At 73.5% G+C, this 55,616-nt stretch carries 53 protein-coding genes (2 of these 53 running past the window's edge); 23 read left to right on the top strand and 30 right to left on the bottom strand.

Going from position 1 to position 55,616, the window contains the following annotated elements; genetic code table 11:
* From ASE15_RS02665 to ASE15_RS02635, 7 genes are all read left to right on the top strand, one after another.
* Positions 1-161: the 3' end of a molybdopterin oxidoreductase family protein gene (locus tag ASE15_RS02665; RefSeq protein ID WP_235534140.1), read on the top strand. The gene continues 2,179 nt to the left of window position 1, outside the view; only the last 161 of its 2,340 coding nucleotides appear in the window; the start codon falls outside the window, past its left edge; it ends in the stop codon at positions 159-161.
* Positions 158-2,152, top strand: a complete 1,995-nt coding sequence (locus tag ASE15_RS02660; protein ID WP_235534086.1) for an FAD-dependent oxidoreductase — start codon at positions 158-160, stop codon at positions 2,150-2,152. The genes ASE15_RS02665 and ASE15_RS02660 overlap by 4 nt, the downstream gene beginning before the upstream one ends.
* A gap of 251 nt (positions 2,153-2,403) precedes the next feature.
* Positions 2,404-5,037 (top strand): nitrite reductase large subunit NirB, encoded by a 2,634-nt coding sequence (gene nirB / locus ASE15_RS02655; RefSeq protein WP_056761468.1) that lies wholly within the window; start codon positions 2,404-2,406, stop codon positions 5,035-5,037.
* The gene (gene nirD / locus ASE15_RS02650) at positions 5,034-5,468 is read left to right on the top strand and encodes a nitrite reductase small subunit NirD (RefSeq protein WP_082608353.1); all 435 of its coding nucleotides are present in this window, start codon (positions 5,034-5,036) and stop codon (positions 5,466-5,468) included. Before nirB ends, nirD begins: the two co-directional genes overlap by 4 nt.
* A 29-nt stretch (positions 5,469-5,497) precedes the next feature.
* A complete protein-coding gene (gene cobA / locus ASE15_RS02645) occupies positions 5,498-6,295 on the top strand; it encodes a uroporphyrinogen-III C-methyltransferase (RefSeq protein ID WP_369800536.1) in 798 nt (265 codons plus the stop codon).
* 65 nt (positions 6,296-6,360) lie between these two features.
* Positions 6,361-7,452, top strand: a complete 1,092-nt coding sequence (locus tag ASE15_RS02640; RefSeq protein ID WP_056761464.1) for a uroporphyrinogen-III synthase — start codon at positions 6,361-6,363, stop codon at positions 7,450-7,452.
* Complete coding sequence (locus ASE15_RS02635; RefSeq protein WP_082618119.1) at positions 7,449-8,390, top strand: sirohydrochlorin chelatase; 942 nt, start codon at positions 7,449-7,451, stop codon at positions 8,388-8,390. The genes ASE15_RS02640 and ASE15_RS02635 overlap by 4 nt, the downstream gene beginning before the upstream one ends.
* 56 nt (positions 8,391-8,446) lie before the next feature.
* On the opposite strand, the gene ASE15_RS02630 is transcribed toward ASE15_RS02635, so the two are convergent.
* A complete protein-coding gene (locus ASE15_RS02630; RefSeq protein WP_200960495.1) occupies positions 8,447-9,946 on the bottom strand; it encodes an MFS transporter in 1,500 nt (499 codons plus the stop codon).
* Between the two features lie 152 nt (positions 9,947-10,098).
* Here ASE15_RS02630 and soxR point away from each other — a divergent pair, with 152 nt between their 5' ends.
* Positions 10,099-10,569 carry a redox-sensitive transcriptional activator SoxR gene (gene soxR / locus ASE15_RS02625; protein ID WP_056644581.1) on the top strand — a complete coding sequence of 157 codons (471 nt, stop codon included), beginning with the start codon at positions 10,099-10,101 and terminating at the stop codon, positions 10,567-10,569.
* An 85-nt stretch (positions 10,570-10,654) separates the two neighbouring features.
* On the opposite strand, the gene ASE15_RS20655 is transcribed toward soxR, so the two are convergent.
* Genes ASE15_RS20655 through ASE15_RS02595 form a run of 6 tightly spaced genes read right to left on the bottom strand, consistent with a single transcriptional unit; the run spans position 10,655 to position 16,356 of the window.
* Positions 10,655-11,788, bottom strand: a complete 1,134-nt coding sequence (locus ASE15_RS20655; RefSeq protein ID WP_157277101.1) for a M48 family metallopeptidase — start codon at positions 11,786-11,788, stop codon at positions 10,655-10,657.
* Positions 11,785-12,837 carry a VWA domain-containing protein gene (locus tag ASE15_RS02615; protein WP_056761003.1) on the bottom strand — a complete coding sequence of 351 codons (1,053 nt, stop codon included), beginning with the start codon at positions 12,835-12,837 and terminating at the stop codon, positions 11,785-11,787. The genes ASE15_RS20655 and ASE15_RS02615 overlap by 4 nt, the downstream gene beginning before the upstream one ends.
* The gene (locus tag ASE15_RS02610) at positions 12,834-13,925 is read right to left on the bottom strand and encodes a VWA domain-containing protein (protein ID WP_157277100.1); all 1,092 of its coding nucleotides are present in this window, start codon (positions 13,923-13,925) and stop codon (positions 12,834-12,836) included. Before ASE15_RS02610 ends, ASE15_RS02615 begins: the two co-directional genes overlap by 4 nt.
* A complete protein-coding gene (locus ASE15_RS02605; protein ID WP_056644599.1) occupies positions 13,919-14,437 on the bottom strand; it encodes a hypothetical protein in 519 nt (172 codons plus the stop codon). The genes ASE15_RS02610 and ASE15_RS02605 overlap by 7 nt, the downstream gene beginning before the upstream one ends.
* Positions 14,424-15,347 (bottom strand): DUF58 domain-containing protein, encoded by a 924-nt coding sequence (locus ASE15_RS02600; protein ID WP_056760996.1) that lies wholly within the window; start codon positions 15,345-15,347, stop codon positions 14,424-14,426. Before ASE15_RS02600 ends, ASE15_RS02605 begins: the two co-directional genes overlap by 14 nt.
* Before the next feature lie 10 nt (positions 15,348-15,357).
* The gene (locus ASE15_RS02595; RefSeq protein WP_056644605.1) at positions 15,358-16,356 is read right to left on the bottom strand and encodes a MoxR family ATPase; all 999 of its coding nucleotides are present in this window, start codon (positions 16,354-16,356) and stop codon (positions 15,358-15,360) included.
* 207 nt (positions 16,357-16,563) lie between these two features.
* On the opposite strand from ASE15_RS02595, the gene ASE15_RS02590 reads away from it, so the two are divergent.
* Together ASE15_RS02590 and ASE15_RS02585 are read left to right on the top strand one after the other, a co-directional pair.
* The gene (locus ASE15_RS02590; protein WP_056760993.1) at positions 16,564-18,858 is read left to right on the top strand and encodes a cytochrome c oxidase assembly protein; all 2,295 of its coding nucleotides are present in this window, start codon (positions 16,564-16,566) and stop codon (positions 18,856-18,858) included.
* Positions 18,859-19,073: 215 nt separating this feature from the next.
* On the top strand, positions 19,074-20,078 hold the full coding sequence (locus ASE15_RS02585) for a type IV toxin-antitoxin system AbiEi family antitoxin domain-containing protein (protein ID WP_200955866.1): 1,005 nt from the start codon (positions 19,074-19,076) through the stop codon (positions 20,076-20,078).
* 34 nt (positions 20,079-20,112) lie between these two features.
* Here ASE15_RS02585 and ASE15_RS02580 read toward each other — a convergent pair whose 3' ends face one another.
* The 6 genes from ASE15_RS02580 to ASE15_RS02555 all read right to left on the bottom strand — a co-directional run bounded on the left by ASE15_RS02580 (position 20,113) and on the right by ASE15_RS02555 (position 25,747).
* Positions 20,113-20,664 (bottom strand): OmpA family protein, encoded by a 552-nt coding sequence (locus ASE15_RS02580; protein ID WP_157257327.1) that lies wholly within the window; start codon positions 20,662-20,664, stop codon positions 20,113-20,115.
* Entirely contained in the window at positions 20,661-21,254 is a 594-nt protein-coding gene (locus ASE15_RS02575) for a hypothetical protein (RefSeq protein WP_056644615.1), read from the bottom strand. Before ASE15_RS02575 ends, ASE15_RS02580 begins: the two co-directional genes overlap by 4 nt.
* Positions 21,255-21,509: 255 nt before the next feature.
* The gene (gene phnE / locus ASE15_RS02570; RefSeq protein WP_082618118.1) at positions 21,510-22,400 is read right to left on the bottom strand and encodes a phosphonate ABC transporter, permease protein PhnE; all 891 of its coding nucleotides are present in this window, start codon (positions 22,398-22,400) and stop codon (positions 21,510-21,512) included.
* Positions 22,397-23,326 carry a phosphonate ABC transporter ATP-binding protein gene (locus ASE15_RS02565; RefSeq protein ID WP_235534085.1) on the bottom strand — a complete coding sequence of 310 codons (930 nt, stop codon included), beginning with the start codon at positions 23,324-23,326 and terminating at the stop codon, positions 22,397-22,399. Before ASE15_RS02565 ends, phnE begins: the two co-directional genes overlap by 4 nt.
* Positions 23,327-23,471: 145 nt before the next feature.
* A complete protein-coding gene (locus ASE15_RS02560; RefSeq protein ID WP_056644618.1) occupies positions 23,472-24,407 on the bottom strand; it encodes a phosphate/phosphite/phosphonate ABC transporter substrate-binding protein in 936 nt (311 codons plus the stop codon).
* 41 nt (positions 24,408-24,448) lie between these two features.
* Entirely contained in the window at positions 24,449-25,747 is a 1,299-nt protein-coding gene (locus tag ASE15_RS02555) for a TIGR03364 family FAD-dependent oxidoreductase (RefSeq protein WP_235534082.1), read from the bottom strand.
* 166 nt (positions 25,748-25,913) lie between these two features.
* Here ASE15_RS02555 and ASE15_RS02550 point away from each other — a divergent pair, with 166 nt between their 5' ends.
* Both ASE15_RS02550 and ASE15_RS02545 read left to right on the top strand, forming a co-directional pair.
* Positions 25,914-26,864 carry a GntR family transcriptional regulator gene (locus ASE15_RS02550; protein WP_082618117.1) on the top strand — a complete coding sequence of 317 codons (951 nt, stop codon included), beginning with the start codon at positions 25,914-25,916 and terminating at the stop codon, positions 26,862-26,864.
* Positions 26,861-27,640, top strand: coding sequence for a phosphonatase-like hydrolase (locus ASE15_RS02545; protein WP_056644624.1), 780 nt, complete (start codon positions 26,861-26,863; stop codon positions 27,638-27,640). Before ASE15_RS02550 ends, ASE15_RS02545 begins: the two co-directional genes overlap by 4 nt.
* Positions 27,641-27,742: 102 nt before the next feature.
* Here the strand turns inward: ASE15_RS02545 and ASE15_RS02540 are convergent, their stop codons facing one another.
* Complete coding sequence (locus ASE15_RS02540) at positions 27,743-28,207, bottom strand: hypothetical protein (RefSeq protein WP_056644628.1); 465 nt, start codon at positions 28,205-28,207, stop codon at positions 27,743-27,745.
* Positions 28,208-28,366: 159 nt separating this feature from the next.
* Here ASE15_RS02540 and ASE15_RS02535 point away from each other — a divergent pair, with 159 nt between their 5' ends.
* On the top strand, positions 28,367-30,511 hold the full coding sequence (locus ASE15_RS02535; RefSeq protein ID WP_082618180.1) for a prolyl oligopeptidase family serine peptidase: 2,145 nt from the start codon (positions 28,367-28,369) through the stop codon (positions 30,509-30,511).
* 225 nt (positions 30,512-30,736) lie between these two features.
* Here ASE15_RS02535 and ASE15_RS02530 read toward each other — a convergent pair whose 3' ends face one another.
* From ASE15_RS02530 to ASE15_RS02510, 5 genes are all read right to left on the bottom strand, one after another.
* Complete coding sequence (locus tag ASE15_RS02530; RefSeq protein ID WP_056760981.1) at positions 30,737-30,925, bottom strand: hypothetical protein; 189 nt, start codon at positions 30,923-30,925, stop codon at positions 30,737-30,739.
* Between the two features lie 296 nt (positions 30,926-31,221).
* Positions 31,222-32,391 (bottom strand): glycoside hydrolase family 1 protein, encoded by a 1,170-nt coding sequence (locus ASE15_RS02525; protein WP_056760978.1) that lies wholly within the window; start codon positions 32,389-32,391, stop codon positions 31,222-31,224.
* Positions 32,392-32,401: 10 nt separating this feature from the next.
* Entirely contained in the window at positions 32,402-33,292 is an 891-nt protein-coding gene (locus tag ASE15_RS02520; RefSeq protein ID WP_369800535.1) for a carbohydrate ABC transporter permease, read from the bottom strand.
* Between the two features lies 1 nt (position 33,293).
* Positions 33,294-34,217, bottom strand: a complete 924-nt coding sequence (locus ASE15_RS02515) for a carbohydrate ABC transporter permease (protein WP_056760974.1) — start codon at positions 34,215-34,217, stop codon at positions 33,294-33,296.
* A 9-nt stretch (positions 34,218-34,226) separates the two neighbouring features.
* Positions 34,227-35,516 carry an extracellular solute-binding protein gene (locus tag ASE15_RS02510; RefSeq protein WP_056644649.1) on the bottom strand — a complete coding sequence of 430 codons (1,290 nt, stop codon included), beginning with the start codon at positions 35,514-35,516 and terminating at the stop codon, positions 34,227-34,229.
* A 141-nt stretch (positions 35,517-35,657) separates the two neighbouring features.
* Between ASE15_RS02510 and ASE15_RS02505 the strand changes: the two genes are divergently transcribed.
* Complete coding sequence (locus ASE15_RS02505; protein ID WP_082618116.1) at positions 35,658-36,374, top strand: TetR/AcrR family transcriptional regulator; 717 nt, start codon at positions 35,658-35,660, stop codon at positions 36,372-36,374.
* A complete protein-coding gene (locus ASE15_RS02500; RefSeq protein WP_056760972.1) occupies positions 36,371-39,745 on the top strand; it encodes a GH36-type glycosyl hydrolase domain-containing protein in 3,375 nt (1,124 codons plus the stop codon). Before ASE15_RS02505 ends, ASE15_RS02500 begins: the two co-directional genes overlap by 4 nt.
* A 131-nt stretch (positions 39,746-39,876) precedes the next feature.
* On the opposite strand, the gene ASE15_RS02495 is transcribed toward ASE15_RS02500, so the two are convergent.
* Positions 39,877-40,617, bottom strand: coding sequence for an alpha/beta fold hydrolase (locus tag ASE15_RS02495; protein ID WP_056760969.1), 741 nt, complete (start codon positions 40,615-40,617; stop codon positions 39,877-39,879).
* Between the two features lie 99 nt (positions 40,618-40,716).
* Between ASE15_RS02495 and ASE15_RS02490 the strand changes: the two genes are divergently transcribed.
* Positions 40,717-41,562 (top strand): YafY family protein, encoded by an 846-nt coding sequence (locus ASE15_RS02490; protein WP_056760966.1) that lies wholly within the window; start codon positions 40,717-40,719, stop codon positions 41,560-41,562.
* A gap of 180 nt (positions 41,563-41,742) precedes the next feature.
* The gene (locus ASE15_RS02485) at positions 41,743-42,201 is read left to right on the top strand and encodes a YbaK/EbsC family protein (RefSeq protein WP_056761448.1); all 459 of its coding nucleotides are present in this window, start codon (positions 41,743-41,745) and stop codon (positions 42,199-42,201) included.
* 54 nt (positions 42,202-42,255) lie between these two features.
* Here the strand turns inward: ASE15_RS02485 and ASE15_RS02480 are convergent, their stop codons facing one another.
* Entirely contained in the window at positions 42,256-42,474 is a 219-nt protein-coding gene (locus tag ASE15_RS02480) for a hypothetical protein (RefSeq protein WP_056644662.1), read from the bottom strand.
* 197 nt (positions 42,475-42,671) lie between these two features.
* Here ASE15_RS02480 and ASE15_RS02475 point away from each other — a divergent pair, with 197 nt between their 5' ends.
* Both ASE15_RS02475 and ASE15_RS02470 read left to right on the top strand, forming a co-directional pair.
* Positions 42,672-43,709 carry a hypothetical protein gene (locus tag ASE15_RS02475; protein ID WP_056760963.1) on the top strand — a complete coding sequence of 346 codons (1,038 nt, stop codon included), beginning with the start codon at positions 42,672-42,674 and terminating at the stop codon, positions 43,707-43,709.
* A gap of 44 nt (positions 43,710-43,753) precedes the next feature.
* Complete coding sequence (locus tag ASE15_RS02470) at positions 43,754-44,113, top strand: hypothetical protein (RefSeq protein ID WP_056760960.1); 360 nt, start codon at positions 43,754-43,756, stop codon at positions 44,111-44,113.
* Here ASE15_RS02470 and ASE15_RS02465 read toward each other — a convergent pair.
* Positions 44,082-44,573 (bottom strand): GNAT family N-acetyltransferase, encoded by a 492-nt coding sequence (locus ASE15_RS02465; RefSeq protein ID WP_056760955.1) that lies wholly within the window; start codon positions 44,571-44,573, stop codon positions 44,082-44,084. The two genes, ASE15_RS02470 and ASE15_RS02465, sit on opposite strands and share 32 nt — an antisense overlap.
* An 81-nt stretch (positions 44,574-44,654) precedes the next feature.
* On the opposite strand from ASE15_RS02465, the gene ASE15_RS02460 reads away from it, so the two are divergent.
* On the top strand, positions 44,655-46,865 hold the full coding sequence (locus ASE15_RS02460) for an NHL domain-containing thioredoxin family protein (RefSeq protein ID WP_082618115.1): 2,211 nt from the start codon (positions 44,655-44,657) through the stop codon (positions 46,863-46,865).
* Between the two features lie 97 nt (positions 46,866-46,962).
* Here ASE15_RS02460 and ASE15_RS02455 read toward each other — a convergent pair whose 3' ends face one another.
* The 4 genes from ASE15_RS02455 to ASE15_RS02440 all read right to left on the bottom strand — a co-directional run bounded on the left by ASE15_RS02455 (position 46,963) and on the right by ASE15_RS02440 (position 48,799).
* Positions 46,963-47,430, bottom strand: coding sequence for a PTS glucose transporter subunit IIA (locus ASE15_RS02455; protein WP_082849272.1), 468 nt, complete (start codon positions 47,428-47,430; stop codon positions 46,963-46,965).
* Entirely contained in the window at positions 47,427-47,657 is a 231-nt protein-coding gene (locus tag ASE15_RS02450; protein WP_056644675.1) for a PTS transporter subunit EIIB, read from the bottom strand. The genes ASE15_RS02455 and ASE15_RS02450 overlap by 4 nt, the downstream gene beginning before the upstream one ends.
* A 64-nt stretch (positions 47,658-47,721) precedes the next feature.
* Entirely contained in the window at positions 47,722-47,967 is a 246-nt protein-coding gene (locus ASE15_RS02445; RefSeq protein ID WP_056644676.1) for a PTS transporter subunit EIIB, read from the bottom strand.
* Positions 47,968-48,016: 49 nt separating this feature from the next.
* Complete coding sequence (locus ASE15_RS02440) at positions 48,017-48,799, bottom strand: GntR family transcriptional regulator (protein ID WP_056644677.1); 783 nt, start codon at positions 48,797-48,799, stop codon at positions 48,017-48,019.
* Positions 48,800-49,032: 233 nt separating this feature from the next.
* Here ASE15_RS02440 and ASE15_RS02435 point away from each other — a divergent pair, with 233 nt between their 5' ends.
* Positions 49,033-50,493: a PTS transporter subunit EIIC gene (locus ASE15_RS02435; protein WP_082608361.1), complete on the top strand. Its 1,461-nt coding sequence runs from the start codon at positions 49,033-49,035 to the stop codon at positions 50,491-50,493.
* On the top strand, positions 50,490-52,163 hold the full coding sequence (gene ptsP, locus ASE15_RS02430) for a phosphoenolpyruvate--protein phosphotransferase (protein WP_056644680.1): 1,674 nt from the start codon (positions 50,490-50,492) through the stop codon (positions 52,161-52,163). Before ASE15_RS02435 ends, ptsP begins: the two co-directional genes overlap by 4 nt.
* 184 nt (positions 52,164-52,347) lie before the next feature.
* On the opposite strand, the gene ASE15_RS02425 is transcribed toward ptsP, so the two are convergent.
* Together ASE15_RS02425 and ASE15_RS20650 are read right to left on the bottom strand one after the other, a co-directional pair.
* Positions 52,348-52,614 carry an HPr family phosphocarrier protein gene (locus ASE15_RS02425; RefSeq protein ID WP_056644684.1) on the bottom strand — a complete coding sequence of 89 codons (267 nt, stop codon included), beginning with the start codon at positions 52,612-52,614 and terminating at the stop codon, positions 52,348-52,350.
* A gap of 269 nt (positions 52,615-52,883) precedes the next feature.
* Positions 52,884-53,042, bottom strand: coding sequence for a hypothetical protein (locus ASE15_RS20650; protein WP_157257328.1), 159 nt, complete (start codon positions 53,040-53,042; stop codon positions 52,884-52,886).
* A gap of 111 nt (positions 53,043-53,153) precedes the next feature.
* On the opposite strand from ASE15_RS20650, the gene ASE15_RS02420 reads away from it, so the two are divergent.
* Positions 53,154-54,074 carry a sugar phosphate isomerase/epimerase gene (locus ASE15_RS02420; RefSeq protein WP_082608362.1) on the top strand — a complete coding sequence of 307 codons (921 nt, stop codon included), beginning with the start codon at positions 53,154-53,156 and terminating at the stop codon, positions 54,072-54,074.
* Positions 54,075-54,280: 206 nt separating this feature from the next.
* Here the strand turns inward: ASE15_RS02420 and ASE15_RS02415 are convergent, their stop codons facing one another.
* Both ASE15_RS02415 and ASE15_RS02410 read right to left on the bottom strand, forming a co-directional pair.
* Positions 54,281-54,886, bottom strand: coding sequence for an HdeD family acid-resistance protein (locus ASE15_RS02415; protein WP_056644691.1), 606 nt, complete (start codon positions 54,884-54,886; stop codon positions 54,281-54,283).
* Positions 54,887-55,131: 245 nt separating this feature from the next.
* Positions 55,132-55,616, bottom strand: the 3' portion of a protein-coding gene (locus ASE15_RS02410) for a TetR/AcrR family transcriptional regulator (protein WP_082618114.1). The gene runs 406 nt beyond the window's last position; 485 of the gene's 891 nt are visible here — the last part of the coding sequence; its start codon lies off the right edge, out of view; its stop codon occupies positions 55,132-55,134.

The following is a 55,616-nucleotide window of genomic DNA, read 5'->3' as shown; positions in this document are numbered from 1 at the left end:
AGGTCTGCGCTGTCGCGGTCGCGCCGGACCCGGCCGGGGACCTGCCGTCGGACCCTGCGCCGGGCAGGCCGCCCGGCGCGGCCGCAGGAGTGGCGCCCGGCGCGGCTGCGGCGCCGGCCCGCGGCCGGGGCCACGAGTTCTCCGAGGAGGTGGTCGTATGACCGACGCCGCTGCTGAGCTGTCAGAACCAGGCCGGGCCATGGCCCGGCCTGGTTCTGACGACCTGCCCGGGGGACGGGCGCACGAAGGCGAGGCCCCTGACGACGGCCCTGGCGCCGCGGCGCCGTTCCGGGTCGTCGTGGTGGGCAACGGCATGGTCGGGTCGCGGTTCGCCGCCGACCTCCTGGCCACGGCCGGCCCGGACCAGGAGCACCGCGCCCGGCCCCTGCGCGTCACGGTGCTCGGCGACGAGGAGTACGACCCGTACAACCGCGTCCTGCTGAGCGAGGTCGTCGCGGGCCGGGCCGACATCGGCGCGCTGACCCTGCCCTCGACGGGCGACGAGCGCGCCGAGGTCCACCGCGGCGCGCCCGCGATCGCGATCGACCGCTCCTCGCGCGCCGTGCTCACGAGCGACGGAGCGTTCCCGTACGACGCCGTGGTGCTCGCGACCGGCTCGTCCGCGCGGGTCCCGGACGTGCCGGGGCTCGGGTCGGGGCCCGGCGGGACGCTCCCCGCCGGGGTCCACGCGCTGCGCACGCTCGACGACGCGCGCGAGATCGTCGCCGCGACCTCCAACGCACGCCGCGCCGTCGTGATCGGTGCGGGCGTCCTGGGGCTCGAGGTCGCGTGCGGCCTGGCCCGACGTGGGCTCGCGGTGACCGTGGTCCACGGCGGGGCGAGCCCCATGGACCGCCAGCTCGGCCCCGACGCGGGCCTCGCGGCCTCGCGCACGCTCGCCGAGCTCGGGATCGAGGTCCGCACCGGGGTGCGGACGCGCGAGGTCGTGGTGCGCGGCGTGAGCGGCCGGGGTGCGGTGGTCGCGGGCGTCGTGCTCGTGCCCGACGCCGACGAGGTCCCGACCGACCTGCTCGTGCTGGCCTGCGGGACCGTGCCCGAGGCGACCCTCGCCCGGACCGCGGGCCTGACGGTGGACCGGGGCGTCGTCGTCGGGCACGGGCTGGCGAGCCCCGACGACCCCGACGTGTACGCGATCGGGGACTGCGCGCAGCCGCCCGAGGGCGGGACGGGGCTCATCGCGCAGGGGTGGGAGCAGTCGCGGCGGCTCGCGGCGCTGCTCGCCCTGCGCGTGCTGTCAGAACCTCGCCGGGCTCTACCCCGGCCAGGTTCTGACACCTCGGGGGCCGCAGCACGAACCCACGTCCGCTTCACCGACGACGAGCGGCCCAGCATGGCACTGCGGATCGCGCTAGGCGTCGAGCAGGGTGGGAGGAGCCCCGGGGACGAGCAGCTCGAGATGCGGCCAACGGGGGTCAGCAGCCTCCTAGCACCCCCGTTGGCCGCATCTCGTGGCGAGGGGGTGATGACCGGGGCCTCATCCACTCTCCCGGCCGACTCGCCGGCCGCCCTGTCGGTCGACCCACCGGTGGGCTCGGCGGTCGCACCGGCGAGGACGCCCCCCGCCGCCCCGACCGACGTGGTGCGCCTCAAGGCCGCGGGCCTCGACGTCGTCGCGATGGGCGTCTGCGGCGCGCGGAGTGCCCACGACCCGAGCCACCGGACGCTCCGCCTGACCGACCCCGACGCGGGGCGGCACGTCGAGGTCGTCGTCGCGGGCGGGTTCCTCGTCGGGGCGACCGTGGTCGGCGCCCCGCAGATCGGTGCCGACCTCACCGCGACCTACACGCGCCGGGTCCCCGTGCCCGCGGACCCGGCCCACCTCCTGCTGCAACCCGTCGCGCAGGCCGCCGCTCCGGCGTCGGACCCCACGCACATGCCCGACCGGACCACGGTCTGCAGCTGCAACGGCGTGACCAAGGGCGACATCGTCGCGAGCTGGCGCGAGGGAGCCCGCAGCACCACGGACATCGCGCGCGCGACGCGCGCGACGACCGGGTGCGGCGGCTGCAAGGACGTCGTGTGCGGGCTCGCGGACTGGCTCCGCAAGTCCGACCCCGAGCAGCCGGGGACGGCGTCCGCCACGCCGCCTGCGGGCGGACGGGCCCCCGAGCCCGTGCCGGTCCACGGCTGACCTGGGCGGGCGACGGTTCAGCGCCGTGCCGGCGCCCCTCCGGATCGACGATCCCTCTTCTCACGCGCACCCCGCCGTGCGCGTGAGAAGAACGTTACGGAGGGGCAAAGGGGAGGGTGCGGCGTGGAAACCGCGCGTCTCTAGTGTCCGGAGCAGCAGCTGCTTCCCGGACACCCGGACCGCACCCCCCAGGAGCCCCCGTGACCACACCATCGAGCTCTTCCCGCCATCTCGTGATCGTCGGCGGCGGCATGGTCGCCCAGCGCCTCGTCGAGGCGCTGCGTGCGCGTGACACCGCCGGCGAGTGGCGGGTCACCGTCTTCGCCGAGGAACCCCGCTACCCCTACGACCGCGTCGCGCTCACCTCCTACTTCTCGGCGCGCGACCCCGAGGAGCTCAACCTCGGGGACCCCACGCTGTGGGACGACCCGCTCGTGCGCCTGGTCCGCGACTGCCGCGTCGACTCGATCGACCGCGAGGCGCGTCAGGTCACCGACCGCCTGGGCCGGGTCCACGACTACGACGAGCTCGTGCTCGCGACGGGCTCGGACGCGGCGCGGCCGCCGATCCCGGGCAACGAGCTGCCGGGCGTGTTCGTGTACCGCACGATCGACGACGTCGCGGCCTTGCGCGGGTGGGTCGAGGCCAAGCGCGAGGAGCGGGCCGGGTCGTCGTACGACCGCCCGGTGCGCGGCGCCGTCATCGGCGGCGGGCTCCTGGGGCTCGAGGCCGCGGGAGCGCTCAAGGCGCTCGGCGCCCAGGCGACCGTCATCCAGTTCGGGACGCACCTCATGGACGCCCAGATCGACCTGGGCGGCGGGCAGGCGCTCGGTCGCCTCATCAACGACATGGGCATCGCGGTGCGCGTGAGCACCGCGACCAAGGAGATGCGGCCCGCGCGCACCACGGGTCACGTGGGCCGCCTCGATTTCGTGGACGGCGGGCGGCTCGACGTCGACGTGGTCGTCATGGCGACGGGCGTCCGGCCGCGCGACAACCTGGCCCGGGACGCGGGCCTGCCGGTCGGTGAGCGCGGTGGCGCGGTCGTCGACCTGTCGTGCCGGACGCCGGACCCGCACGTGTGGGCGGTCGGCGAGGTCGCGTGCATCGAGGGCAGGTGCCTGGGGCTCGTGGCCCCGGGGTACGCGATGGCCGAGGTCGTCGTGGACCGGCTGCTGGGCGGCGAGGCGACGTTCCCCGGTGCGGACACCGCGACCAAGCTCAAGCTGCGCGGCGTGGACGTCGCGAGCTTCGGCGACGCGTTCGCGCGCACCGAGGGCGCCATGGAGCTCGTCTACGCGGACCCGGTCGCGGGCGTCTACAAGAAGCTCGTCCTGTCCGACGACGCACGGACCCTCCTGGGCGGCGTGTTCGTGGGCGACGCGACGCCGTACGCGTCGCTGCGTCCCATGGTCGGGCGCGAGCTGCCGGGCGACCCCGGGGCGTTCCTGCTGCCCGAGGGCTCGTCGGGGGGCGGCGCGGCGGGGCTCGAGCTGCCCGACGACGCGACCGTCTGCTCGTGCAACAACGTCACGGCGGGCACGATCCGCTCGGCCGTGACCGAGCACGCGTGCACCGACGTCGCCGCGGTCAAGTCGTGCACCAAGGCCGGCACGAGCTGCGGCTCGTGCCTCCCGCTCGTCAAGAAGATCACGACGACCGAGCTCGAGAAGGCCGGCATCGAGGTCTCGAACGCGCTGTGCGAGCACTTCGAGCTCTCGCGGGCGCAGCTCTTCGACGCGGTCCGCGTCGCGGACCTGCACACGTTCAGCGAGATCATCGCGCGGTTCGGTCGCGTTCCTGCCGGCGTGCCGGAGACGCCCGACGGCGTCGCCCGGGCCGGGCTCCCGGCCGCGGGCCCCGGCCGTGGTTGCGACATCTGCAAGCCGGTCATCGCGTCGATCCTGGCGTCGCTGGGCAACGGTCACATCCTGTCGGGAGAGCAGGCCGCGCTCCAGGACACCAACGACCACGTCATGGCGAACATGCAGAAGGACGGCACCTACTCGGTGGTCCCGCGCATCCCGGGCGGGGAGATCACGCCCGAGGGGCTGCTCGTGATCGGGCAGGTCGCGAAGGACTTCGGGCTCTACACCAAGATCACGGGCGGCCAGCGGATCGACATGTTCGGTGCGCGGATCGAGCAGCTCCCGCTGATCTGGCGCCGGCTCGTCGAGCACGGCTTCGAGTCGGGCCAGGCGTACGGCAAGTCGCTGCGGACCGTGAAGTCGTGCGTCGGGTCGACGTGGTGCCGGTTCGGCGTGCAGGACTCGGTGGGCATGGCGGTCGAGCTCGAGCTGCGGTACCGCGGGCTGCGCTCGCCGCACAAGATCAAGCTCGGGGTCTCGGGGTGCGCGCGCGAGTGCGCCGAGGCCCGCGGCAAGGACGTCGGCGTGATCGCGACCGACAAGGGCTGGAACGTGTACGTGGGTGGCAACGGCGGCTTCACGCCCAAGCACGCGAGGCTCCTCGCGGAGGATCTCGACGACGCGACGATGATCCGCACGATCGACCGCTTCCTCATGTACTACATCCGCACCGCGGACCGCCTGCAGCGCACGTCGGTGTGGGTCGACGAGGTCGAGGGTGGCCTCGACGGGATCCGTGCCGTGATCCTCGAGGACTCCCTGGGGATCGCCGCGGACCTCGACGCCGCGATGGCGGGTCACGTCGACGCGTACGAGGACGAGTGGCGCGCCGTCCTGGAGGACCCCGAGAAGCTCCGGCGGTTCGGTTCCTTCGTCAACGCGCCCGCGACGGCCGACCCCGACCTCGCGTACGTCGCCGAGCGCGGTCAGCCGCGACCGGCCACGACCGCCGAGCGCGAGGGCGCTGCGACGGGTGGGGTTCTGATCGCCGGGACGACTCTGGAGGTACGCAGATGAGCACGAGCACGTGGGGTTCCGAGGCCGTGGTGGCGGAGCCGGGGGCACGAGGCGCGGGCGGGACGGGCTGGGAGGCCGTCTGCCGGGCCTCGGACCTCGCGGTCGAGCGCGGCGCCGCGGCGCTCGTCGGCGGGCAGCAGGTCGCGCTCTTCCGGCTGACCGACGGTCGGGTGCTCGCGGTCCAGCAGCTCGACCCGTTCAGCGGGGCCAACGTCATGTCGCGCGGGATCGTGGGCACGCGCGGGGGCGTCCCGACCGTCGCGTCGCCGATGTACAAGCAGGTCTTCGCGCTCGAGACCGGGGTGTGCCTCGACCCCGTGGGGTTCCTCCCGGTGCTCGCGGCGGGACCGGACCTGGTGACGTGGCCCGTCGAGGTGCGTGCCGGCGTCGTGCACGTGGGCGTGCCCGCTGCGGACGGGACCGCGTGCTGACCGCCCGGTCACCGGCTCCCTGCCCCGCGGTGCCGGACAAGGTGTCAGAAGCCCACCGGGCCATACCCCGGCCACGTTCTGACAACGGATCGGTGACCCTCGTGGGCGGGGGGCCCGGAGCGACCGACCTGCTCACCCTCCGTGGCTACCGTGCGCTCATGACCGCCGACGTCGTCGTGGTCGACCGCCTGGGCCCCCTCCAGGTCCTCGACGACCTCCCCGCGAGCGTCGAGGTCATCGACGTCGGCAAGACCCCGGGCCACCACCCCGTGCCGCAGCACGAGATCAACGCGATCCTCGTCGAGCAGGCGCAGCGCGGCCGCACGGTCGTGCGGCTCAAGGGCGGCGACCCGTTCGTGTACGGCCGCGGCGGGGAGGAGGTCCTGGCCTGCCGCGCCGCGGGGGTCCCGGTCGAGGTCGTGCCGGGCGTGAGCAGCGCCCTGTCCGTCCCGGCGCTCGCGGGCATCCCCCTCACGCACCGCGGGACGGTCGGTGCGTTCCTCGTGGTCAACGGCCACGGCGGTCTGGACGTGGGCGCGCTGGCCGCGGTCCGCGATCGCACGGCTACCCTGGTGATCCTCATGGGAGTGTCGATGCTGAGCGAGATCACGGACCAGGCGGTCACCGCCGGGGCCGACGTCGGCACGCCCGTCGCCGTCGTCGAGTCGGGTTCCACGGAGCACCAGCGGGTCACGCGCGCCACGCTCGGGACGCTCGTCGAGCGCGCGGCCCAGGTCGGGGTGCGCGCCCCGGCGGTCGTGGTCGTGGGGGACGTGGCCGCCGCGGACCTGCTGGTCCCCGCCCTCGTCCCGGAGATGTCCCTGTGACGGGAGCGGTCCAGGGGTCGGCGGTCCCCGCCACCGCAGCGCAGCGCCCCGCGCTCGGCCAGGTCATGGCCGGCTGCACGGTCCTCGTCACGGCCGACCGGCGCTCGGCCGAGCTCGCCGCGGCCCTGGTCCGCCGGGGGGCCGAGGTGCGCCACGCGCCCGCCCTGAGCATGGTGCCCAACGAGGACGACGAGGCGCTCCTCGCGGGCACGCGCGACCTGATCGCCCGCCCGCCGGACGTCGTGGTCGTCACCACGGGCATCGGGTTCCGCGGCTGGATCGAGGCGGCCGACGCCCACGGGCTGGCCGACGAGCTCCTGGCCGTCATGGGCGGGGCACGCCTGGTCGCCCGCGGGCCCAAGGCGCGCGGCGCGATCCAGGCCGCCGGCCTCCAGGCGGACTGGGTCGCGGAGTCGGAGACGTCGGGAGAGATCGCCGACGTCCTGCTCGGCGAGGGCGTCGACGGGCTGCGCATCGCCGTCCAGCACCACGGTGCGGGGGCCGACGGCCTGGACACGGTCTTCGCGCAGGCGGGCGCGGACGTCGCGAGCCTCATCGTCTACCGCTGGGGCCCGCCGCCCGACGAGGCGGCGCTCCGGGCCTCGGTCCACGCCGCGGCGGGCGGCGAGATCGACGCCGTCGTCTTCACCTCGGCCCCGGGCGCCGAGGCGTGGCTCGCGGCCGCGGAGTCGGAGGGCGTCGGCGACGCGGTCGTTGCACGGTTCGCGAGCGGCAGCATGATCGCCGCGGCCGTCGGACCCATCACGGCCCGCCCCCTTGCGCACCGCGGGATCGCGACCCTCCAGCCGGACCGCGGGCGCCTCGGCGCGCTGGTCCGGACGCTCGTCGGTCACTACGAGCACGCCGAGACCCTCGCGCTCGTGACCGTCGCGGGCATCCTGCAGATCCGCTCGCGCGTCGCGGTGCTCGACGGTCGCGTGCTCCCGCTCTCGCCCAGCGGGCTCGAGGTCCTGCGCCTGCTCGCGTCGCGGGCCGGGGAGATCGTGACCCGCGACCAGGTCCTCGCGGCGCTGCCCGGCGACTCGCGCGACCCGCACGCCGCGGAGGTCGCCGTGGCCCGGCTGCGCGAGGCCGTGGGCGAGCGCGCCCTCGTCAAGACCGTCGTCAAACGTGGCTATCGACTGGAGCTGGCATGAGCACGGAGATCCTGGGGTTCCCTTCCGGCGAGACCGAGGGGAGCCCGTCGTCGGGCGCAGCGGGCGCAGCGGGCGCAGCGGGCGCAGCGGGCGCTGCAGACGCAGCAGCCGCACCCGTGCTCGTCGGCTGCTCGCACGGGACCAACGACGTCGCCGGCCAGGCCGCGATCCGTGCGCTGCTCGACGACGTCCGTGCGACGCGCCCCGACCTGGACGTCCGGGAGGCGTTCGTCGACGTCCAGCAGCCCGAGGTGGCCGACGTCGTCACGCACGCGGTCGCACCGCGCGCCCCGGGCGAGGGGCCGGGCGGTCAGGCCGTGGTCGTCCCTCTGCTGCTCTCCACGGGCTTCCACGTGAACGTCGACATCACCGAGGCCGTCTCGCCCGAGCACGAGGGACGAGGTCCCGAGCACGGTGCGGCGACCGCCGCCCGCGCGCTCGGCCCCGACCCGCGCCTCGCGCAGATCCTCGCGGACCGCCTCGCCGCGGCCGGGACGCGTCCGCACGACGCGGTCGTGCTCGCGGCCGCCGGGTCGAGCAGGTCGGGGGCCGCGCGCGACGTCGAGGCCGTCGCCGAGCACCTGCGGGCGCACCACGACGGACCGGTCACGGTCGGGTTCGGCGCCATGGCGACCCCGTCGGTGCGTGACGCGGTCGCGGCGGCGCGCGAGGCGCTCGGCGTGGCCGCGGTCCCGGGCGAGGCGACCACCGCCTCGGGCGCAGGCGCCGACGCGGCCGGCGCGGCGCCGTCGGGCGGTGAGGACGAGCCTCCCCGCGTGGTCATCGCCGCCTACCTGCTGGCCCCCGGTTTCTTCCACGACCGCCTGCTCGAGGCCGGCGCGGACGTCGTCACGGCCCCGCTCGCCCCCGACGCTCGTCTGACCGCGATCGTGCTCGACCGCTACGCCGAGGGCGTCGCGGCGCTGCCGGCTCGCTAGGCGGACCGCACCGCCCGGACCGCACCGCCCGGGCCGCAGCCCGGGGGAGCCGCGGCTCAGGCCGGGACCCGGGTCCTCGGCGCGACGAACGCCGCGAGCAGCGCGATCACGACCGTCACGCCGAAGCAGATGACGTAGGCCAGGAGGCCGAACGCGTCGTGCAGGGCCCAGAGCATCGACCCGGTCACCGCGAGAGCGATCGCCGCGGACAGCGCGTCCGAGACCTGGAGCGCCGAGCTGTTGGCGCCCTGCTGGTCCTCGGGCGACAGGGCGAGCGTGAGCACCGAGAGCGTCGGGTGGACCATGCCCATCCCCAGGCCCGCGACGGTCCACGAGAGCATGCCGAGGATCGGGGGCACGGAGGGCCACGCGAGGAGCGCGGTGCCCGCGATCCCGCCCGCGATGAGGAACGACCCGACGAGGACGAAGCGCGAGTGCGGCCATCCCCAGTGAGCCTTCCCGCGCAGCCACGCGCCGACCGACCAGCCGATCGCGCCGAACGTCAGGACCCCGCCCGCCTGCGCGGGGGAGAGGCCGCGCTCGTGCGAGAGGAGCAGCGGCAGCAGGACCTCGGTGCCCGTGAAGGCTGCCGCGACGAGGCCGCGGATCGCGATCACCGAGGGCAGCCCGCGCGCCGCGCGCACCGTGCCGCGCGGGAGCAGGTGCGGCACGCTCACCACGACCAGACCGAGCGCGACCACGAGCGCGGCGTACAGCAGCACGCCCTCCTGCTGGCCCGCGAAGTGCAGCAGGCCGATGCCCACGGCCGCGGCCACGGCCCACCACAGGGCCGCGTTCCCGCCGCGGTCGGCGGCGTCCGCCGCGTCCGTCGCGCGGCGGTCCTGCACGACGGCGCGCAGGCCGGGGCGCATCATGAGCACGGCCGGGACCGCGAGGAACGGCACGGCGAGGAAGACCCAGCGCCACCCGACGTGCTCGACGACGAGCCCTGCGACCGCGGGGCCGACGATCGAGGGCACGACCCACGCGGCGGCGAAGGCTGCGAACACCGACGGGCGCCGGTCCTCGGGGAACACCCGGGCGACGAGCACGTACAGCGCGACGATGTACATCCCGGTGCCGAGCCCCTGCACCACCCGCCCCGCGACGAAGACCTCCATGGTCGGGGCGAGCCCTGCGACGACCAGGCCGGCGAGGAAGAGGCCGACGCCGGCCCACAGCGACGGGCTCGGGCCGAACCGGTCGCACCAGCGGCCCGCGGCGACCATCCCGACGACGCTCGCGGCGATCGACCCCGCGAACGCGACCGCGTAGAGCGTCAGGCCGTCGAGGGCCTGCGCGACGGTCGGCATCGCGGTCGCGACGGCCAGGGCCTCGAACGCGCCGAGCAGCACGAGAGCGACCATGCCGATCATGACCGTGCGCTGGGTCGCGGGGGACAGGCCGCCGCCGGTCGAGCCACCGCCGGTCGGGCCGTGGGCGTCGGGACCTGTTTCGTCCGGAGGTGCGGCCGCCGCGGGGGAACCGAAGGCGGGGGAGTCAGCGATCGCCTCGGCGACGTCGGCCTCGGGCGCCAGGGGGCGTAGTGGTTCCATGATTCCTCGCAGGGGTGGGCGCCGGCCGGATGGGGCGTCGCGCGACAGGTGCGCTCGGTCGAGCGCTTCGACTAGTCTCGAACCTCAACCATTGTCGAGGTCAAGCGCATCCGACCCGTCGATGGACGGAGTGACGAATGCCTGGAGCAATCATGCCTGACGAGGGGCCCCACCCCGACGACGAGCTCACGGTCGGCGAGCTCGCCCGCCGCAGCGGCGTCACGGTGTCGGCGCTGCACTTCTACGAGCGCGAGGGACTGCTCACCGCGCGCCGCACCCCGGGCAACCAGCGCCGCTACCCGCGCGAGACGCTGCGCCGCGTCTCGTTCATCAAGGTCTCCCAGCGCGTGGGGATCCCGCTCGCGCTGGTCCGCGAGGCGCTGGGGACGCTCCCGCAGAACAGGACGCCCACCGCCAAGGACTGGCGCCGACTCTCGCGCATGTGGCACGCGGACCTCGACGCCCGGATCGAACAGCTCGTGCGCCTGCGCGACCACCTCACCGACTGCATCGGGTGCGGGTGCCTGTCGCTGCGCAAGTGCGTCCTGGCCAACCCGCACGACGTGCTGGCCGAGGAGGGCCCCGGTCCCCGCACCCTGCTGGTCGACGGGCTCGACGACTGAGGGGTGGGAGCGCACGCCGCGTGCGTCCGCCCCCGAGGTGCGACCTCGAGGTCAGGCCTCGGGCGCGACCGGCGGTGACCGCAGCTCACCAGTTCTTGGCCGAGCCACCGCCGCCCTGCTCCTCGCCCGTGCCCCCCGCGGGCTCGTCGCCCCCGTAGTAGTTCCGGTACTCCTGCTGGCTCTGGTCCTCGTCGTCCCGGGCCTCGGAGTTCTGCTCCTGGAGCTTCTCCTGACGCTCGGCCTCGGCCCGCTCCTCCTCGGTCTGGTCGGGCTCGGGCTGCTCCTGCTCCTGCTCCTCGCCCTCCTGCGGGTCCTGGGGCTCCTGCGGCTGCGCGTCCTTGGCCTGCTGCTGCTTGTCCTGCAGGCGCTGGACCGACTGCTCGTTCTGCTCCTTCTCCTGCTCCGACTGGTCCTCGCACCCGGGCCAGCCGCGCACCTGCTCGGCGGTCGCGAACGAGCGCTCGGCGAACGAGTACCAGGTCGTGGCGTCGTCCTGGACCTGCTCGGGCGTGAGCTCGTTGCCGTCGCCGTAGGGGTCGATCACGCTGGCCTCGTAGTCCTCGCCCGCGGCGCGAGCAGCGAGGGCCTCCTCGAGGGCCTTCTTCTGCGCCATGTAGTCGTCCGCGGTGATCTTCTCGTAGTCACCGGAGGTCTCGTAGGCGATCGACAGGTTGATCTGGATCCGGCAGCGGACCATGGGTTCCTCGCCCTCGGCGAGGTCGTAGGCACGGTGGAGGTCGCTGATCGCGGTGTAGTCGTCGCCGGTCCGGTGTCGCGCTGTCCCGGTGTTGAACCAGGCCTTCCACGGGTCGACGACGTTCATGGTCTTCTGGAGGTCGAACAGGTCGGCTGCGCCCGAGTGGTCGCCCGCGTCGTAGCGGTCGGAGCCCATCGAGGCGATCACGGGCAGGAACGCGAGCTTGGTGCCGAGCACGAGCGCGGCGATCAGCAGCGGGATCGGCAGGAGGAGCAGGAGTGCCCGACGGCGCAGCCGCCTCGAGCGCAGCGCCGCCGCCTGGGGGGAGCGCGAGCCGGGCAGCTGCGCGCGGGGCGGCTGCGGGTAGGGCGCGCCGGGGCGGACCGTCGACGGGCCTCCCCACGGCGGAGCCGGCTGCGAGGGCACGACAGGCCCTCCGGGCTGCGCGGGCTGCTGGGATCCACCCGTCCCGTTCGAGCTGCCCCACGGGGGCTGCTGCGGGGGCGCCCCGTCGCCGCTCATGCGCGCACCCCCACCCGGCGGGCCGCGGACCGGCCCGCGCACCATGCCTCGATCCCGAGGAGGCCGGCCGCGAGGAGCGCGAACGGCCACACGATCGGGCGGTAGGCGGTGACGAGGCGCCTGCCGTCCGCAGCGACCTGCTGCGGGTCGACGCCTGCGACGAGCTCGGCCGTCGGGCTCGTGGTCTCACGGTGCACGTACGGGACCCCCAGCTGCTCGGCGATCGCCTGCAGGTTCTCCTCGTCGATGATCGACAGGGCGTCCGGCACGCCCGACTCGTCGATCGTCGCCTTCGACGGGTCCTCGATGTACTCGGCCGTGGCCGGGTCCTCGCCTGGCATGTACTCCTTCATGCGCCCGCCCTCCGCGGTGCCGTAGCCCAGCACCGCGCCGCCGTCGACGAGCGGTGCGAGCTCCTCGTACGAGCGGGGCTCGCCGTCCGCGGTCTGCTCGCCGTCCGACAGGAAGAACACGAGCCGCATGTTCGACGGGCGCTCGGCCGCGGCCCCCTGCAGGGCCTCGCGCAGCTCGTCGAGCGGCCGGTCGGTGAGCGACCCCTTCGAGTAGAGCGTGATCTCGCGCTTGAACGTGTCGGCCCAGGACGTGATGGCGCGTGCGTCGGTCGTGAGCGGGAGCTGGCGGCTGGCCTGGGAGTCGAACGAGATGATCGAGTAGCGGGCGCCCGGGATGTCGCCCGTGAGGCTCGCGATGTCGTGGCGCACGCCCACGAGGCGCTCGTTCGTGCCGTCGAAGTCCTCGGCGGCCATGGAGCCCGTGCGGTCGACCACGAAGAACATGTCGACGTTCGCGACCGACGTGTCGCGGTCCGTCACGGGGACCGAGGGCCCGAGCCCGATCACGGCGAGCACCGCGACGAGCGCGGTGCGCCGGGCCCAGGCGCCCCGCGGGCCGGCGGGCGTGCCCTGCCGGCCGGCAGCGCCTCGCGACGCGCCTCGCAGCGCGACCACGAGCTGCCACACGGCGAGCCCGAGCAGCGGCACGAACACCACGGCCCACGCCCACAGGGGGATCAACGGGTGGAGGGTCATTCGCGCAACCTCCAGGCCACGACGAGCAGGAGCGCGGCGCCGGCGGTCCCCACGAGGAACCAGAGCGTCGGCAGGTCCGTCACGATCACCTCGGGGCTCGCGTCGAGCTCGACGGCCTGCTGCGCCACGACGTCCTCGACCATGCCCTCGACGGCCTGCGGGTCGCCCGCGAGGAAGTAGAGCCCGCCGCCGGCCTCGACCACGTCGCGGTACTCGACCTCCTCGGGCGTGCCCGCGTACAGGTCCGAGCCTCCGTAGATCCCGTGCAGCGTGATGTCGCGCGAGGCCACCAGGGTCGCGGCCTGCTCGAGCGTGTAGATGGGCTCGCCCGCGACGTAGTTGTCGGTCGCGAGGATGATCGAGCGCGAGCGCTCCGTGGCCTCCTCGTCGAACTGCAGCGCGCAGTTGGCCAGGCCGTCCCCGATGAGGCTCGCGGCGGACTCGTTCGCGAGCGTGCCCGCGGTGTACGTGAGGTACTCCAGGATGTCCTTCTCGTCGCCCTCGCGCGCGAAGTCGAGCGTGCTCGGGTCCTTGTCGAACGCCGCGACCCCCGCCGCGAGCTGCTCCTTGACCAGGGTGTAGTCGTCCGTGAGCGGGAACACGGTGCGCGACGTCGAGTTGAAGATCGACAGTGCGATCCGCTCGCCCTCGAAGTTGTCCACCAGCTCCGAGTACACCTTGAGGATCTCGCCGTCGTACGCGGTCATGGAGCCCGACACGTCGAGGCACAGCACGATGTCCCGCGTCCCCAGGCGGTCCACGACCACGTCGGTCTCGACCGGCCGGGCCGCGACCGCACCGACCCCGACGAGCGCCACGAGCAGCCCGAAGAGCCCCACGACCTGCAGCGTCCGGTAGCGGCGCACCCACGCCGCGAAGGCGGGGACCTGCGCGAGGTAGGACGAGTTCGCGACCCACGTGACGCCGTCGGCGTCCTGCGTGGCCTCGGCACGTGCCCGACGGCGGCGCGCGAGCCACCAGGCCGTCGCCCCTGCACCCAGGGCCAGGACCACGACCCCGGCGAGCAGCCAGGGCCACAGGATCGAGGCGCCCTGCGGCCCGGGCACGAGGGCGGCAGGCGTCACCACGTCCTCACCACCGTGCGGGCGCGGTCGATCGAGTCCCTGCCCGTGGGCGTGACGCCGTGCTCGTCGAGGCCGGCCAGCGGGTCGACGTCGTACTCCGCGAACGACGGACGGTAGTAGCGCGCGATGAGGCGCGTCAGGTGCTGGGTGCCCGTCATGCGCTCGATCTCGGACAGCGTCAGCACCGAGGCGTCCACGCCCAGGCGACCCGACGCGAAGCCGCGGACCTCCTTGGACAGCGCCAGGTGGAGCCCGCGCTCGTCGAGCTCGCCGGCGAGGTAGCGCTGCTCGACCGCGTCGAGGTGCGCCTCGAACTCGGTGCGCAGGCCCGCGTACGGGTCGTACGGTCCCGTCGGCAGGCGCGGGGCAGGGGGCTGGGCCTTCTCCTCGGCCGACGCACGCGTCGAGAGGAAGGCGAACACGATCCAGCCCACCACGAGCAGCAGCAGGAGGACACCGAGCGCCCCCCACCAGCCGCTGTAGAGGACCGGGGCGTAGAGCTCATCGTCGGGCACGCTTCGCCCTCCCCAGCAGCTCGACGAAACGGGGCACGACGTCGTCGGTCCCGGTCACGCTCACGGCCTCCACCTGGAGGGTGCGCAGCAGGGCCACGACCGACTCGCGCCGAGCACGCACGGCCTGCGCCGCCCCCTCCGCGACGTCCACGCGGCCCCGCAGGAACGGCGGCAGGTCGAGCGTGCCGTCGACGTCCGCGACCTGCCCGAGGCCGCGGTGCTCGGTGGCCGGGCCGCCCACGGCGAGGGGGACCCCGACGGGCGACAGGTCCGCGACCGCGACGACCATGACCTCGTGGCGCACGCGCAGGCGCCGCAGCAGGCGCTCGTGCTCGGGACCGGGGCGGGCCTCGTCGGTCACGACGACCATGATCGAGCGCCGCTGGAACGCGTTGAGCGCCCGGTCGAGCGCGCGGTTCAGGTCGCTCGCGGGCGCGTCGACGCTCAGCTGCTTCTCGACCGTGCGGAGCATGAGCTCGAGGTCCTGCGTGCTGGCGCGGGGCGGGAGCTGGACGATGCGCCCGGCGTCCGCCGCGACGAGCGCTACCCGGTCGCCGCGGTCGCGCGCGAGGTAGGCCACGAGCGCGCAGCAGAAGGCCACCGCGTCGGCCTTGGGCTCGCCGCTCGCCGCGGTCGCGCCCATGTTGCGGCCCGTGTCCACGACGAGGACCAGGTTGACGTTGGACTCGCGCACGAACCGGCGCACCACGGGGATGCCCGCGCGGGCGCTCGACTTCCAGTCGATGTCGCCCACGTCCTCGCCGGGCGCATAGAGGTGGAGGTCGTCGAAGTCCTGCCCGTGCCCCTTGAGGACGGAGCGGTGCCGACCCTCGAGCAGCCCCGAGGCCCGCCGGGCCAGCGGGAGCTCGAGCCTGGCCCGCACCTGGGCCAGTCGCGACACGTCTGCCATGGACCGCGCCCTACGGGGTGGGGACCGCGTCGAACACGGCGTCGATGAGCTGCTCGGGCTGGACGTTGGTCGCGAGCGCGTCGAACGTGCGGACCAGGCGGTGGCGCAGCACGGAGTAGCGCACGGCCTTGATGTCGTCCGGGATGACGAACGCGCGACCCGCCTGGATCGCGAGGGCCTGACCCACGCGCATGAGTGCGATGCCGCCACGGGGGCTCGCGCCCACGCGCACGTGCTGGTCGAGGCCCGGGACGGGGCGCGGACCCGACAGCCGCGTCGTGTTGATGAGGTCGACGATGTAGCGCTTGATCGACTCGTCGACGTACACGTCGTCGACCAGGCGCTGGAGGAACACCACGTCGTCGATGCTGATGGGCTCGGCCGTGATGGGCGCCGTCATGCGGCCCGTCGAGATGCGGTCGAGGATCTCCAGCTCCTGCTGCGGGGCCGGGTACGTCAGCACCTCCTTCATGAGGAAGCGGTCCATCTGGGCCTCGGGCAGCACGTAGGTGCCCTCCTCCTCGATGGGGTTCTGCGTCGCGAGGACCATGAACGGCGAGGGCAGCGGGAAGTTCTCGCCGCCGATCGACGTCTGCTTCTCCTGCATGGCCTCGAGCATCGCCGACTGCGTCTTGGCGCTCGACCTGTTGATCTCGTCGAGCAGGACCAGGTTCGCGTGCACAGGCCCGAGCTGGGTGGTGAACGACCCGGTCGCGTAGTTGTAGATCTGGGTGCCCACGATGTCGTTGGGCATGAGGTCCGGCGTGCACTGGATGCGCCGGAACGAGCCGTTGATCGCCGACGCGAGGGTCTGCGCGGCCGTGGTCTTGGCGAGGCCGGGGACGGACTCCAGCAGGATGTGGCCGCCCGCGAGGAGCGAGCTGATCAGGGCCGTGCGCAGGGCTTCCTGCCCGACGACGCGCTGGTCGAAGACCTGCTCGACGCGCTTGAGCAGGTGACCCGCACGGTCCAGGTCGGTCGTGGAGATGCTGCCGTGACCTGTGGCCATGGTGAGGTCCTTCGCGTGTGCTCGGGTCGTGCTGGGGACGTGGTCACGGGCCCGGCCCGGGAGGGGGACGCCGTGCGAACCCGGCCCAGTATGCCAGCGGACCCTGACGGGCGACGGGGTTCTTCACAGGAAGTGCATGGTGCGAGGTCCCCACCGGGGCGCCGGCGGGAATACCACGATCCGCCGCACGCCGCCTACCCTGGACCGGTGACCGCTACCGCCCCCCGCAGCACCCCAGGAACCGCGCCCGACCGGGCCGCGCGCACCCCCGGCCGGGACGTCGTCGACTCCCCGCGCAACCCCTGGTGGCTGGTGGCGGCGGGGCCGGCTGCGGTCGTCGTCGCGATCCTCGCGGTCCTGGCCGCCGGAGCGTTCTCCGGAGCCTTCGAGGCGCTCACGGGGTTCGCCGACCCCGGGGCGATCTCGCGCTGGGGCCTGCCCGTCTCCACGGTCCTCACCGAGCTCGCGATCTCGCTCACGATCGGCTCGCTCGTGCTCGCGGCCTGCGTGCTGCCCGCGGGCGTGCCCCTGCGCCGGGCGCTCGGCGTGGCCGGGGCGGCGTCGGCCACATGGGCCGTGCTGACCGTCGTGCAGACCGTGCTGCGCTACTCGGTCCTGTCGAGCATGCCCGTCTCGAGCATCGGGTTCGGCGACCAGATCGCCGCGTTCGTGACCCAGATCTCGCTCGGGCGCAGCCTGCTCGGCGTCGTCATCATCGCGGCGCTCACCTCGGCGTGCGCGCTCGCCGTCCGCACCCCGACGGGTGCCCTCTGGACCGCTCTCCTCGCGATCTCGGCCCTCGCGTTCCAGGCCAACACGGGCCACACGGCCGGCGCAGCGAGCCACGAGCTCGCGATCTCCTCGATGTTCCTGCACCTCGGCGGCGCGGCCCTGTGGATCGGCGGGCTCGGGGTCCTGGCGATCGTGCGGCTGCGCGGAGGGCTCGACCGGACGTCCTTCGCGTCCTCGGTCTCGCGCTACTCCTCGATCGCGGGCTGGTCGTTCGTCGCGGTCGCGGTCTCGGGCGTCGCGAACGCGTGGATCCGGGTCGGCGGCCTCGACGGGCTCAGCACCGACTACGGCGTCCTGGTCCTCGCCAAGGTCGGGCTCATGGTCGTGCTCGGGGCGCTCGGGTTCGCGCACCGCGAGCTCGTCGTGCGACGGCTCCAGGGGGTCGGCCCGGCCGCCGCCCGCGGCGGGACCCGTGCCGGCGCGTCCGACGAGGCTCGCCCTGCGAGGAGGACCAAGGGCACGGCCGACGGTGTCGCGGCCGCCGACGAGGACTCCCCGGCCGCCGCCTCTGCCCGGGCGACCACCGCCTCGGGCGGGACGACGACGGCGGGCGGCTCCGCCGTCGGGCAGAAGAAGGGGACGGCCTCTGCGCGGACGGCCGTGGCCCCTGCGGCCGAGAAGGCCGCGACCTGGCTGTTCTGGCGGCTCGTCGCGGTCGAGCTGCTCGTCATGGGCGCCGTGTCCGGCGTGGCCGTCGCGCTCGGCTCGACCGCCCCGCCCATCCCGGACGAGCCCATCGCGCTCCCGACCCCCGCCGAGCTCGTCACGGGCCACCCGCTGCCCCCCGAGCCGGACTTGGGCCGATGGTTCACCGAGTGGCGCTGGGACCTGCTGCCCGCGTTCGCGTGCGTCGCTGCGCTCGTGGTCTACCTGCGCTGGGTCCGTCGCCTCGCCCGGCGCGGCGACAAGTGGCCCGTGGGCCGCACGATCTCGTGGTGCATCGGGATCGTCATCCTGTTCTGGGTCACCAACGGTGGCCCCGCGATGTACGGGCACGTGCTGTTCAGCGCGCACATGGTCCAGCACATGGTGCTCGCGATGGTCGTGCCGATCTTCCTGGTGCTCGCCGCGCCCGTGACGCTGCTCGTGCGCGCCGTGCCCGTGCGCAAGGACGGCTCCCGTGGGCCCCGCGAGTGGGTGCTCGCGCTCGTGACCTCGAAGTGGGGGCAGTTCTTCGCGAACCCCGTCGTCGCGGCCGTGAACTTCGCGGGCTCGATGATCGTCTTCTACTACACGCCGGCGTTCGAGCTCGCGCTCACGACGTACGTCGGGCACCTCGCGATGCTGCTGCACTTCACGCTCGCCGGGTACCTGTTCGCGAACGCGCTCATCGGGATCGACCCCGGGCCGCACCGGCCCGGCTGGCCCCAGCGGCTGCTCCTGCTGTTCGCGACCATGGCGTTCCACGCGTTCTTCGGGGTCGCGCTCACGACCGGGACGGCGCTCCTGGTGCCCGAGTGGTTCGGGCTGCTCGGCCACGACTGGGGGATCACGGCGATCGCCGACCAGCAGCGCGGCGGTGGCGTGGCGTGGGGGATCGGCGAGCTGCCGACCCTCTCGCTCGCGATCATCGTGGCGATCATGTGGTCGAGGTCCGACGACCGCGAGGCCAGGCGGCGCGACCGGCGCGTCGACCAGGTCGGCGACGTCGAGATGGATGAGTACAACGAGATGCTCGCGAAGATGGCGGAGCGGGACGCGAAGGACTGACGGCTTCCTGGGGTGCCTCCGGGGCCCCTGTGGTGCCGAGCACGAGGTTGCGGTCGAAATCCGGCGGTCTGCGACCGTAACCTCATGCTGGACCGCACGGAACCTCGTGCTCGGCCGCTGTCCACAGCCGTCCACAGCCGGACCGCCAGGCGGGCTGTCCACAGCCGGCCGTGATCCGGCGGCATGCCGCGCGCGTCCTCTGCTGGGATGCGGCGATGCGCACCCCGTCGCCGCTCCCGGAAGCACTCCTGCACGTCGCTCGGCGCCAGGAGGGACTGGTGTCGGCAGCGCAGTGCGACGAGCACGGGGTCCGGTCGCCTCGACGGTCGCGGCTCGTCGAGCAACGGTCCTGGGTTCGGGTGACGCGTGGGGTCTACGACACCGACCCGGTCCCTCCAGCCGGCCGGGCGGGACCGGGTGTGCCGGAGCACCTGCGGAGGCGTGCCGCGTGGGCCGGTCTGCTGACCTTCGGGCCGGACGCCATCGCCGTCGGGCCGTGCGCGCTGGCCCTGCTCGGGGTCCAGGGCCTCCCGTGGCGGATCACGCCTCAGGCGGCGCTGCCCGGAGCACGCGAGACCAGGTCGCGAGACGGTGTCCTGCTGCGGCAGTTCGACGACGGGATGACGGTGCAGCGCATCGACGGCAGGTACGTGGCGACGCCGGACTGGGCGCTTGCTCAGGCGGTCCCCGAGCTCGACCGGCGCCACGCGGTGGCGCTGATGGACAGCGCGCAGCAACGAGGGCTGCTCGACGGTCGGGGGCTCGCGCGTGCGCACGACCAGGCCCGCGGTCGACGGGGCGTGGCGCGGACGCACTCGTGGTGGGAGCTCAGCGACCGTCGCGCCGAGTCACCGCTCGAGACGTTCGCGCGCCTCGACTGCCAGGACGCAGGGGTCGTGCCCGACGACCTGCAGGTCGTGATCGCCGACGACGCGGGAGAGTTCCTGGCCCGGGGCGACCTGGGCTGGCGTCTGCCCGGCGGTCGCTGGTTGATCGCCGAGATCGACGGCGCGGAGGTTCACGCGGCGCCGGAGGCGTTGTTCCACGACCGGCGGCGTCAGAACCGCCTCGTCGCCTCGCGTGGGGTCGACGTGCTCCGGTTCACGGCGCGGGACCTGAGGAGCGCTGGTCACGTGGGGGCTGAAGTTCGAGCGTTCCTCGCGCGAGCACGGGGTTCCGTGCGGTCGAGCACGAGGTTCCGGTCGCTATCCGCCGGATAACGACCGCAACCTCGTGCTCGGCACCCGAACCACGTCAGCCCTTGAACCGCAGCTCCACGCGACGGTTCTCGGCGCGCGCCGGCCCCGGGTCGTCGCCCTCCTCGGGCGTCTTGAGCTGCGTCTCGCCGAAGCCCTGGACGTCGAGCACCAGGTCGGGCCTCGACGCGCTGACCGCGGCACCGACGGCCTGTGCCCGCCGCAGCGAGAGGTCGAGGTTGTGCGCGTCGTCGCCCACCGAGTCGGTGTGGCCGTGGACCGAGAGGGTCGCGCCGTCGGGCACGTTCGCGACGAGCCCGGCGACGGCCGCTGCGGCCGCAGGGGACACCTCGGCGCCGTCGACCTCGAAGAGGATGTCCGAGGTCAGCGTGATGACGGTCTCCTCGCCCTGGGTCTCGACCGTGTCGATCGTCTGGACGCTGCCCTCGGTCGTGAAGTGGGAGACGGACTCGGCGATCTGCTCGGCGGTGGGCTCGGGCATGGTCGTGATGTCGAACTCGGCCGGCGCGTCGATGGTCGCGGACGCGGGGAGCGCTCCGAGCAGCAGCGCTGCGACCGTGAGGCCGAGCACGGCGCGTGCGGGCCTCATCGTGTCACCGGGACGTTCTCGAACGTGGGCCACGAGTCGACGATGCGCACGTCGAGCGTCGCGACGTCGTCCTCGAGGCCGGCGAAGACCGCGGTCCAGCGGATCGACTCGCCCCCGACCGCCGTCGTCGTGAAGATGCTCGAGCCCATCGCGTCGTAGTTCTCGTCGACGAGCTGGACGTACTTCTTGAGGTTCTCGCGGTCGACGAGCGCGGCATCGACCGAGGTGGCCCCGGTGAGCTCGTAGACGCTGCGCTCGCCGCCGTCGTCGGCCGAGGCGGTCGGTGTGAAGATCACGCGCAGCTCGGTGAGGTCGCCCCGCACGGTGAGCGACTCGATGCCGACGCGGATGGTGTCGCCGGGGCGACCGGGGACGTCGAGCGTCTCGTCGAGGACCACGGCGTCCGGGTCGACCGGCGAGACGCTGGGCGCCGCGACGGGCTCGGCATTCGTGCCCGGCTCGTCACCGGCCTGGCTCGCCGTGCCCGACGGCGCAGGCTCGCCTCCCGGGAGGAGCGAGCAGCCGGTCAGGGAGACCAGGGTGACGGCGAGCACGGTCGCCGTGATCGTGCGGTGCACGGATGTGCGCATGGAGGAGCTCCGATCGAGGGTGGGGATCGCTCACACCTTCTCAGAGAATCGGTCGCGAGGAGGTATCTCTCCCATGGGGAGAGCTGCCCGTGAAAGGAGGAGCGGCTGGCGTCGGTCGTGAGCACGAGGTTCCGTGCGGTCGAGCACGAGGTTGCGGTCGTTATCCATCGGACAACGACCGCAACCTCGTGCTCGGCACCGACCGGCACCGAGTACCACCGGCGGGCACCAGGGGCGGAGCGGCACCGAGGAGGATCACACCGCGATCCGCGCCCTGGCCCACGACGAGAACCGGTCCACGACCCACACGAGCACGAGCACCATGAGGATGTACGTGAGCATCTCGTCGAACCGGAACAGCTTGATCGACTTGTTGATGAGGAACCCGATCCCGCCCGCGCCCACGAGCCCGAGCACGAGCGAGGACCGCACGTTGACGTCGAACCGGTAGAGCAGCAGGCCCAGGAACTGGGGTACGACCGCGGGCAGCACGGCGTGCGTGACGACCTGGGTCCGGCCCGCGCCGTTGGTGCGCAGCGCGTCGGCTGGCCCGGGGTCGATCTCCTCCATGGCCTCGGCCCAGAGCTTGCCCATGACGCCCGTGTTGTGGACGACGAGCGCGAGCACCCCCGCGAACGGTCCGAGCCCCACGGCGGTCACGAAGATCAGGGCGAACACGACGTCGGGCACCGCGCGGAAGAACGACAGGATCGCGCGCGCCCCTTGGTACCAGAACGACCCGGGGGTGCTGCCCCGCGCGGCGAGCACTGCGAGCAGCAGCGAGAGCGGGATGGACAGCGTGGTCCCGAGAAGCCCGATCCACAGGGTCACGAGCGTGGCCTGGAGGCCGGGGGCCACGACGGTCGACCAGTCGAGGTCGGGCGGGAACGCCTCGCCGACGAACCGGGCCATGCCCTCCCAGCCACCCACGAGCGCGCTGATCGAGAAGCCCGTGCCCTGCCAGGCGAGGACGTGCAGCCCCAGCAGCACGGCACCGGCGGTGACCCAGGTCGTGACCTGCCGGCCCGAGCGGTGGGCCGTGGGCACGACGACGTGCGAGAGCCGTTCGCGCGACGGGCCGTCGGTGCGGTCGCGGGCCGCGCCGCGCGGGGGCCGGGGCGAGCGGGCGGGGGCCGTGGCGGTCATGCGGGGATCCTCGTTCCGGTGATCGGGCGGTCACTGGTCGGGGCGGCAGCGGTCGCAGCGGCCGCCGCGTACAGGTGCTCGACGGCGTCGCGCGCCACGGCGTCCGGCGCACCGTTGAGCTGCTCGCGTCCGGCGACCATCCCGACGAGGCGGTCGGCGTGCTCGCGCGCGAGCTCGGGGTCGTGGAGCACGGCGACGACGGCCAGGCCCTCGTCGTGCGCGAGCGTCGCGAGGAGCTCCATGACCTGGGTCGAGGCCGCGGGGTCGAGCGCCGACGTCGGCTCGTCGGCGAGCAGCACGCTCGCCCGCTGGCACAGGGCCCGGGCGACGGCCACGCGCTGCTGCTGACCGCCCGAGAGCTGGCCGACCCGGTCGAGCGCGCGGTCGGCCAGGCCGACCCGGTCGAGGCACAGCATGGCCTCGGCCCGCAGGTCGTGGGGGAACAGGGACGCGACGAGCGACTGCCGCAGGGGCAGCCGCCCGAGCGCGCCGGCGCACACGTTGTCGAGCACCGTGCGCCGCCGCACGAGGTTGACCTGCTGGAAGATCATCGCGACCCGTCGTCGGGCCTCGTGCTGGTCCGCGGCCGACGACCTGTGGTGAGGGTGCACCTGCTCGCCGTCGACCCACACCTCGCCCGACGTCACGGGCGCGAGCCCGATCACCGACTTGAGCGTGGTCGACTTGCCGCACCCGTTCGCGCCGAGGATCGCCACGAGCTCGCCCGCCGCGACGTCGAGGTCCATGCCGTCGACCGCGCTGCGCAGCACGTTCTCACCCGCTTCGGAGCGGGTGCTGAACTGGACCCGCAGGTCCCGGACGTGCAGCCCGGGCGAGCGGACGCCGTCGGGCAGGTGCAGGACGCCCCCGACCGGACCGGGCGCGCGCGGCGAGCCCAGCCCGACCGCGCCGTGGTGTGAAGCCATCTGGAACAACTCCTTGCTGGTGCGGGACGCGAGCCCGCGGGGGAGAGAGGGCGGTCGACCGGGATCGCGGTCGACCGGACGGGACGTACAGGGCGGCCGCCGGGCCTGGGCGACCCGGCGACCACCCCGCGCACGTCCGTGAGGGTCAGACGTCGTCGGACGTGAGCCCGAGCGTCGTGGCGAGGTCGAACAACGGCTTGTACGTGTCGACGTCGACCTCGACGAGCGGGCCCGCCGGGTCGACGTCGAGGAACGCGCCGATGGCCTCGACGTCGGCCGTGTCGAGCGTGAGAAGGGCGTCGCGCACGGCGTCCTTGAACTCCTGGCTCTGCGAGCCGGCGACCGTGATGGGGTCGTTCGGGATGGGGTCGGACTCCCAGACCTGGCGGAACTTCGACGCGTCGAACGTGCCCTCGCGCTCGGCGGTCGCGAGCGTCTGAGAGTTGATCTGCGCGGCGTCGACCTGGCCGTTGGTCAGGGCGAGCAGCGCCTCGGGGTGGCCGCCCGCGTAGGTGATCTCGACGTCGGACTCGGTGAGACCGGCGTCGAGGATCGCGAAGCGGGGCAGTGCGTCGCCCGAGGTCGAGCCCGTCGACCCGAGCGCGAGCGAGTGGCCCGGCAGGTCGTCGATGCTCTGGACGGGCGAGTCGACCGGCACCCAGATGCCTGCGGTGTAGCTCGAGAGCGACCCGTCGGCGAGGCCGAACGACGCGAGGGGCTCGGCGTCGGCGCGCTCGCTCGCGAACACGAAGCCGAGCGGGCCGAACTGGGCGAGCTCGAGCTTGCCGTTCTCCATGGCGAGGACCTCGGCCGAGTAGTCCTCGACGATCGTGAGCTCGACGGGGCAGTCGAGCTTCTCGGACAGCGCGTCGGCGAGGTGCTGGTAGGCGGGCTCGAGCTTGGCGGGGTCCTCGTAGGGCTCGATGCCGAAGCGGATCGCGCCGTTCGGGCACGTCGCCGAGGCGGCGCCGTCGGCGCCGGTCCCTGCGTCGGCGGTGCCGGTCGAGCACGCGCCGAGCGTGCCGAGGAGCAGTGCGGCGGCGAGGACGGAGGTGGCCTGGCCGGTGCGGCTGCGGTGCATGTCTTCTCCTGGTGTGGGGGTTCGCGAGAGAGGCTGGTCTGTCAGAGGAAGCTGTCGAGCACGCGCGGGGCGAGCCCGAGCGCGGTGGTCATGCCGATGCCGGACGTGACCGACACGGCGCGCACGCCGGGCATGGGCGTGACGTTGAGGAACGGCGCGGGCGCGGAGGCGTAGACGCCCTGCCAGCGCTCGCGGACCGTGAGGGGGCCGGTGCCGAAGAGCCGCGCGGCCTCGGTGAGCAGGAGCTCGTCGAGGGCCTCGGGGTGGAACGGTCCGGGCGTGGTCGCGTAGGCGTGCGTGTCGCCGAGCGTGAGCGTCCCGTCGGGGCGCTGGGTGACCATGAGGTTGACCGCGGCGTCGATCAGGGCGGGGTGCTGGGCCGTGAGGCGCTCGCGGACGGCGGTGAGCGCGGGGGAGAGGCGGAAGCCGTTGTAGCGGAGCATCGAGGTGCCCGTGAAGATCGCGGGGTCGATCTCGCGGGGTCCGCCGGCTGCGCCTGCGGGGGCGTCGACGCGCAGCATCTGGAGCGTGCAGCGCTGGACGCCCGCGGTGCGGGCGGTCTCGGGGAAGAACCGGTCCACGTCGTGCCCGACGGCGAGGATCACCTTGGTCGCCACGACGTCGCCCCGGGAGGTACGCACGAGGGTCACGCCGCTGCCGGCCTCGAAGCCCTGGACCGTGGTGGACCAGGCGACGTGGGCGCCGCGCTGCTCGGCGTACCAGCGGGCGATCGCGGGGACGGCCTCCCGGGGGTCGACCCGGATGTCCTGGGGCAGGAACGCTCCACCGAGGACCTCGTCGGGGTTGGCGGGGACGCGGGCGAGGACGGCGTCCCGGTCGAGCAGACGGGCGTGACCGTCGCGGACCTGGGCGAAGTCCTCGAGGACCTGCTGCTCGTCCTCGGCGCGGGCCACGACGACCGTGCCCGACTCGCGGAGCCAGAAGTCGGCCTCCTTGGCGAGCTGGATCCAGCGTTCGCGGGCCGTGAAGGCGTAGGTGAGCGCCTCGCCGTCCTGCGCGGTGAAGCACCCGTGCCCGAAGTTGCGGACCGAGGCGCCGACCGCACGGTCGTCACGCTCGACCACGAGGACGGACAGGCCGCGGCCGACCGCCTCGACGGCGTGCGCGAGGCCGACGATGCCGGCACCCACGACCACGAGGTCGACGCGGGCGGGAAGGTCCGGCCCGGTGCGGCCGGTCGTGCCGGGGAGTCTCGTCGGCCGGCCGGACGGAGTGACGGACGGGGTGCCCCCGGCGCGGGAGGCGGCGCTGGGACCGGCGGTACGGGGCCCGGCGGCGCCGGTCGAGGTGGCCCGGGACGGCGATGGTGTGCTGCTCACGACACGGACACTGCCGTGATCGTGGAGCCACGATCAAGCGATTCCGGGACTTGTCCAGACAAGTTTCCAGAGTGTTCACCTGCGGTTGGCGCCCTGTGTTCCGGGTTCATCCGACCGTCACCCGTTGCGCGCTCCAGCGCGGAACGGGCGCCTGTATGGTCAAGTCATGGCACCGTCCTCGTCGTCCCCGCCCGCCGCCCCGCCGCCCGGGGCGGGCGTCCCGTCCCGCCCGCCGCACGCGGCCCGGTCGGCCCAGGCCGCCCACCCGCCCCACGGCCCGCTGCACCAGCACGTGCTGGGTGAGCTGCGCCGTCGGATCGTGTCCGGCACGTACGCGATCGGAGACTCCCTGCCGTCGGAGTCCGCGCTGTGCGCCGAGTTCTCGATCTCGCGCGGCACGGTCCGGCAGGCGCTCGGGACCCTGCGCAGCGAAGGGCTCATCGGTGGGGGGCAGGGACGCCCGCCGGTCGTGCGCTCGCGCGCGGTCCCGCAGCCCTTCGAGACGTTCCTGTCGTTCAGCCGCTGGGCCGCGGGGGTGGGACGCGTGCCCGGCCAGCGGACCGTCGAGGTCGCGCGGCGCGGCGTGAACGGCGTCGCCGCCGACGCGCTGGGCCTCGAGGAGGGCACGCCCGTGGTCGAGGTCCTGCGCCTGCGCCTGCTCGACGGCGTCCCCGCGATGGTCGAGCGCGACACGTTCATCGAGCCCGTCGGACGCCTCATCTTCGAGTTCGACCCGGACACGGGGTCGATCTACGACCACCTCATCTCGCGCGGCGCGGACCTGCACGCCGCCCGCCACGTGATCGACGCGGTCGCGGCCGACGAGACCGACGCCGACCTGCTCGAGGTCGCCGTGGGCGCCCCGCTGCTGCGCGAGCGCCGCACCACGCGCAACGCCGCAGGCGTCCCGGTCGAGTACGCCGACGACCGCTACCTGCCCGAGCTCGCGGCCTTCACGATCGACAACACCCAGGACACGTCGCTCTCGATGGTCCGTTTCCCGACGGCGTCGGCCGCCGCGGCGTCGCTCGTGTCGCCCACGGCCGGTCGGGCAGACGCAGCTCCCTTCGCCGACAACCCTGCCGACACCGACCCGAACCAGGAGCCCTCCGCATGACCAGCACGACCAGCACCTCCACGACCACCGCCCGCCCGCCTCTCGCGATCGAGCTCGTCGCGCTCGACATCGCGGGCACGACCGTCGAGGAGGGCGGCGCGGTCTACGAGGCGCTGCACGCGGCGGTCCTCGAGCACGGGAGCGGTGCGACGTCGTCGGACATCCAGCACTGGATGGGAGCCGAGAAGCGCGCGGCGATCACCGCCCTGCTCGCGATCGGTGCCGACTCTCCCCGCACCCCGGTGGGCGCCCCCGACGAGGCGACGGTCGACGCCGCGTTCGCGCGCTTCACCGCGCTCCTCCGCGAGGCGTACCTCCTGAACCCCCCGACCCCGATCCCCGGCGCACCCGAGGCCTTCGCGGTCCTGCGCGCCGCGGGCGTCAAGGTCGCGCTGACCACGGGCTTCACGCGCGAGGTGACCCGGGGGATCCTCGACGTGCTCGGCTGGACGGTCGCCGCAGGGCCCGAGCAGTGGCTCTCGCCCGAGGTCACGCTCGACGCCGTGACCTGCGCCGACGAGGTGCCGCTCGGGCGCCCCGCGCCGTACATGATCCACCGCGACATGGAGCGCACGGGGGTGCTCGACGTCGCGCGCGTGCTCGCCGCGGGGGACACCGTGCTCGATCTGCGCGCGGGGGTCAACGCACGGGTCGGGGCGGTCGTCGGGGTGCTCACGGGCAAGCTCGGCGCCGCGGACCTGGGGCGCGAGCGGCACGACTTCCTGCTCGACTCGGTCGCCGAGCTCCCGGGGCTGGTGGCGCGCCTCAACGCCTGACGTCGGCGCGTTCGCGGGACCGCCGAGCACGAGGTTGCGGTCGCTCTGACGCCGAGAACGACCGCAACCTCGTGCTCGGCAGCCGCCGGACCGGCCCAACCGTCAGCTGCGCGTCACGACCCACCCGTCCCCCGTGCCGCGCGCGACGTGCAGCGTCGCGGCCCCGGGGGTCAGGACCCGGTTCGAGATCGAGAGGTCCTCGCTGCACACGTCGGCCTGGGCCAGGCGCAGCGTCGCGGTGTGCGCGACCTCGTTGTTGTTGACGAACACGAGGTAGCCCGTGCCGACGTCGACCGTGTTGGGGAAGTCCCCGGTGACCGGCCCGGCGTCGCTCCCCGCGGCCTCGGCGACCTCGGTCACGTCGTCGCCGGGGCAGACGATCACGGCCTTCTGCCAGTCGAAGTGCGTCGTGCTGATGAGGTCGAGCTCGCCGTCGGCGCGGCCTGCGGCCTGCACGCCCGTGAGCACGGTGTCGTCGAGGTCCTGCGCGGGCTCTGACCCGCAGCCTGTCAGGAGAAGCCCGACGGCGGCGCACACGGTCAGGGCGGGGAGGGGAACCTTGGGCACGTGTCCAGTATGCGCTCACCGAGAGCCCCCGCGGGCGGACTGTCGTGATAGGACGGTGCAGTGACCACCGACTCCGCGAACGCCCCGCACCAGCCGGGCACCACCCCCTTCCACGACCTCGACCAGTACGTCGCGATCCCCCGCACGGGCGGCCTCGTGATGTCCCCGGACGGCCGCCGGCTCGTGACGAGCGTGTCGACGCTCGACGCGAAGCGCACGGCGTACGTCTCGGCGCTGTGGGAGGTCGACCCGACCGGCGAGGCCCCGGCCCGCCGCCTGACCCGGAGCACCAAGGGCGAGTCCGGCGCCGCCTTCACGGCCGAGGGCGACCTGCTCTTCACGTCGGCCCGCCCCGACAGCGACGCCTCGGCGTCGACCGAGGGCGACCCGACCTCTGCCCTGTGGCTCCTGCCCGCCGCCGGTGGGGAGGCGCGCATCGTCGCCTCGGCCCCGGCCGGTGTCTCGGCTCCGCTCGTCGCGCGCAGCGCGCCCGTCCTCTCGCTCGCCGTCGACGTCCTGCCCAGTGCGCGCGACCTGGCCCACGACGCCGAGCTGCGCAAGGCCCGCAAGGACAAGAAGGTCGCCGCGATCCTCCACACGGGGTACCCCGTGCGGTACTGGGACCACGACCTGGGGCCGTCCGAGCCGCACCGGTTCGTCGCCGACCTCTCGCACCTGACCGACGAGCCGGCCCGTCCGCTCCCGGCGCCTGCCGACACCGACGCGGAGGACGCCGTCCCCGAGCTCCCCGCAGGGCGCGTCGAGCTGCGCGACGTGACCTCCGCCGTCGGGCCCGCGCTGCGCGAGCACTCGGCGGACCTGTCCGCCGACGGCACCACGCTCGTCACCTCCTGGTCCGTCCCCGGACCGGGGGCGTCCGCGCGCTCGATCCTCGTCGCGATCGACACCGCGACCGGCGAGCGTCGCACGCTCGTCGACGAGCCCGGGGCCGAGGCGTCCTCGCCCGTCATCTCGCCCGACGGTGCCTGGGTCGTGTTCGTCCGCGAGACCATCACGACCCCGCAGGCCGCGCCCGAGCACAGCCTCGCGGTCGTCCCGCTGCGTGCGGGCGACGGGTCCGACGGCGACCCGAGCGACGGAGCCAACCACGGCCTGCGCTCGCTCGCCGCGAGCTGGGACCGCTGGCCCACCTCGGCCGCGTGGCTGCCCGACGGCTCGGGCCTGCTCGTCACGGCAGACGACGACGGCCGCGGCCCGGTCTTCCACGTCGCCTTCACGCCCGACGGGACGGGCGACGACGGTACGGTGTCCCGTCTGACCGCGGACGACGCGATGTTCACCGACGTCCGCATCGCGCCCGACGCCTCGGCCGCCTACGCCCAGCGCGTGAGCTACCTCGAGCCCTCGCACCCCGTGCGGATCGAGCTCGCGGACTTCCTCGCGACCCCCGCGCACGAGCGCACGCCCGTCGCGGCGACCCCGCTGCGCGGCCCGGTCGCGAGCCCCGACCTGCCCGGGACGCTGACCGAGATCGAGACCGCCGCGTCGGACGACGTGCGCGTCCGCGGCTGGCTCGCGCTGCCGCACGGTGCGAGCGCCGAGAACCCCGCGCCGCTGCTGCTGTGGATCCACGGCGGACCGCTCGGCTCGTGGAACGCGTGGAGCTGGCGCTGGAACCCGTGGATCCTCGTGGCCCAGGGGTACGCGGTCCTCCTCCCGGACCCGGCGCTGTCCACGGGCTACGGCCAGGACTTCGTGCAGCGCGGCTGGGGGTCGTGGGGCGCGGCCCCGTACACCGACCTGCTCGCGATCACCGACGCGGCCGAGGCGCTGCCCGAGGTCGACGAGACCCGCACGGCCGCGATGGGAGGGTCGTTCGGCGGGTACATGGCGAACTGGGTCGCGGGCCACACGGACCGGTTCAAGGCGATCGTCACGCACGCGAGCCTGTGGGCGCTGGACCAGTTCGGCCCGACGACGGACGCGGGCTACTACTGGCAGCGCGAGATGACGCCCGAGATGGCGGCCGAGCACTCCCCGCACCGGTTCGTGGCGGACATCGTGACGCCCATGCTCGTGATCCACGGTGACAAGGACTACCGCGTCCCGATCGGCGAGGGGCTGCGGCTCTGGTACGAGCTGCTGTCGGCGTCGGGCCTGCCCGCGGCGGCGGACGGGACCACCGACCACCGCTTCCTGTACTTCCCCGACGAGAACCACTGGGTGCTCCAGCCGCAGCACTCGATCGTCTGGTACCAGGTGGTGCAGGCGTTCCTCGCGGAGCGCGTGCTGGGCGTGGCCCCGGGTGAGGGAGCCGCGGAGCTTCCGACGACGCTGGGCTGACCGAGGTCCGACTCCGCGCGGGGAGGGCTCGGCGGCTGCGCCCGTGAGGTGAGAGGTGCTGTGCCCGTGCGGCGAGACGCGAGGTAGAACGTGGTGCGCGAGGTAGTGCGTACCGCGTTCTACCTCGCGCACCACGTTCTATCTCGGCGGGCGCTCGCCCGGGCGGAACGCACCGACGGGCGACCGTTCGACGGCGGCACGTGCGGGACGTGGGCTGCCCGGCCGCTAGTGCGACATGCGCCGGTGCGGCGGAAGATGCCGGTCGTGCGCGGCGCGGACCAGCTCGACGATCATGTAGACGATGATCGCGGCGACCAGCACGATCCCGAACAGCAGGAACCAGTTCGCGGGCCCCGACCCCGTGGGGACGTAGACCGCAGCATCGACGCTGCTGGCGAGCATGAGACCGGACATGTCGACTCCTCCCTGACCGGGAGCTCCGGGGCGGAACCCCTTCCTTCCAGGATGCACCCGGACGCAGGGGTCGCACCCGGCGAGATCGAGATCCGGTGGGTCACTGCCCTGACGGGATGGTCCACGCGCGGGGCTCTGCCGAGAACGAGGTTGTGGTCGTGATGGGCTCCATCACGACCACAACCTCGTTCTGGGCTGGCGGCTGGCGGCTGGCGGCTGGCGGCTGGCGTGCTCGCGGCCGGCGGCTCGCGGCGACCGCCCGGCTACCGGTCGGCGCCGCGAGCACGCCCCTCGGGTCAGTCGTCGAGCGAGATCTCGCCGCGGGCGACCGCACCGAGCCAGCCGAGGCTGGGCTTGGGCGTGCGCTCGAAGGTCTCCGGGTCCCAGGCGACGAGCCCGAAGGTCGGCGCGAACGAGCCCCACTCGTAGTTGTCGAGCAGCGACCAGTGGAGGTAGCCGATCAGGGGCAGACCTGCCTCGACCTCGGCACGCAGGGCACGCAGCGCGCCGCGCGTGTAGTCGATCCGACGGGCGTCGTCGGCGGTCGCGATGCCGTTCTCCGACACGAGGACGGGGAGACCGGTGATCTCGTGGCCCAGGCGGGCCGCCTCGGCGATGGCGGGCGGGTAGTACTCCCAGCCCGTGAGCGTCTTCTCGGCGTCGTCGGGCGCGGGGAGCGGTCCGTCGACCGTGATGCGGGTGCGGGTGTAGGCCTGGACGCCGATGAAGTCGTCGCCGCGGGCGGCCTCGAGGAAGACGGTCTCGCGCGGGTACGCGTACTCCCGCAGGACCTCCTCGGCACCGGGGTCCGCGAAGAACTGCTGCGGGGCCACGGGCCAGCCCACGGGGACCCCGACCGTGCGCACGAGCTCGACCGCGCGGCGGTGGGCCGCGATGAGGTGCTGGGTCGCGACGGGGTCGGGCGCGTGCATGGTGCCCGCCTGGAGCTGCTCCTCGCCCTTGGCGGCCGTGATCATCATGGCGAGGATGTTGGGCTCGTTGATGGTGAAGACGTGCGAGGCGGCGTCGAGCAGCGGCAGCACGCGCTCCACGTAGCGGGAGAAGCGCTCGACCGACCGCGGGTCGGTCCACCCGCCGTCGTCGGCGAACCACCGGGGCGAGGTGAAGTGGTGCAGCGTGATCAGCGGCGTCACGCCGTGGTCGAGGCAGCACTGCACGACGCGGCGGTAGTGGTCGAGCTCCGCGAGCGAGAACATGCCCTCGGCGGGCTCGATGCGTGCCCACTCGATCGAGAACCGGTAGGACGTGAGGCCGGACTCGGCCAGCAACCGGATGTCGTCGGCGTAGCGGTGGTAGCTGTCCGCGGCGTCGCGCGACGGCTCGGCGAGCGTCGAGCCGGGCGCGACCTCGCGCGCCCACCAGTCGCTGTTCACGTTGTTGCCCTCGATCTGGTGGGCTGCCGTCGCGGCGCCCCAGACGAAGGGGTCGGGGAAGGTGAGAGGCATGGGGTATCTCCTACTTGATGCCGGTCATGGCGATGCCCTGCACGAAGTAGCGCTGCAGGAAGAGGAAGAGGATCAGGATCGGGGTCACGACGAGCACCGAGCCGGCCATGAGCAGGCCGTAGTAGGTGCCGTTGGAGCCGACCGAGTAGAGCGAGAGCGCCACCGGGAGGGTGTACATGTTCTCGGTCTGCGCGACGACGAGCGGCCACAGGAAGTTGTTCCACGAACCGAGGAACGTGAGGATGCTCAGCGTCGCGAGCGGCGGCCCGCACTGGGGGAGGACGATCCGGAAGAAGATGCGGAACTCGCCCGCGCCGTCGATCCGCGCGGCCTCGATGAGCGCGTCGGGGATCCCGAGGATGAACTGCCGCATGAGGAAGACCCCGAGCGGACCTGCGAGGAAGGGCAGGATGAGCGCCGGGTAGGTGTTGACGAGCCCCATGTTCGAGACGAGGACGAACATCGGCACGAGCGTGACGACGCCCGGGACCATGAGGGTCAGCATCACGAGGGCGAAGAGCACCTTCTTGCCCGGGAACCGCATCTTGGCCAGCGCGTACCCGACCATCGAGCAGAAGATGATGTTGCCGAGCACGACAGCGACGGCGACGACGATCGAGTTCATGAAGAACTGGCCGTAGTTGAGCTGGGACAGCCACTTCTCGTAGTTCTCGAGCGTCGGGTTCTCCGGCCACCAGGTGATGGGGCGCTGCAGGAGCTCGCCCTGCGTCTTGAAGCTGCCGAGCAGCATCCAGATGAACGGCATGAGCGTCAGCAGGAGCCCGACGACGAGCGCGGTGTACGTGGCGCCGCGCGACCAGCGGATCGGGCGGCGAGGGCGACGCACCATGGTGCTCGTGCCTGACGGCGCGGGGGTCGCCCGCGAGGACGTGTGGGGCATGTCAATCCTCCTTCGACCGCAGCAGGCGGAACTGGACCGCGGCGAGGGCGGCGATCAGCGCGAAGAGCACGTAGGCCGCCGCGGACGCGAACGCGTAGTTGCCGTAACCGAACTGGTTGTAGACGTAGTAGCTGATGGTCAGCGTGGAGTTGACCGGTCCGCCCTTGGTCATGACGAACGGCTCCTCGAACACCTGGAGGAACCCGACGGAGAGCAGGACCGCGCCGAGCAGCAGCGTCGGGCGCATGAGCGGCACCGTCATGGAGCGGAACCGGCGCCATGCGCCGGCGCCGTCGACCTCGGCCGCCTCGTACACGTCGGTCGGGATCGCCTGCAGACCGGCGAGGAAGATGATCATGAGCGTGCCCATGTTGCGCCACGCGGCCATGACGATGATCGAGGGCATGGCCCAGGTGCTGTCGTTGAGCCAGTCGGGCCCGTTGATGCCGACCCAGCCCAGCACGGTGTTGACGAGGCCGGAGCCCTGGAGGATGAACCGCCAGACGACCGCCACGGCGACGATCGACGTCACGACGGGGGTGTAGAACCCGACCCGGAAGACGCTGCGGAACTTCTCGATGCCCGAGTTGAGGGCGACGGCGAGCGCGAGCCCCAGCGCCATCGTCAGGGGGATCCCGACGACGACGAAGAAGAACGTGTTGACGAGCGCCTTGCGGAACAGCTCGTCCTGGAAGACCTGCGCGAAGTTGTCGAGGCCGACGAAGTTCACCGCGAAGGGGGTCTTGATGTCACGGATCGTGAGATCCGAGAACGACATGCCGAACGATGCGAGCAGCGGTCCCAGCATGAAGACCGAGAAGACCGCGACGAACGGCAGCGCGAACAGCCAGGCGACGACGGCTTGGCGTCGCCGGTGGACGGCGCCGACTGAGCGCCGACGCCGTCCCTCGGTGGTCGTTGTCATGACGGTTCGTTACCAGCCGAGCCCGAGCGCGTCGGCCTTGGCCTGGATCGTCGTGGCAGCGTCCTCGGCCGTGACCTGACCGTTGGCGACCTTCTCGGCCTCGGTCTCGATCGTGGCGGAGAGCTCGTCCCAGCTGGGCACGGTCGGCGGGGCGATCGTGTTCTTGAGCTGCTCCTGGAGGACCTGGGTGCGGGGGTTGGCCGTCAGGGCCTCGTCGTCCCAGGCGCTGTTGACGGCCGGGAGGTCGTTGGTCGCGGCGTACCACTCCTGCTGCGTCTCGGGCTCCGCGAGCCAGCGGACGAGCTTCCAGGCGCCGTCGGCGTTCTTGGCCTCGTTGAAGACGCCGAGGTGCGCGCCGCCGATGTAGGAGTCGTTGTTCGCGGTCCCCGCGGGGACGGGCACGGTCGCGACGTTCTGCTCGACCCAGTCCTCGCCCTGCATGTCGGCGAGGACGTTGACCATCCAGGGCCCGGAGATGAACGCCGGGTCGGAGCCGTCGACGAACGCGCTGTTCTGCGTGTCGCCGTAGCCGGAGAGCGGGGACAGACCCTCGGTGAAGAACGAGGCGTAGTAGTCGAGCGCGTCGACCATCGCCTGGTTGTCGAGGTCGTAGGCGTCACCGGCCTCGTTGAAGATCGATCCGCCGGCCTGCGAGTAGAAGGGGAGGATGACCTGCGTGGAGTCCTCCGCATCGCCCATCGGGAGCTGGAGGCCGTAGGTGGAACCGTTCGCCTTCATGGCCTGCGCGAAGGCGGTGAGCTCTTCCCAGGTCGTGGGGGCGGCCACACCGGCGGCCTCGGCGAGGTCCGAGCGGTAGTACATGACGCGCGTCTCGACGTACCACGGCACGCCGTACTCGACGCCGTCGGCCACGGTCGAGGCCGCGGCTCCCTCGACGAAGTCGCCGCTGTCGACGAGCCCGTCGGGGACGGGGGCGAGGCCCCCGGTGGACACCATGGTCGGCATGAACGACGTGCCGATCATGATCGCGTCAGGCACCGTGCCGGCGGCGACCGCCGTCTGGAACTTGGTCATGACGTCGGCCCACGGGATCGTGGTGACCTGGACCTTCGCGTCGGGGTTCTCCTCCGTGAAGCCCTTGACGAAGTCAGGGAGCTTCTCGCCCTCTTCGCCCATGGCCCAGACGGTGATGTCGCCGGTGGCGGGCGAGTCGTCCACGGTCGTCGTGGTCGCGCCGCCGGTCTGGCGATCGGCCGACCCTTCGTCCGCGCGCCCACAGGCGGTCAGTGCCAGGAGTCCGACGATGCCGACGGCGACCGCCTTGCGTCCGAGCTTCATGAGCAATCCTCCTCATCGAGTGTTCGGCTCGATCTCTGAGCCGATGCGAAACTACCATAGCGTGCGCTCGGTTAGTCTTTTCACCAGGGGTGTCCGGAGCCGTACCGTGGATACCGACAAATCCTGACGAAGGAGACGGTGATGACCCAGAGCGGGCCCGGCACGCGAGCTGCCGACACGGCAGCGACCCCGAAGACCCCCAAGACCCCGGACCAGGGCAAGCGCCCCGACGGACGGCTCGTGCGCGGTGAGCAACGTCGGCGCGAGATCCTGCAGACCGCGGTCGAGGTGTTCGGCGAGCAGGGCTTCCGCGGCAGCTCGTTGCGAGAGATCGCCGCGAGGGTGGGAATCTCGGAGGCCGGCCTCCTGCACCACTTCGGGAGCAAGGCAGCTCTCCTGACGGCGACCATCGAGGAGCGCGACCGGCGTGACCTCGAGCGCCGGACCCGGGCGGAGACCGACGGGGCCTCCCTGCTGGCCACCATCCGGGACCAGGTCCGTCGCAACGCCGAGACGCCGGGGCTCGTGGGGCTGCACGTCGTCGTCGCTGCCGAGGCCACGGAACCGAACCACCCCGCGCACGACGTCGTCCGGGACCGCTACCGGGCGCTGCGCCACCAGGACGACACCCGCTTCCGGGACGCGATCGACCGCGGCGAGCTGCGCCCCGAGGTCGATCCGCAGGCGATCGGTCAGCTCTTCTCCGCGGTCATGGACGGGCTGCAGCTCCAGTGGCTGCTGGACCCGGAGAACGTCGACATGGTCGCGCTGTTCGACCACTTCGTCGCGCTGCTGCAGCCGGCCCGGGACGCCGAGACCACCACCGACGAACACCCCACAGAGCAGGAGTCCACGTGACCAGCACCGCCATGACCGCCGCCCCCGCGGGCGCGACCCTCACCTCGGGCGAGATGACCGTCGAGCTCACGGTCGGCGGGGACGTGCGCGCCGTCCGGACCGGCGGGCTGCTCGTCAACCAGTACCTCCCGGGCGAGCACGACCGCATGCCGGGCGGCGTGGTCCTGCGTGCGACCCACGCGGACGGGACGGTCGAGGTCGCGCAGCTCACCGGTTCCGCGCCCGCCGTGACAGGCGTCGAGACCGCCGCAGACCGGGTCGTGTGGTCCGGCGAGGCGCTCGGGCTGGCGTCGCGGGTCTCGCTCACGGTGGACCACCGGACCCTCGTGTGGCGCGTCGACCTCGTGGCCGGGGGCGGCGCCCGCGTGGACGCGGTCTACGACGTAGTGCACGTCCAGGACCTCGCCCTCGCGCCGCCCGCGGCCGCGCTCTCGAGCGAGGCGTACGTCTGCCAGTACCTGCTGCACCGCGCGCTCGAGCACCCCACCGCAGGGACCGTGCTCGTGAGCCGGCAGACCATGTCCGCGCAGCCGAGGCTGCCGCTCGCGGTCACGTTCCTCGTCGAGGGGGCAGCGGCCCACCTCACCGACTCGTTGCAGGTCTTCACCCCGCGGGCACGTCGCGACGGCGTGCCGCACGGGCTGCTCGGGCCCGTCACCTCGGGCGTGCTGCAGTACGAGTACGCGATGCAGACGCTCGTGTCGCAGCCCCTCGACCTCTCCGCAGGAACGGCCCAGGTGCACGCCGTGACCGTGGTCGACGTCGACGCGCGCGGACCGCTCGACGCGCACGTCGACCAGGTGGCGGGCTGGTCCGCCGCGGCCGTCGCCGTCGCCGCGGACGAGCGCACCGCGGAACCCCTGCCCACGACGGGCTCGGTGCTGCGCGACGCTCCGCTCCTGGCCGGGGACGAGCTCGACGAGGCCGGGCTGGTCGCCGCGCTCGGGCTGACGTCCGACGAGGTCCTGCTGCCCGAGCGCGACGCCGACGGCGCGCTGCTCTCCTTCTTCACCCCGGGCGGGTCGCACGTCGTCGACGGACGCAAGGAGGTCGTCACCGAGCGGTCGCACGGCCACGTCCTCAAGGCCGGTGACACCGTCCTGCCCACCGACGAGGTGCTGTCGGTCACCGCGTTCGCGCCCGGTGTCTTCGCCTCGCACGTCGTCCTCGGCAACACGACCGCCAACAGGCTCGCCACGGTCCACCGCCACCATCTCAACCTGCTGCGCAGCAGCGGGCTGCGGGTCCTCGTCGACGACGGCCGAGGCCCTCGGATGCTCGGCGTGCCCTCGGCTCTCGTGCTCGACGTCGGCGGCGTCCGCTGGCTCTACGAGACCCCGCTCGGCCGCGTCGACGTGCGGACCGTCGCCCATCATCGACAGGACCGCGTCGACGTGAGCGTGCGCTGCGAGCGCGCCCTGGGCGTCACGGCGACCCTCGAGCTCGACGACGAGGCCGGCGGCTGGGTGGCCGAGCACACGTCCGAGACCTCGCTCGTCGTCCGTCCCGTCCCGGGCGCCGACGTCGCGACGCACTACCCCGACCTGCGCTACGCCGTCTCGTCGAGCGCCCCCGTCGTGCTCGAGGGGGCCACGGCGCACCGGGTGAACAGCTCGTCCGGCTCCGGCGCCCTGACCCTCGCGATCGCGGGTTCGCTGCACGGCGACGCGGAGGCGCTCGCCCTGGTCGCGCCCGAGCACGACCCGCTCGCCGACCTCGACGCGACGCTCGCGGGTCATCTCGAGACGGTGCGCGGGCTCGTGCGCGGGCTGCGCTTCCAGCCGCACCCGGACCTCGCGACGCAGGAGCTCGACCTCCTCGTGCCGTGGTACGCGCACGACGCCCTGATCCACTTCCTCGTGCCGCACGGGCTCGAGCAGTACTCGGGCGCAGCCTGGGGGACCAGGGACGTGTGCCAGGGACCGTTCGAGCTGGCGCTCGCCGGTGGCCGCACCGACATCGCCCGGCAGATCGTCCTGCGGGTCCTCGCGCACCAGCACACGTGGGGCGGGTTCCCGCAGTGGTTCATGTTCGACGCCTACGCCGAGCGGTACAACGACTCCTCGCACGGCGACGTCGTCGTGTGGCCGCTCTTCGCCCTCGCCCAGTACCTGGAGGCGAGCGGTGACCTCGAGATCCTCGACGAGGTCGTCCCCTTCTGGGACCACGCCCACCGGCGCCCTGCCTCGGAGGGTCGGGACGCCCGCGCCACGGTCGCCGACCACGTCGCGCGGATCCTCGACCACCTCGAGACGGACCTGCTCCCCGGCACCTCGCTGCCCGCCTACGGCGAGGGCGACTGGGACGACACCCTGCAGCCGGCGGACTCGCGGATGCGCACCAACCTCGCCTCGACCTGGACGTCTGCGCTGCTCGTGCAGGCCTCGCTCCTCCTGGCCCGCACCACGGCGGGGCGGGACGACGTCCTGTCCGCACGTGCCGCGACGCTCGCCGCCTCGGTGCGCGGTGACCTGCGCGAGCGCGCGCTCGTCGACGGCGTCATGGCCGGGTACGTGCGGCACGACGAGCTCGGCGACGAGCTCGTCATCCACCCCCGGGACACGAGCACGGGGATGCGGTACCGCCTCATCCCGATGACCCAGTCGATCCTCGCGGGCATCCTCACGCCGGAGGAGGCCGAGGAGCACGAGCGCCTCGTCGTCGAGCACCTGCTCTTCCCCGACGGCGTGCGGCTCATGGACCATCCTGCGGCGTTCGACGAGGGGATCCCTCACACGTTCCTGCGGGCCGAGCAGGCCGCGAACGTCGGGCGCGAGGTCGGGCTCATGTACGTGCACGCGCACATCCGCTACGTCGAGGCGCTCGCCGCGCTGGGCCGTGGACGGGCTCTCGACGAGCTGCTCCGCATCAGCCCGTTCGACCTCGGCGCCCGCATCGCCCATGCCGTGCCCCGGCAGCGCAACGCGTACTTCTCGTCGAGCGACGCGGACTTCCCCGACCGGGCGAGCTTCGCCCGCGACTTCGAGAAGCTCCGCGACGGGTCCGTGGGCGTGCGCGGCGGGTGGCGGGTCTACTCGAGCGGTCCGGGGATCTACCTGCGCCAGCTCGTCCAGGGCGTGATCGGCCTCACCGAGCAGTCGGGTGCGCTCGTCGTCGACCCCGTCCTGCCGACGACGGCCGACGGGCTGACCGTCGACCTCGAGGTCGGAGGCCGGTCGCGTCGCGTCGTCTTCCGGGTCCGGCAGACGGTCGCCCAGGTGGCGGTCCGTGCGGGGTCAGGGCCCCACGACCTCGAGGTCGTGCCCGCTGCGCCGCGCGCCGGCGACTACCGGGTCCGCGGCGTCGTCGTCGCGCCCGGGGGCCTGGGTGACGCGACATACGTCGAGGTCGAGGTGCCCGCTGGGTCGTAGCCGCACCGGGCCGCGTCGCTGTCCGCGACGAAGCACGGGTCGGGGTCGTCCTGGGTTCCAGGACGACCCCGACCTCGTTCTCGGCGGCTCGGCGGCTCGGCGGCCCAGCCCTGGACCCGGGCGACCCGACGCTACGCCCGCGCCGCCCGGACGATCTCCGCCGCGAGGTCGGCCGGGCGCGAGAACATGGGCCAGTGCCCGGTCGGCAGGTCGACGTACGTGACGTCGAGCTCGCCGAGCTCGGTGTGCAGGGGAGGCCCCGGGTGCGCCATCTGCCGCAGGACCTCCGACGGCAGGCTCGTGCAGATGACGGTCGCCGGGACGTCGAGCCTCGCCGGGTCGCTCACCCGCACCCGGCCCCCGGCCACGCCAGCGGGGTGGGGGACCGCCCGGGCGCGGAACCGGGCGAGCCCGGCCTCGTCGATCCCGTCGAGGCTCGATCCGGCGGCCTCGAGGTCCTCCCACGAGGGCAGCGGGAGCTCGGCCGTCCCGGCGGGGAGGTCGGGGGCCAGCGAGGCCCCGTCGACGAGCGGGCCCGTGTCGACGTGGACCGTCCGGCGGATGCGTGCGGGGTCCCGGTCGACGACCTCGTGGATCACGGGCCCGCCGCCGCTGTGCCCCACGAGCACGACGTCGCCCTCGAGCGGCGCGACCACGTCGCGCACGGCCTGGACGTGGTCCTCCCGGGCGAGGCCGCTGCGGTCGGTCGTGACGTCGTCGAGCCCGGGGAGGGTGACGGCGTGCGGTGCGAGGCCCGCGGCCTCGAGGTGGGGGACGACGTCGTCCCACGCCCACGCCCCGAGCCAGAAGCCCGGGACGAGGACGACGTGGACCTGCTGGTCGCTGCTGCTGTGCTGCGCTGAAGTGGTCATGGACCCACCTTCGCCCGGCCCTGGTGACACCTGTCTGTCACCATTGTTCGAGGGGTTCTGCGACCGCTTCGTCGACGGCCCCGGACCGACGGAGGCGACATGAACAAGACCGAGCGGCTCTACGCGATGGCCGAGGAGCTGCGTCGCGCGGGACGCACAGGGACCACGGGCGCCCGGCTGGCCCGCCTCTTCGAGGTCAGCGAGCGCACGGTCAAGCGTGACGTCTCGGCACTCCAGCAGGCCGGGCTGCCCGTGTGGGCACAGGCGGGCCCGGGCGGCGGCTACGTGCTCGACCCGTCCGCGTCGCTGCCTCCCGTGAACTTCTCGCCCCAGCAGGCCGTCGCGGTCGCGGTCGCGCTCGCCGCGCTCCCGCCCGGGAGCCCGTTCGCGGTCGACGCCGCCGCGGCGCAGGGCAAGGTCTGGGACGCGCTGGGGCCCGAGGCGCGCGAGCGTGCGTCGGCGCTCGCGGCAAGGGTGTGGATCGACCGAGGAGGTGCCGACGTCGGCCGCAGCGACGCGCCGGGTGGACCGGTCGTGCCCGACGGCGCAGCGGCCCCGGGTGCGGACGTCGCCTCGCGCAGTCCCGGCGTGCCCGACGGCGCCGCGCGCCCGGGGGCGGACGTCGCCGCAGGTGGCCTCGTCCCGCGCGCCCACGCCCACCTGCAGGTCCTGCGGGCGGTCGAGCAGTCGCTCGCCCGGTCGGTCGTGCTCGCCCTCCGCTACCGCGACGGGCGCGGCAACGAGTCGGCCCGGAGGGTCGAGCCCGTGATCCTGGCCCACACCGAGGACGCCTGGTACCTCGTCGCGTGGTGCCGCTCCCGGGACGCCATCCGCTGGTTCCGGCTCGACCGCGTCGAGCGCGCGGACCTCACGGGCGAGACGTACGTGCCGCGGCCCGTCGCGGAGGTGGGGACCCCGCCGTCGGGCGCCGTGCCTGTCGCCTGAGCGGTCCGCGGCTCGCGGGGCCACGCCGAGAACGACCTTGCGCCGGGTCGAGAACGGGGTTGCGGCCGTTCAGAGGCTCAGAACGACCGTCACCTCGTTCTCGGCACCGAAGGGGCGATGATGGCCCTGTCCACCACGCGCAGCACCGACGCCGCACGTCCGACCAGAGGAGCCCCGTCCGTGAGCATCGACCGCACCCGCGCCTTCTTCGACGCCCAGGCCCCCGACCTCACGGTCCTCGACACGGGACGGAACACCGCGACGGTCCAGATGGCGGCCGACACGCTGGGCGTCGAGCCGGGGCAGATCGCCAAGACGCTCGCGCTGCGCGACGGCGAGCGCAGCTTCCTGCTCGTGACGCGCGGGGACGCCCGGGTCGACAACGTGAAGTTCAAGGCCGCGTTCGGGGCCAAGCCGCGCATGCTCGACGCCGAGAGCACCACGGCTCTGACCGGACAGCCGATCGGGGGAGTCGGGCCGTTCGGCCACTTGGAGCCCGTGACGGTGTACTGCGACGTGTCGTTGCAGGGCTTCGAGACGGTCTACCCGGCGGCGGGGAGCCCGACGAGCGCGTTCGCGATCACGCCCGACCGGCTCGCGGAGCTGGCCGGCGCGGAGTGGGTCGACGTCAGCCGGTGACCCCTTGGCCCATGTCGATCGTCGCCGACGCCCTGCGGGAGTCGTGCGCGAGCGTCAGGCCGCCATGGCGCAGGTCAGCACCGAGGAGATCGCCGAGGCCTCGAGCCAGCGCCGGACCAGGCGGGCGTCCGCGGCCCGCCGCAGCGGGCTGCGCAGGCTCAGGTGGGCCGTGGCCCGGTGCTCGACCAGGGCCGCGCGGTCGTGGTCGAGGGCCCAGAGGATGGCGCAACGGATCTCGTCGGTCGTGGGCCGGAAGGCGTGGTCGAGGTGCATGGTCCCGTTCACGTGGTGAGGCCGCGGGTGCGCGGCGGCGAAAAGTGTGTACACCTCTCAAGAGGGGTGAAGCGTGACTTCATGACGCGAGATCTGCCGCGAGTTTTGCGAGGATCTGCGCGCGGCGCGGCAGATCCCTCGTCCGCGCCGCCGGAAGGCGACGCGCGCGTGTCGGTGGGCTGTGCCAGCCTCGTCGCATGGACAGGGACGAGGCACGGGAGATCAAGCTGCAGCTGGCGGACTTCGCGCGAGATCTCGCGGAGCGCGCGGGCACGGACGCGACGGCCAGCGCTGCGGGCGCGCCCGGCGAGGACTCGGTGGCCGCGCGGGCCGTGCGGGCCCCCACGCTCGCGCTCGGCCTCGCCCCCCGTGAGGGCGGCGGGTACGGCATCGCGGTGCGCTACCGGCTCGGGGTCCCGGCGGCCCGGAGCATCGCGCGCCGCGTCGCGTCGGAGGCCGGGCCGGTCGTGGACGTGCGCCGGACGGGACGGATCCGGCCCCTCGTGCGGACGGGCGGCACGGGGCCGCGCCCGCCCGTCGTGACCGCGCAGGCAGCAGGGGAGACGGGGCGCGTGCGCCCCCTGCGTCCCGGCGTCTCGATCGCGCACGTCGACGTCACCGCGGGCACGCTCGGCGCGTTCGTCCTGGTCGGGGGCGTGCTGCACGCCCTGTCCAACTTCCACGTGCTCGCAGGCTCGCCGCGCGCGAAGGTGGGCGACGCCGTCGTGCAGCCGGGGCCCGCCGACGGCGGACGCGCGCCCGCCGACCAGGTCGGGACGCTCGCCGCGACCGTGCCGCTCGCGCCCGGGCGGACCGCGACCGTCGACGCCGCGATCGCGCTGCTCGACGACCCGGACGTGGACCTCGACTACCCCGTGGGGCGCATCACGACGACGGCCGTCGCGCTGGGCGGAGAGGTGGTCGGCAAGATCGGCCGGACGACCGCGGTCACCGCGGGTCGCGTCACGGCGATCGAGCTCGACGACGTCGTGGTCGGCTACGGCGAAGGGCTCGGGGCGCTCCGCTTCGACGACCAGATCGAGGTCGAGGGCACGGGCTCCGGGCCGTTCTCTCGCGGCGGCGACTCGGGGTCGCTCGTGTACCGCGAGGACGGCGTCGCCCTGGGCCTGCTCTTTGCCGGCTCGGAGACCGGGGGGGAGAATGGGACCGGGCTGACGTACGTCAACCCGATCGACACCGTCCTCGCCGCGCTCGACGCCCGGCTCGCCGTCTGACGCGGGCCCGCGTCCCGCGCCGGACGGTGGGAGGGCGGTGCACCGTGGCGAGCCTCGAGCAGGCCCGTGAAGCGAAGACCGCGCTCAAGCACGCCCTCGCGGGCCACGACGGCGTCACGGGGATCGGCCTGACGCGCGGGCCCGCCGACCCGGGGGGTGCTGCCGGCGCGGCCGGCGTGAGGGACGGCGGCGCAGCCGCGCAGGCTGAGGACGCCCAGCCTGCGCAGGACGCGGAGCAGCCCGACGACACCTGGTGCCTCCAGGTCAACGTCGTCGACACCGAGGCGCAGGACCGGCTGCCCGCGGAGATCGACGGGGTTGCGGTCGTCGTGCGCGTCACGGGGCAGGTCGGCGCGGCCCCTCGGCTGTCCGTCAGACGGGAAGCTCGAGGATCAGCTCCGTGATCGTCGCGTCGCGCGCCGGCGCGAACGAGTCCTCGCTGCCCACGCGCACGAACCCGTTGCGCTCCAGGACCCGGAGCGAGCCGAGGTTGTCCTCGGCGACCCGCGCCTGGAGCGGGCGTGCGGGCACCTCCGCGAGAAGGGCTGCCAGCGCCGCGGAGGCCACCCCGCGGCCCCACCAGTCCCGCTGGATCCAGTAGGTGACCTCGGTGTCGCCCTCGATCGGGAAGACGGCCGCACTGCCCACGACCACGCCGTCGACCTCCACGACCCTGCTGACGATCGCGGTGTCGGCGAGGATCCTGCGGAACTTCGCCAGGTAGGCGTCGCGGTCACCGGCGGTCGCGTCCGTGAAGGCCGCCAGGTGCTGAGCGCGGGCGTCGAGCTGGATCTCGAACAGCGTCGGGAGGTCGTCCTCCCGCAGCGGCCGGAGCGAGACCTTGCGTGCCGGGTCGTCGGCCATCACGCCTCCACGGGGGATCGGGGACCGCGAGGCTAGCACCCGAGGGCCGGGCAAGCGCGCGGACTGGGGCAGAATTCTCGGGTGAGCTCCACGACCCCCCACGCCCGCCTGCCCCGCGTCCGCGCCTCCGAGCTCGTCGGGCGCGGCTGGCTCAACACGGGCGGCCGCGACGTCACGCTCGCGGACCTGCGCGGCCGGGTCGTCGTCCTCGACTTCTGGACGTTCTGCTGCGTCAACTGCCTGCACGTCCTCGACGAGCTGCGCGAGCTCGAGGAGGCGCGCCGCGACGACCTCGTCATCATCGGCGTCCACTCCCCGAAGTTCGAGCACGAGGCAGACCCGGTCGCGCTCGCTGCCGCGGTCGAGCGCTACGAGGTGCGTCACCCCGTCCTCGACGACCCCGAGCTCGTCACCTGGTCCGCGTACACCGCGCGGGCCTGGCCGACGCTCGTCGTGATCGACCCCGAGGGCTACGTCGTCGCGCAGATGGCGGGCGAGGGGCACGCGTCGGCGCTCGCCGCGCTCGTCGACGAGCTCGTGGAGGAGCACCGCGCCAAGGGCACGCTGCGGTCCCTCACCGCGGGGAGCGACGACGTCTACGTGCCGCCCGCCCCGACGTCGGGCACGCTGCGCTTCCCCGCCAAGGCGATCGCGCTCCCGGGAGGCAACCTCCTGGTCGCGGACGCGGGTCACCACTCGCTCGCCGAGCTCCTGCCCGACGGCGAGACGCTCGTCCGGCGCATCGGGTCCGGCGAGCGCGGGCTCGTCGACGGCGGGCCCGACGACGCCCGGTTCAGCGAGCCCAACGGGCTGTGCCTGGTCCCGACCGAGCTGCGTGCCCACCTCGACTACGACGTCCTGGTCGCCGACACCGTGAACCACGCGCTGCGCGGGGTGCGGCTCGCGGACGGCCACGTGACGACGGTCGCGGGGAACGGGCAGCAGTACATGGTCGGTGGGGTGGACAACGTGCTCGCCTCCCCGGACGGTGGGGTACCCGTCGGCGGGGAGCTCGCCGAGATCGACGGGCCCTTCGGGTCGCGACTCACCGTTCTGCTGGGGAGCGAGATGTCGGTGCTGCCGCGACCCGCGGGCCTGCCGGCGTCGATCGAGAGCGCGGGCGGCGCGGTGCTGCAGAAGCTCTCGTCCCCCTGGGACGTGGTCTGGGTCGAGCAGATGGGTGCGTTCCTCGTCGCGATGGCCGGGAACCACTCGCTGTGGGCCTTCGACGGCGAGCAGGGTTCGATCGGTCTCGTCGGTGGCACCATGAACGAGGGGCTTCTCGACGGGCCGCTCGTCGACGCGTGGTTCGCACAGCCCTCCGGGCTGGCGGTCGGCCCGGACCGTCGGGTGTGGGTCGCGGACTCCGAGACCTCGGCGTTGCGTGCGGTGACCCCGGTCCCGGGGACCACGCAGGGAGAGGTGGCGACCGCCGTCGGGCAGGGGCTGTTCGACTTCGGGCACCGCGACGGCGCGGCCGACCAGGCCCTGCTCCAGCACCCGCTCGGGGTCGCCGTGCTGCCCGACGGGAGCGTCGCCGTCGCCGACACCTACAACGGGGCGATCCGCCGCTACGTCCCACCGGCCGCCTCGGACTCCGGCACGGGCGCAGGTCCCGGCACGGACGCGGGCCAGGTGACGACCCTGGCGACGGGCCTCGCGGAGCCGAGCGACGTCGTCGTGCTCGTGGACGGCGAGCCGTGGACGCCGGGTACGCCCGCCGCCCCGGGTGCGCGCATCGACCTGCTCGTCGTGGAGTCGGCGGCGCACCGCATCACGCGCGTCGCGCTCCCGGCGACGCTGGCAGGCGAGCTGCTCGACGGCGGGGCGCACCGCACTCAGCGTCCGGTGACCGACGTCGTGGCCGGGGAGCTGCGCCTCGACGTGCCGTTCTCGCCCGCTCCCGGGCAGAAGCTCGACGACCGGTACGGCCCCTCGACGCGGCTGATCGTGAGCGCGACGCCGCCCGAGCTGCTGCTCGACGGAGCGGGGACGGGTCCCGACCTCGTCCGCGCACTGGTCGTCAACCCCGAGGTGGCCGAGGGCGTGCTGCACGTGACCGCGCAGGCCGCGTCGTGCGACGTCGTGCCGCTGCTGGCCGACGGGACGCCCGACCCCGACGTGTTCCCCGCGTGCCACCTGGCGCAGCAGGACTGGGGCGTGCCGGTGCGGGTCGTGCAGGCGCCGGACGAGTTGTCAGAAGTGGGCCGGAGTATGCCCCGGGCCACTTCTGACGACGGATCCGCGGAGGGACCGTCGGGGCACGTGCTGACACTGCCGCTGCGGGGCTGACCCGACGTCTGGGCTGCCCCGCCCCTGACGTCCGAGCTGGCGCCGGACATGGCAGGACGAGCGAGACCTCGAGGTCGCGCTCGTCCTGACAGCCGCATCACTCCCAGATCAGCAGCTCTTCGCCGCGGGCGACCCACGTCCCGACCGGGGCGAGCGGCGTCACGGCCTCGACCGATCCCTCGAGCGCGACCACGGGGCAGACGGCCGACCGGCCACCCTCCTCGATCGCGGCGGGATCCCAGGTCACGAGGGTCGTGCCCTGGTGGACGACGTCCCCCTGCGCGACGTGCAGCGTGAAGCCCTCGCCACCCAGCTGGACCGTGTTGATGCCCAGGTGCACGAGCACGGCCTGACCGTCGTCGTGCTTGATGACGAACGCGTGCGGATGGACCTTGACGACCGTCCCGCTGACCGGTGCCGAGACGAGGCCGCCCTCGGCCGCGTCCGGTGCGATCGCGATCCCCGGCCCGACGAGCCCGGCGGAGAACACCGGGTCGTCGACCTCGGCCAGGGCGACGACGGTCCCGGTCACGGGGGAGAGGACCGTCAGGGGCGCTGTCGTCAACGGAGGTCCTCGATGTCGGACGCGATGTTGTCCGCGTCGGGGCCGACGATCACCTGGATCGCGTTGCCCGTCCGGACGACCGCGATGGCTCCCGCACCGGTGAGGACCTTGTCGTCGACCAGCGCGGGGTCCTCGACCTCCACACGCAGCCGGGTGATGCAGGGTTCGAGGTCGAGGATGTTGGCATCCCCGCCGAGCCCCTTGAGGATCTGCTCTGCCTTGCTCATGTCGTGCTCCTTCGTGTGCTGGTGCGGACGTACGTCGGGGTGCCCGCGAGCCGCGGGCACGGGGTCACATCAGGTCTGCGAGGTCCGAGGCGATCGTGTCGACCTGGGGGCCGACGACGACCTGTACGACTCGTCCGGTCGTCATCACGCCGAAGGCTCCCGCGGCGCGCAGGGCGGCGACGTCGACGAGGCTGGGGTCCTTGACGAGCGACCGCAGTCGGGTGGTGCAGGGGTCGATCTCCTCGATGTTGCTCACCCCGCCGAGCCCGGCGAGTATCGCGGCGGCCCGTGCTGCATCGGCTGCAGTCATCGTTGCATCCTCTCTGGTGCGTGGGTCGTGGACGTGTCTGGTGCGTTGTTCATGCGGTCTCGACCGCCTCCGGTGCGGGGGCAGGTCGGGGGACGATCGTGGGCCGGGCCTCGCGGAGCGGGACCACGACCGAGTACCGGTCGCCGCGGTAGCACATCTGGGAGTACATGCAGGCGCCGTCGTCCGCGTAGGTCTTGCGGTGAGCACGCAGCACGGCGCGCATGCTCGTCATGGCCAGGATCGACTGCTCGGTGGCGCTGGCCTCGGCGGCCATGATGGTGTCCTCGCCCCAGGTCGGGGAGTGGCCGCGTTCGCGCAGCGCGCCGTACAGGCTGTCGGGGACCCCGTCGTCGAGCAGGTCCGGGGCGAGCGCCACGGGGACCCAGGCGCGCTCGACGGCCATGGGCGTGCCGTCCGCGCAGCGCAGCCGCTCGACGTAGTGGACCAGGTCCTCGGGGGCGATGCCGAGCGCCTCGGCGACGACCCGGCCCGCGGGGAGGGTGTCGCTGTCGATGACCTGGGTGCTCGGGGACATGCCGAGCCGGCGTGCCTCCTCGCCGAACGTCGTCAGGCGCATCTCGAAGTCGGTGTGCTGCGGCGCGACGAACGTCCCGCGTCCTTGCTCGCGCTGGAGGACCCCGTCGGCGACGAGCGCGTCGAGGGCTTGGCGGACCGTCATCCGGGAGACGCCGAACTTCTCGGTGAGCACCCGCTCGGAGGGGACGGCGTCCCCGACGGACAGCTCGTTCGCGATCAGGTCGCTCAGGTAGGCGCGCACGATCTGGTGCTTGTGCCCGCCTTTAGGTGCTCTGGCCTGCGTCGTCGCTGCCACGTGTTCCTCGCTCTCGGTCGCTCCGGTGGTGCCGGGGCTTGACACATCATGATGTCTAGACCACTCTGTCCGCAAGTGGTCCAGACAACTATCCCACCACAGACGGTGGAGATGGTTCGGGTTACAGCAACGACGCGCTCCAGTGTCCGGGCCGGCGTCGTGGTTCAAGGCAGAACTACCGTTCAGCGGTGCGATCCGACGGCCTCGGTGGCACCCGACAACAAGGAGTGAACATGACGTCCGTGGCCGAAGCACCCAAGGTGAAGCGGGGCATCCCCGGGTTCGCCCAGCTTCAGAGGGTCGGTCGATCCCTCATGCTGCCCATCGCCTCCCTGCCCGCCGCCGCGCTGCTGCTGCGCCTCGGGCAGGCCGACATGCTCGGTGCGGACGGCGCCTCGGGCACCTTCCCCTGGCTGCAGCCCGTCGCCGACGTGTTCGCGTCCGCCGGCAACGCCCTGTTCGCGAACCTCGCGCTGCTCTTCGCAGTCGGTGTCGCGGTCGGCTACGCCAAGAAGGCCGACGGCTCGACCGGCCTGGCTGCCGTGATCGGCTACCTGGTCTTCAAGGGTGTGAGCGACGCCCTCTCGCCGTACGTGCTCGGCAAGCCGGCCACCCCGGCCGAGTGGCTGGCCGGTGCCGACCCCGACGCCGTCGCCGCGGCGGGTGACGGGAACTTCCTCGACCTGGTGACGGCGGCCATCACGGGCCCGCCGGCGCAGAAGCTCATCAACTACGGCGTCCTCGGTGGCATCGTGATCGGTCTGACCGCCGCGATCATGTTCCAGAAGTACAGCCGCATCAAGCTGCCGCCGTACCTCGCGTTCTTCGGCGGACGTCGCTTCGTGCCGATCGTCACCGCCGGTGCGGCAGTGCTCATCGCCGTGGTCGGCGCCCTCATCTACCCCTGGTTCGACGCGGGCTTCACGGCCATCGGTGACTGGGTCACGGGCTCCACGGTCCTCGGCGCGTTCGTCTACGGCACGGCCAACCGCCTGCTCGTCCCGATCGGGCTGCACCACCTGCTGAACTCGCTGCCCTGGTTCCAGTTCGGCGAGTACACCGACGCGAGCGGCGCGGTCTGGCACGGCGACATCGCGCGCTTCCTGCACGGCGACCCCACGGCCGGCACCTTCATGACCGGCTTCTTCCCGATCTTCATGTTCGCCCTCCCGGCTGCCGCGCTCGCGATCATCCACACGTCGAAGCCCAAGAACCGCAAGCTCATCGGCGGCATCATGGGCTCGGCCGCGCTCGTCGCGTTCGTGACCGGTGTGACCGAGCCCCTCGAGTTCGCGTTCGTGTACGTCGCCTACCCGCTGTACGCGATCCACGCTGTCCTCACGGGCACCTCGCTCGCCCTCGTCAACGCCCTGGGGATCAAGTCCGGCTTCGGCTTCTCCGCCGGCGCGATCGACTACATCCTGAACTTCCGGATCGCGACGATGCCGCTGTGGATCATCGTGATCGGCCTCGGGTACGCGGTGATCTACTACTTCCTGTTCCGGTGGGTCATCACCAAGTGGAACCTGCGCACGCCAGGCCGTGAGGACGACGACTCGGCCGTGGGCGCCGACCCGACCGCCGACCCGGTCCTCGTCGCCGAGGAGAAGAAGGCGGCCGACGCCGACCTGTCTCCCGCGGAGCTCGATGCCCGAGGCTCCGGGACCACGGCCGGCGGCGGAGGCGGCAGGTGACCTCCGTCCTCGACGGTGTGGGCGTGAGCCCGGGGCGGGGGGCCGGCGTCGTCGTGACGATGCCGGCCCCCGTGCCCGAGCCCGCCGCCTCGACGCTCGGACCGGACGCGGACGTCGAGGCGGCCGTCGCCGCGATCGACGACGCGGTCCGCAGCGTCCAGGCGGACCTCGCGGCACGCGCCGCGAGGGCGACCGGCACGGCCGTCGACGTCCTCACGGTCACGGCCGCGATGGCCGCGGACACCACGTTGTCCAAGGAGTCCGCACGCAAGGTCCGCGACGAGCGGACCGCGCCCGAGCGGGCCGTGTGGGAGGCGGCGGGGGACCTCGCGGCACGCCTCGAGTCGCTCGGCGGCATGATGGCCGAGCGTGCTCACGACGTCCGCGACGTGCGCGAGCGCATCGTCGCGGCCCTCACGGGCCGTCGGGCGCCGGGCGTCCCGGACCTCGACCACCCGTTCGTGCTCGTCGCGGCAGACCTCGCGCCCGCCGACACGGCGACGCTCGATCCCGAGCGCGTCCTCGCGATCGTCACGAGCGGGGGAGGCCCGACGTCGCACACCGCGATCCTGGCCCGGTCGCTCGGGATCCCGGCGGTCGTGGCGGCCCCCGGGGCCGTCGAGCTCGTCGACGGCGAGACCGTGCTCGTCGACGGTGCGCAGGGCACGATCGAGCGCGACCCGTCGGCCGAGGACGTCGCGCGGGTGCTCGACCGCCCGCGTGGTCCGCGCGCCTTCGACGGTCAGGGCAGGACGGCCGACGGCGTGCGGGTCCAGCTCCTCGCCAACGTCGCGGACCCGGCCGGGGCCGCCGCCGCGGTCGCCGCGGGAGCCGAGGGGGTCGGCCTGTTCCGGACCGAGTTCTGCTTCCTCGGGCGTACCGAGGAGCCGGGCGTCGACGAGCAGGTCGCGGCCTACCGGGCCGTGCTCGGTGCGTTCGGGGGCCGCAAGGTCGTCGTCCGCACGCTCGACGCGGGCGCGGACAAGCCGCTGCCGTTCGTCACGGCCGACGACGAGCCCAACCCGGCGCTCGGCGTCCGGGGGCTGCGCACCGCCGTCCGGCACCCCGAGGTCCTGGCGCGCCAGCTCGACGCGATCGCTCGGGCCGCGGCTGCCGAGGAGGCGGACGTGTGGGTCATGGCCCCCATGGTGGCCACCCCGGACGAGGCGCAGGAGTTCGCGGCTGCCTGCCGCGAACGAGGCCTCTCGACGACCGGCGTCATGATCGAGGTCCCCGCTGCGGCGCTCCAGTCGCGGTGGATCCTGGAGCAGGTCGACTTCGCGAGCATCGGCACGAACGACCTGACCCAGTACACGATGGCCGCGGACCGCGAGACAGCGGACCTCGCCGCGCTCTCGACGCCGTGGCAGCCCGCTGTGCTGGCGCTTGTCGGGGCCGCGTGCGCCGGCGGTGCCGAGCACGGGCGTCCCGTCGGGGTGTGCGGGGAGGCCGCGGCCGACCCGGCCCTGGCGCCGGTGCTCGTCGGGCTCGGCGTCACGTCGCTCTCGATGACGCCGCGCGCCCTGGGAGACGTCGCGGCCGTCCTCGCGGCCACCACGTCGGAGCGGTGCGCGGAGCTCGCGAAGATCGCGCTGGCCTCGCCGACTGCGACGGCCGCGCGCGACGCGGTCCGTGCGCAGCTGCCCGTGCTGGAGGAGCTGGGGTTGTAGCCCCGCGGCGGTGCTGCCTCACCGTCCGCCCCACGACACAGCCCGTGATCCCTCGCACGAGGGGTCACGGGCTGTGTGCTGTCGCGAGGGCCTCGCGTCGCCGGTCGAGCGTGACGTCCGGGTCGTGGGCTCCGTCAGCGACGAGTCCGGACGTCACGCTCGGTGGAGAGGTCGAGACGAGACGTCAGACCGTCTCCTGCGCGAGGAACGCGGCGAGCGCGTCGAGGGCCGCCTCGGCCTCCGCGCCGTCGGTCTCGGTCGCGAGCACGACCTGGTCGCCTGCTGCCGCGCCGAGCGTCATGACGCCGAGGATGCTCGCGGCGTCCACGGCCTCGGCGCCTTCCTTGGTCAGGGTCACGGCGACGGGCTGCTTGCCCGCCTCGGCCACGAACAGCGCTGCGGGGCGCGCGTGGAGTCCCTCGGCGATGGCGACGGTGACAGTTCGTTCCATGACGTGCTCCTGGCTGGAAGTGGTATAGACCAGTCCACTGTAGCGGAGGTCGGCAAGCCCGACGGCACGGGCCGCCCGGGCGCGTCGCGGCCCACGGGGAGTGGCCGCGGGAGGTGCGTTCTGGCGTCGGGCTGTGGGGCGGGGGACGGCCGCGGGAGGTGCGGTCCGGCGCCGGGCGGGGGATGTGGGGAGCCGGTCGCGAGGGGTGCGTTCCGGCGTCGGGCGGGGAACGGGGAGCCGAGCGGCGGGCGGCTTGGCGCACTGCCGGGTCAGGCGGAGTCCTGCTCCAGGTAGGCGACGAGCGACTCGAGCGCTGCGAGGGCGCGCACGTCGTCCGTGTCGGTCGACAGGACGGCCCCGTCGCCGGGGCCGAAGCCCGGGTGCGGCGCGCCGGCAGGTGAGGCCGCGGCGGCGTCGGGACGATCCATGCTCACTCCTGCGCTCCATGCGGTTCGGTCGAGCAGCATCCTGCCAGAGTTCGAGGGCCTCGACGGACGACCTGTGAACGACGCGCATCCGTCGGGGCTAGGGTGGCGGACATGCGCGAAGCGACGACGCCCGACGCCCAGCCGCCCGTCACGGGCGAACCCGGCGAGGGCGAGCCCAGCACGGGCGACGAGCCCCGGATCAAGGTCACGCTGTCCAGCGCGAGCGTGTACCCGCGCAAGGCGCCGTTCGCGTTCGAGGCTGCGGCACACCTCGGGTACGACGGCATCGAGGTCATGGTCTGGTCGGACTCGACGACCCAGGACGCCAAGGCGCTCGCCAAGCTCTCGGCTGACGTCGGCGTCCCGATCCGCAGCGTGCACGCCCCGACGCTCCTGGTCAGCCAGCGCGTGTGGGGACGGCTGCCGGGACCCAAGCTCGAGCGGACCGTGGACCTGGCGCTCGAGCTGGGGGCGGGGACCGTCGTCGTCCACCCGCCGTTCCGCTGGCAGGGCTTGTACGCGCGCGGGTTCGCCGACCACGTGCGCGAGCTCAACGCCGCGACGGGCGTGACGATCGCGGTCGAGAACATGTACCCGTGGCGCGGCCGCAAGCGCGAGGTGCAGGCCTACCTGCCCGGCTGGGACCCCACGGACCACCCGTACGACAAGGTGACGCTCGACCTCTCGCACGCTGCGGTGGCCCGGCAGGACAGCCTGGCCCTGCTCGACGTGTTCGGCGACCGCCTCGCGCACGTGCACCTGGCCGACGGGACCGACTCCATGTCGGACGAGCACCTCGTCCCGGGGCGCGGGGGCCAGCCGTGCGACAAGGTGCTGGGCGAGCTCGTGCGCCGCGGGTGGGAGGGCGACGTCGTGGTCGAGATCGCGACCCGGCGGGCGCGGACCGCGGCCGAGCGCTTCGAGGACCTCGCAGCCTCGCTCGCGTTCGCGCGCACCTACCTCCAGCCCGGGCCGCACGCCGAGTACGCGCCGCCGCCGGGGCACGAGCACCGGCACCTGGACGCCTGGTAGGGGTTGAGCGCGGCGGGCGGCCGGGGCTGCAGCCGCCGGGCGTCGACTGCTGCTGCCGTCGGGTCGGCCGGCCGGGACTGCCGGGTCCCGTGGGCGCGGGGTGAGCCGGGTGCCGAGAACGGGGTTGCGTTCGTTCTGAGGGGCAGAACGAACACAACCCCGTTCTCGACCGCACGGAACCTCGTGCTCGGCGGGCGGGGTGCCGCCTAGGCCGCCGGCCCCGCGAGCGCCGCCTTGGCGTCCTTCGCGGCCGTGCTCTGCGCGAACGCCGCGACGAGGATCACGACGCCCGTCACGACGAGGTAGAGGCCCAGCAGGACCGTGATGGTCTGCAGCCCGGTCACGGGGCTCACGAGGACGAGGATCCCGAACACGACCCAGAGCGCGGCCGTCGCGAGCTCCCAGTCCCAGCCGGGCTCGCGGGTCCTGCGGGCACGCAGCGCGCCGATCAGCCCCACGAGCCCTGCGACGAGCGCCCAGATGCCCACGAGCCGCAGCACGAGCGTGACGCTCGCCGAGGGCCACACCGCGAGCGTGATGCCGACCGCGATCCCCAGGCCGCCCACGACCCAGCGCCACACCCCGCCCTCGCCGTCCTTGCGCTGGCGCCCGGCCTCGATCAGGAAGAGGACCCCCTGAATGGCGGCCATCGCGGCCACGAGCCACGTGAGCCACTGGATGCCGCGGTCGGGCTCGACGAACAGCACCACGCCGATCACGAGGAACAGGATGCCGCGCAGGTAGGCGAGGCCCCACAGGCGGCGGGCGATCTTGGTGGTGCGTCCGGTGAGGGACTCGTCCTGCTCGGTCATGGGGTCCACCGTCCTCACGGGGCCTGCCCCGGCGGGTCCGTGGGCGTCGCTGGGCCTCGTTCCTCGGAAGGTAGCGCGCGGGGGCGCGTGGCGCGCGACGGACCCGCGCGGGCCTGCACGGCCGGGGGCGATTCACCCGGCCGGTACGCCGAGCACGAGGTTCCGCGCGGTCGAGCACGAGGTTGCGGTCGTACTGGGCGGCAGAACGACCGCAACCTCGTGCTCGGCACCCGGAGGAGCGGCCGTCAGCCCTGCTCGCGTGCCCGGTCGATCGTCATCTCGACGCCGTCGAGCAACCGGTCGAGCGACGCGTCGAACGGGTCGGTGGGCGTGTCGAACCCGCCGGCCTCCCAGATCCGGGTCATGACGGGGTAGCGCTCGACGTCGAACCAGTCGGCCCAGAAGCTGCTCATCGACGTCCAGTACTCGTCGCTGCTCATGCCGCTCGCGTCGTTCTCGACCGTCTCGGCGACGGCCGCGCGGGCGAGGCCGCGCACGAACGCGTCGACCAGGCCCAGGATCTCGACGACCCGCTCCGCGGACAGCCCGGTGTCGACCAGGGTGCGCAGCCCGGCCTCCTGGGCGTCGAGCACGTGCGGGGACAGCGGGAGGCGCCACATGTTGGTCTGCAGGATCCAGGGGTGGCGCTGGTAGAGGTGCCAGACCTCGCGCGCGTACCGCGACAGGCCCTCGCGCCAGGGGGCGTCGGCCGTGGGCAGGTCGAGCTCGC

The sequence above is a fragment of the Oerskovia sp. Root22 genome (genome assembly GCF_001429135.1).
Lineage (GTDB): Bacteria > Actinomycetota > Actinomycetes > Actinomycetales > Cellulomonadaceae > Oerskovia > Oerskovia enterophila.
Note: the sequence above shows the minus strand (reverse complement) of the source record. Positions and strands in the feature narration are given on the sequence as shown.

Excerpts from the sequence above, each read along its gene's own strand:
- ASE15_RS02660 (WP_235534086.1), top strand. The coding sequence starts at position 158 with ATGACCGACGCCGCTGCTGAGCTGTCAGAACCAGGCCGGGCCATGGCC.
- ASE15_RS02575 (WP_056644615.1), bottom strand. The coding sequence starts at position 21,254 with ATGCGCACATCCGTGCACCGCACGATCACGGCGACCGTGCTCGCCGTC.
- ASE15_RS02450 (WP_056644675.1), bottom strand. The coding sequence starts at position 47,657 with ATGAGCAAGGCAGAGCAGATCCTCAAGGGGCTCGGCGGGGATGCCAAC.
- ASE15_RS02600 (WP_056760996.1), bottom strand. The coding sequence starts at position 15,347 with ATGGCAGACGTGTCGCGACTGGCCCAGGTGCGGGCCAGGCTCGAGCTC.
- ASE15_RS02515 (WP_056760974.1), bottom strand. The coding sequence starts at position 34,217 with ATGACAACGACCACCGAGGGACGGCGTCGGCGCTCAGTCGGCGCCGTC.
- ASE15_RS02550 (WP_082618117.1), top strand. The coding sequence starts at position 25,914 with ATGGCACCGTCCTCGTCGTCCCCGCCCGCCGCCCCGCCGCCCGGGGCG.
- nirD (WP_082608353.1), top strand. The coding sequence starts at position 5,034 with ATGAGCACGAGCACGTGGGGTTCCGAGGCCGTGGTGGCGGAGCCGGGG.
- ASE15_RS02490 (WP_056760966.1), top strand. The coding sequence starts at position 40,717 with ATGAACAAGACCGAGCGGCTCTACGCGATGGCCGAGGAGCTGCGTCGC.
- ASE15_RS02630 (WP_200960495.1), bottom strand. The coding sequence starts at position 9,946 with ATGGAACCACTACGCCCCCTGGCGCCCGAGGCCGACGTCGCCGAGGCG.
- ASE15_RS02505 (WP_082618116.1), top strand. The coding sequence starts at position 35,658 with ATGACCCAGAGCGGGCCCGGCACGCGAGCTGCCGACACGGCAGCGACC.
- ASE15_RS02465 (WP_056760955.1), bottom strand. The coding sequence starts at position 44,573 with ATGGCCGACGACCCGGCACGCAAGGTCTCGCTCCGGCCGCTGCGGGAG.
- ASE15_RS02545 (WP_056644624.1), top strand. The coding sequence starts at position 26,861 with ATGACCAGCACGACCAGCACCTCCACGACCACCGCCCGCCCGCCTCTC.
- ASE15_RS02445 (WP_056644676.1), bottom strand. The coding sequence starts at position 47,967 with ATGACTGCAGCCGATGCAGCACGGGCCGCCGCGATACTCGCCGGGCTC.
- ASE15_RS02535 (WP_082618180.1), top strand. The coding sequence starts at position 28,367 with ATGTCCCCGGACGGCCGCCGGCTCGTGACGAGCGTGTCGACGCTCGAC.
- ASE15_RS02560 (WP_056644618.1), bottom strand. The coding sequence starts at position 24,407 with ATGCACCGCAGCCGCACCGGCCAGGCCACCTCCGTCCTCGCCGCCGCA.
- ASE15_RS02425 (WP_056644684.1), bottom strand. The coding sequence starts at position 52,614 with ATGGAACGAACTGTCACCGTCGCCATCGCCGAGGGACTCCACGCGCGC.
- ASE15_RS02595 (WP_056644605.1), bottom strand. The coding sequence starts at position 16,356 with ATGGCCACAGGTCACGGCAGCATCTCCACGACCGACCTGGACCGTGCG.
- ASE15_RS02475 (WP_056760963.1), top strand. The coding sequence starts at position 42,672 with ATGGACAGGGACGAGGCACGGGAGATCAAGCTGCAGCTGGCGGACTTC.
- ASE15_RS02510 (WP_056644649.1), bottom strand. The coding sequence starts at position 35,516 with ATGAAGCTCGGACGCAAGGCGGTCGCCGTCGGCATCGTCGGACTCCTG.
- ASE15_RS02580 (WP_157257327.1), bottom strand. The coding sequence starts at position 20,664 with ATGAGGCCCGCACGCGCCGTGCTCGGCCTCACGGTCGCAGCGCTGCTG.
- ASE15_RS02525 (WP_056760978.1), bottom strand. The coding sequence starts at position 32,391 with ATGCCTCTCACCTTCCCCGACCCCTTCGTCTGGGGCGCCGCGACGGCA.
- ASE15_RS02415 (WP_056644691.1), bottom strand. The coding sequence starts at position 54,886 with ATGACCGAGCAGGACGAGTCCCTCACCGGACGCACCACCAAGATCGCC.
- ASE15_RS02420 (WP_082608362.1), top strand. The coding sequence starts at position 53,154 with ATGCGCGAAGCGACGACGCCCGACGCCCAGCCGCCCGTCACGGGCGAA.
- ASE15_RS02530 (WP_056760981.1), bottom strand. The coding sequence starts at position 30,925 with ATGTCCGGTCTCATGCTCGCCAGCAGCGTCGATGCTGCGGTCTACGTC.
- ASE15_RS02565 (WP_235534085.1), bottom strand. The coding sequence starts at position 23,326 with ATGGCTTCACACCACGGCGCGGTCGGGCTGGGCTCGCCGCGCGCGCCC.
- ASE15_RS02435 (WP_082608361.1), top strand. The coding sequence starts at position 49,033 with ATGACGTCCGTGGCCGAAGCACCCAAGGTGAAGCGGGGCATCCCCGGG.
- ASE15_RS02520 (WP_369800535.1), bottom strand. The coding sequence starts at position 33,292 with ATGCCCCACACGTCCTCGCGGGCGACCCCCGCGCCGTCAGGCACGAGC.
- ASE15_RS20655 (WP_157277101.1), bottom strand. The coding sequence starts at position 11,788 with ATGAGCGGCGACGGGGCGCCCCCGCAGCAGCCCCCGTGGGGCAGCTCG.
- ASE15_RS02640 (WP_056761464.1), top strand. The coding sequence starts at position 6,361 with ATGGCCGGCTGCACGGTCCTCGTCACGGCCGACCGGCGCTCGGCCGAG.
- ASE15_RS02495 (WP_056760969.1), bottom strand. The coding sequence starts at position 40,617 with ATGACCACTTCAGCGCAGCACAGCAGCAGCGACCAGCAGGTCCACGTC.
- ASE15_RS02480 (WP_056644662.1), bottom strand. The coding sequence starts at position 42,474 with ATGCACCTCGACCACGCCTTCCGGCCCACGACCGACGAGATCCGTTGC.
- ASE15_RS20650 (WP_157257328.1), bottom strand. The coding sequence starts at position 53,042 with ATGGATCGTCCCGACGCCGCCGCGGCCTCACCTGCCGGCGCGCCGCAC.
- ASE15_RS02585 (WP_200955866.1), top strand. The coding sequence starts at position 19,074 with ATGCGCACCCCGTCGCCGCTCCCGGAAGCACTCCTGCACGTCGCTCGG.
- phnE (WP_082618118.1), bottom strand. The coding sequence starts at position 22,400 with ATGACCGCCACGGCCCCCGCCCGCTCGCCCCGGCCCCCGCGCGGCGCG.
- ASE15_RS02615 (WP_056761003.1), bottom strand. The coding sequence starts at position 12,837 with ATGACCCTCCACCCGTTGATCCCCCTGTGGGCGTGGGCCGTGGTGTTC.
- nirB (WP_056761468.1), top strand. The coding sequence starts at position 2,404 with ATGGTCGCCCAGCGCCTCGTCGAGGCGCTGCGTGCGCGTGACACCGCC.
- soxR (WP_056644581.1), top strand. The coding sequence starts at position 10,099 with ATGCCTGACGAGGGGCCCCACCCCGACGACGAGCTCACGGTCGGCGAG.
- ASE15_RS02635 (WP_082618119.1), top strand. The coding sequence starts at position 7,449 with ATGAGCACGGAGATCCTGGGGTTCCCTTCCGGCGAGACCGAGGGGAGC.